The organism is Butyrivibrio sp. WCD3002, from assembly GCF_000424265.1.
In the GTDB taxonomy this organism is placed as follows: Bacteria; Bacillota; Clostridia; order Lachnospirales; family Lachnospiraceae; genus Butyrivibrio.
Genome location: NZ_AUJO01000008.1, coordinates 1 through 57,671, shown reverse-complemented (window position 1 = coordinate 57,671; position 57,671 = coordinate 1). Strand labels below are relative to the sequence as shown.

Genomic DNA, 57,671 nt, shown 5'->3' with positions numbered 1-57,671 from the left:
CTTCGCTTTTTCTGAGACTCTGATAAATGAAATAAAAAGATTAGACAGAAGCGTTGAAGTATATATAGACACTAAAACAAAAAGCGTTTCAACAAAAATGCTTCCACTTCAGGAGAATACCGTAGATATAGGTGCTAAGGAAGGAATAGAGCTCTTAGACCGCTGGTATGAAAAGTGGACAAGCTTAATACATGGACTAATTTGCAGAGGAGAGAGTGTAAAGGTTGATCTGTCGGGAGGATTTGATACAAGAATTGTATTGACGCTCTTTTTGCATCCTGATATTAACCTCGCTAAAATAAGAATTCAATCAAATACAGATAATCTGTATTCCCATTCTGAAGATTTTAAGATAGCGTCTCAGATTGCTGAAAAATTTGGTTTTTCCTTAAATACAGATCCTCAGAGTAAAGTTGATTACTCCAATAATACAATGGAGGAAATATTTAATATCTCGTTCAATAATCAGCTTGGATTTCATAAAGAAATGCATTGGAAGCAGCATAGTGCGGACCATAGAGGCTTTTATTTTAGTGGCGCCGGAGGAGGTACTATGCGTTCCGGAGGGTGGCCACAGAAAAACGTATATATCAGGCGCGAAACAAATAAGGCAAAAGAGCTGCCTCATTCACTAAGGCCTGAGGTTTCAGCTTCAATAATCAGCTTGGTAGATGATGCATATAAATCCACCGTGGATAAATACAGAAATGCCGGAAGAGAAGTGGCAGAGTATGATCTCACAAGATATATGTATAGAGAGACCAGGAATAGTGTGCATTTTGGTAAACCAATTTACGATGATTATATTGGTGGCAATTATCAGATGTGTCCGTGCCTGGATCCTGATCTTCAAAAATTAAAACTGTCATCAGGTGAATGTAATGATGGCAATCTGCTTATGGCGCTGATATACATCAGATATGGAAAAGGAATACTGGATTTTCCTATTCAGGGTGGCAGAACTATTGCCCCGGAAACAATCGCATATGCTGAGAGCATAAATAACAGATATCCATATGAGTACAAGAGAATATTAAAGAAGGAAGAAAAGACTACAAAGGTAGCGGATAATAATACCGTTTCATCAACAAGACCTCTGATAGAGGAACAACAGATATTTGATAAGCTTGAGGATATGTTTTATTCCTATGATATTAAAGATACTATAAACAGACTGTATGGTAAAAAGTTATATAAGCATATCTGCTATGCGATAAATAATACTGAATTCCATAAATATGTTATGGCAAATGCTGGTATCGCAATTTATCTTGCGGATAAGGCAGTACAGGAATCAAACAGTACGGGAACTGACAAATATGAGGACGCCATCAGCTCTTTGTTTTCGCTTAAGCCGATAGCTCAAAGTAAGAGGTACAGGCCAAAAAATAATACTTATAGAAAAGTGTTACGAGCTTTGGAAAGAAAGCTATTTAAGTAAAAAAATAACCTTCACTCTATGTGAATACATGGAGTGAAGGTTATTGTAATATTAGGCTAAAAGTTCCGGTCGGTTTTTCTTTAATATATTAACAGCAGCCTGAATGGAGGATTCTGTTTCCCCGGCTTCAAGTATTGCCTGAAGCTTTTCGGCTTCAGATTTCGCTTCCTCGAGTCTTTTTTCTTCCATTCTTTTTTCGAAAGCTTCGGATAATTTTACAATGTCATCGTGGTTTTTGGGAAGCTCTTTTGTAATGAGGAATTCCTCATAGGCATTCATGAGTAGTTCGACATCGTCAGAGAAAGCAATCTGGTTACCATGATCAAGCCAGAGAACTTTATTACATAACTCTCTGACCTGGGAAGCGCTGTGAGAAACCAGCATTCCGGTAATTCCCTGACCGAGTATTTCGCGCATCTTGTCGCCGCTTTTTTTCTTGAATGCACCATCACCTACACTCAATACTTCATCGAGGATGATGATATCAGGGCTTACAAGACAGGCTATAGAAAAAGCGAGCCTGCTCTTCATACCGCTTGATAATTGTTTAAAGGAATGATCCTGGAAATTTTCAAGCTCGGCAAAGGAGATTATTTCATCATACTTCTCATCAAGGAATTCCCTGGTATATCCAAGAAGAGCGCCTCTTAAGTAGGTGTTTTCTCTTACGGTCATATCGTTATCAAAACCACTTGCAAGCTCCAAAAGAGCAGCGATGGAACCCTTTGTTTTGATAGTTCCTTTTTTGGGAATAAGAATACCTGTGATAGCTTTAAGCAGGGTGCTTTTTCCTGCACCATTAGACCCGATGATTCCAAGCATATCTCCCTTTTCCAAGGAAAAATTGATATTTTTGTTAGCCCAGAACTCTTTGACACTATAGGTTCTGGTTATTTTTTTTATAACAAATTCTTTCAAACCAATGGATTTAAGATCACCGGTTTTATATCGAATACCGACGTTTTTACATTCAACAGTAATCATAGTTTAATACCTTAAAAATAGTAGACAAATTCTGTATTGTACTTCTTATAAATAATACATCCAATAGTCAGATAAAACAGTGAATAGAACAGCATGAGTCCGTGATATGGAAGAGAAGGAATAACGCCATCTATAACCACTGATCTAAAATAGTTAATTACAACAAACACCGGATTTATCAAAAACAGTCTCTGTGTTTCCGGACTGAATTTATCTATTCTATAGAATATTGCGGACATATAAGTGAGAAGTGTGAGAAATAACTCATAAAAATACTGAATATCTCTGAAAAAGACAAACAGCGCTGATAATATCATTCCAATTCCGATATTCATTATTGCGAGGCATATTATGGGATATATAAGTGCCAGCATATGGGGACCGAAATGTATTCCATCCAGTAAACAGAACAGGAAGTATACACTCAGGGTCAATGCAAAGTTTACTAACGAAGATACATTTTTGGAAAAAAGGAACAGATATTTCGGAACATTTATCTTGCTAATGATCTTGTGGTTTTCCATCAGACTCCGCATACCATGCTGAGTTGATTCTTTGTAGTAAGACATTACTAATGTTCCACTGAAAAGGTAAGTTGTATAATGCGGAGTACTTCTGCCAAAGAACTCTGTGAACACTACCTTCATTATAAGCAGATGGAGCAGTGGTGAAAGAATACTCCAAAACATGCCTAATATGGTACGTTTATATTTCTGCTGAAAGTCTCTGCTGACCAATTCGCTAAAGAGAAATCTGTATTTTTTAAACTTATGAATCCTATTTTTAATTAAGTTTTCGAGCATAAATAACACCAAATAATTATTGCAAATTTCTATGTGACAACATAATATAATATCAGTTTATTGCTTTTTTGACAATTAAGGAGGTCTTTTCTATTGAATCGTAAGGTTTCGGTTCTGGTTCCTGCATTTAATGAGCAGGATTCACTGAATGAACTATATAGCAGAATTTTGGATAACGTAAAGAAGTTGATTTCTAATCAGCTCATATCTGAGTATGAGATTGTTTTTGTAAATGATGGCAGCAGCGATAACACAGAGGCAGTAATGTGTGAGCTGGCTGATAAGGATCCCAATGTACATGTGATATCTTTCAGGAAGAATTTTGGTAAGTCTCCTGCGCTTGATTGTGGATTTAAGCATGTCACAGGAGATATCGTATTTACAATGGATGCGGATCTTCAGGATGATCCCGATGAATTTCAGAGATTTATTGAAAAGATAGATGAGGGTTATGACCTGGTTGTAGGATGGAAGAAGAATCGTCTTGATTCAGCTGAGAAGAGACTTCCTTCAAAGCTTTTCAATGCTGTTACATCGAAGCTTTCAGGAGTATATCTTCACGATCATGACTGCGGATTTAAATGCTTCAGAAAGGAAGTAATAGATTCTCTTGATCTGTACGGAGAGCTTCACAGATATGTTCCCGTGCTGGCACACAGAAAAGGCTTCCGTATCACAGAGATAACAGTGCTTCACCACAAGAGAGAGCATGGTCATTCAAAGTATGGTATGGAGCGTTACATGCGTGGACTTCTTGATTCCATGACTACCACATTCCTTCTTAAGTATTCCGACAGACCTATGTATTTCTTCGGAAGAGTTGGAATAGGACTTACATTTGTTGGCTTTGTTATTTGCTTATTCCTTACAGTTCTTTGGTTTATGGGACAGGCAATTGGCACCAGACCGCTGCTTACTCTCGGAGTTCTGTGTATAATTGCAGGATTCCAGTTTATTGCCACAGGATTCCTTGGCAATCTGGTGGTAGAGAATACCCATAGAAGAACCTATGATGAATCTCATGTTAAGTTTATAAAGTAAGATATAAAATTACAATAAGGCGCCTCCGACAGCAAAAGGGTCGGAGGCGCTTGTTTTATGCGTATGTCAGCTTTTGATATGCCGTTAAATATGTTCCAAAGCTTTAATGATCTCATTTGCCCTTGCATCAAATGTGTGCTTTTGTGATATAAGCTCTTTGCCTCTTTTTGCAAGGCTATCGCGTTCATCTAAGTGTTCCAGATAGTAATCTATTTTTTTAGCCAGATCATCTCTGTCTGTGTAAGTAACTACAGTACCTTCAAAGGCTTCACGGATTCCAGGAACATCGTCGCTTATTATAAAGGCACCTGCGGTAAGGGCATCAAAGATTCTGTTGGAGATAATTCCGTATTCGCGCATATCATCCCAATGATCATTTAGTAAAATAGCGGCATCATGATAGGCTCTGGCTACTTCTTCATTAGGGATATACTCAGAGACCACGTGCTCTTTGACTTCGGGAAAATCTTCCCAGTGCCTGCCATAAACCTGGAGTTCATGTGTTGTGGGAAGAAGGTCCTTTAGGATGCTTCTGAAAATGTGTCTGCTGTTTCCCACAAAAAGCAGCTGCGGTGAATGTTTTGGCTTTAAAGTATCGCCGCTTTCGGGAAGAGACATTACTGAAGGATCGGTACACTGCATAAGAACTCCGCAAGGGCTATCTATCCTGTCTTCAAATTTTGACTTCATTAATTCTGATGCGAAAAATACGTAATCAGCCTGATTTAATTCCAGAGGGTTCACATCTGCAGGATGGGAAATGTTCCAGTATATGAGCCTTTTACCATCTGATGAAGCGCTTCTGAAATACGGTCTTTTACCTCGAAGCACAATCACTGTTTTTGCGGTGCTTTCCTTATTCCAGTCGTCTATGAAAAGAACATTTGCTTTATAGCCCAGTTTTTCAAAGGACTTTTTAAGGGAGTTTGCATAGTGATAGTCACCCCAGAATTCCCCGCCTTTCGTTAGGGGCATTGAGCCGCAAATATCTATTTCTTTATCATTCAGTTTTGATATTTCGGTCGGAACTCTCCAGCGACCTGCAAAAATGGCTCCCTTTTCCATGGTCATTTTGTATTTGGGCTTCTGGTCTTTTGTTGATACAAGACATCCGGTGCAAAGGAGATTTTTATATCCCTTTAATTCTGAAAGCATGCACAGGTCGGATATGGCATAATTCCAGATGCTTTCATAGAATGGATAAAATCCCCCAAGCGAATCAAATACGGCTTTTCTCATCATAACAATATTATATGAAGGAATTGAAACCTCTATGGGAGTCAGGGAGGGCTCAGAGTCCTTCAACTGACTTTTTTCCAGCTTGGTTATAAGACCGTTGTAATCTGAACTGAAGGGAGTGGGGGTTACCCCTGCGTAAAGTGTTTTGTAGGACAGGTTTTTATCACTGTTTATGGAATAGTAGGATATGCCCCCGGTTATTCCGATACCTTCATTCTCAAGAAGGGGCTTTATCAGGAAGTCTATCCAGCCTGTGTTTACACCGTCCACGGAATTAAGGAAAAGAATGAAATCTCCTGTGGCATCCTGCATGGATGAAACAAATTCATATTTATATCTTGTCTTTGCTTTTTTTACAGATGCTTCGAAGGCATCCTTTGAAATCTCATCCGCGTTTAAGTGAACTACAGATATGGTGCATGGCTGAGTCGGACCTGCTTTGCGATATAAAGATGATATTTGAATGAGTTTTTTTTCAAGAGATATGCATGATTTTGTAAAGGTAATACTTTTTTTTATTTTATGACGAATACTGCCACTAGATGCTGTCATTAACAAAAATCTCCTTAGATGGTGAAGTAAGCATAAATACTCTATTGGGGCATCCTTCAGCTTCCCATTGGGGAACCTTATGCTTTTTTACACTGATAGTTTGTATTATAATGCAAACGTGCCCTTGTGCATATTGTAAATGAAAAATTTGAAAGGCGGGGATTATGAGGTTTAATACAGAAAAACTTTGTATTTTTCTTAAGATTCTGACCGGGATCTTCAGTATATTTTTTATTTTGTTTACCTGCGGATTTAGTGCAGAAGCCAAAAATGTTAATGTTGCAGACTTTGGTGCGATTCCGGGAGATTATCTGGATGATACTGAAGGATTTAATAAGGCGATAGAGACTGTTAGTAATGCAGGTGGCGGCGCAGTTAAGGTGCCTGCGGGGGTGTATTACATAACACCTTCAAGATCCATTAACGAAGGTATTTGTCTGAAAGATAACGTAGAGCTTCTCATGTCGCCAACGACAGTGCTTGAAGTTATGCCAAGCGTACGAGACGATTATCACGTGTTTAATATTTATGGCTGCAACAATGTCAAGATTGCGGGGGGACAGCTAAGAGGCGAGAAAAACAGACACCAGGGCGGTGGCGGTGAATTCGGACATGGCGTATATATCAGAGATAGCTCAAATGTCACTCTTTATAATATGAAGATTGCTGATAACTGGGGTGACGGAATTTATCTTGGGACATTGAATGATATGGATAATGTCTATGGATGTAACAAGATTACTATAAAAAAATGTACTATCAGCGGAAACAGGCGAAATAACATTTCCATAGTGGACGCAAATAATGTTACTATAGATGGGTGTAAAATCAAGAATGCACGTGGGACTGCTCCCCAGGCAGGAATAGACATAGAGCCCAATGTCAGAAACGGCGGATATTTAGAGCCTGACCAGATCTGCAGGAACATAAATATTAAGAATACCAAGATAACCTGTGTTAAGAAAAACAGCAGCGATTATTTTGCGATTCTTATTATAAACAACTGGTTTGCCATAGGCAGAAACTGGACGGTTGCCCAAAATGTAAAGATAAAGAACTGTAACCTGCAGGGAGCCTGCGGGATATATTCCGGGAAAAAGGTCAGAGTCACTAATTCAAAGATCAGCGGAACACTTATATATCTTAAGTATGTGAAACTTAAGAACACAAAATATAAGAAAAAGATCAAATGGCCCGGCTGATTATCAGAATGGGAATTGTGCTGATTGTCAGTTAAACAGAAAGTCAGATAGGAAAAAATATGCAGGATAAAGTTGCTGCGGTTGTCGTTACATATAATCGCAAAGATTTACTAATTGAATGTCTGGATGCTTTGATAAAGCAGGAGAAAGCAAGCTGTGATGTTTTGGTTATAGATAACGCATCGACAGACAATACAGCTGATGTTGTAAAAGACTTTATGGAAAAATCAGAGTCTGTTAAGTATTTTAATACCGGAGAAAATCTGGGCGGGGCAGGCGGATTCTATTACGGAATGAAAAAAGCCATGGAAGCCGGATATAAGTGGCTGTGGCTTATGGATGATGATACCATCCCAAATAAAGATGCTCTGTATGAACTTTTGGAAGCAGACAAGGTTGCAGGCGGTCCCGGAAAGTATGGATATATTTCAAGTGTGGCAGAGTGGATAGACGGAACTCAGTGTAAAATGAATTCTCAAAAGTCTATGAGACACTTCTTTGACAGAATTGATGTGCTTTCACAGGGTATGTTTTTGCTTCAGCAGGCTACTTTTGTTTCACTGTTTTTACCTGCCGAAACAGTAAAGCGGGTAGGGTATCCAATAAAGGAATACTTTATCTGGGGTGATGATATCGAATATACAAGACGTATCAGCATAAGAGAAAATATGCCTTCATTCATAGCCGGAAGAAGTCATGTTGTTCACAAAATGGCTTCAAACAACGGAAGCTTTATTGCAACAGATAACATGGGAAGGCTTGCAAGATATAATTATGCCTTTAGAAATGATGGGAGCACCTATATGAGAGAAGGCTTCAAGGGCTTTTGTTATTTTACTGCAAAATGCGGCTTGAACTTTGCAAGATGTCTGTTTCTTGCAAAAGATCACAGATTCAAAAGAGCATGGATTGTCGTCAAAGGCTATTTTTGCGGCCTTGTCTACAGACCTGCTATCGAGAAGTATAAGGCGCTTTGAAAAATATTTTCCAAAAAAGAAGAATATAATGAAATAAAACGCCAAAGTAATCCTATATTTCCCTTGGGTTCAAATGTACTATAAGTACATAGAAACTAATAACAAACAACTTGGAAAAAGTCCAAGGAAAGGAAGGGTTGTATGACAACATCATTAACAATGGCAATTACGATTGCCGCAATCATCATCATTGCAATAATCATTATTGCAGCAGGATACGTGAAGGCTCCTCCGGACAGGGCTTTTATTATATCCGGTATCAGAAAGGTTCCGCGCATCCTTATCGGACGTGCAGGCATCAAGGTTCCGTTCTTTGAAAGAGTCGACAAGCTCTATCTTGGTCAGATGACCGTTGATATTAAGACAGAGCAGTCAGTTCCCACAAACGATTTCATCAATGTAAACGTGGACGCAGTTGCAAAGGTAAGAATTGGCACAACACCTGATGCTATTCAGCTGGCTGCCAAGAACTTCCTAAACAAGAACCCCGAGCAGATAACGTTAGACCTGCAGGATTCATTACAGGGTAACATGCGTGAGATCATTGGTACCCTTGCACTAAAGGCAATCAATACTGACCGTGACAGCTTCTCCGATCAGGTTATGGAGAAGGCTTCAAAGGACATGAGTAAGCTTGGTATTGAGATCCTCTCATGTAATATCCAGAACGTAACTGATGAGAATGGTCTTATCAACGATCTTGGTATGGATAATACCTCAAAGATCAAGAAGGATGCAGCTGTAGCTAAGGCACAGGCTGAAAAGGAAGTGGCTGTTGAGAAGGCAAAGGCTGATAAGGAAGCAAATGACGCAAGAATTGCAGCTGACCTGGAGATTGCTCAGAAGCAGCGCGACCTGGCTATGAAGCAGGCAGAACTTAAGCAGGAAACAGATGCTGCAAAGGCGAAAGCGGACGCAGCTTATGAGATTCAGAGACAGGAACAGGAAAAGGCAATCCAGACCAATACTGTTAACGCTATGATCGCTAAGGCAGAGCGTGAAGCTGAACTGAAGCAGAAGGAAGTTATCGTTAAGCAGCAGGAACTTGCAGCTGACATCGAGAAGAAAGCCGATGCTGAGAAGTATAAGGCTGAGAAGATCGCTGAAGCAGAGCTTGTTCAGAGACAGAGAAAGGCTGAGGCTGTTAAGTACGAGCAGGAGCAGGAAGCTGAGGCAAGAAAGGCCCAGGCTGAAGCTCAGAAATATGCAGCAGAGCAGGAAGCAGCAGGTATCAAGGCTAAGTATGACGCAGAGGCAGCAGGTATTGAAGCTAAGGGTCGTGCGGAAGCTGAAGCCATCAAGGCTAAAGGTCTTGCAGAAGCTGAAGCAATGGAGAAGAAGGCTGAAGCCTACAAGCAGTACAACGGCGCAGCTATGGCTGAGATGATGATCAAGATCATGCCTCAGATGGCAGCTGAAATTGCTAAGCCTCTTTCACAGATCGACAAGATCAACATTTATGGAACAGGCGATGGAACAAATGGCACAAGCCAGATTTCAGGTAATCTTCCAATCGTTATGAAGCAGGTATTTGATACAATGTCAGAGGCTACAGGCGTAGACTTTACAGAGATCATGAGAGCCGGCACATATGATGCAAAGGTTAACAAGAACATCAATCTTTCAGGCAGCGGCGTGAACGTAAATGTAGACAACAAGGCTGACAGTGAAGAAAAGTAATTAAATTTATCTAAGGAAACGCTTTAATCGGCGCTCCACTAATATGTGGTGCCCCGGATAGGATATTTATTCTATCCGGGGTATTTTTTCTTTTTTAGTACTTGTCACTTTCTCATCGTGACAAAGTTTAATATGTATGAATTGAAAAATACATCCTGCCAAAATACAATTAGATTACAACAAATCGAATGCATTCGGATAATTACTCAGAATACCGGCAGACGTGCCGGAGCTTACCTGTATATCAGGTTGGGAAGGGGAAATCCAAATGAAAGAAAAGATTCAAAGTTTTGGCCGTTTCCTAAGTGGAATGGTCATGCCGAATATCGGCGCATTTATAGCATGGGGACTTTTGACAGCACTTTTCATTGACACAGGCTGGCTCCCAAATGCACAGCTTAGCACTATAGTTGGTCCTATGCTTACATATCTGCTTCCAATCCTCATTGCTTACCAGGGCGGTAAGATGGTTGGCGGAAACCGCGGAGCAGTTATGGGGGCAATCATGACAATCGGTGTTATCTGCGGAACAGAGTACACAATGTTCATGGGCGCTATGATCGCAGGACCTCTTGCAGGACTTGTTATCAAGAAGTTTGACAAGGCAGTTGAGGGTAAGATCCCTACAGGATTTGAGATGCTGGTTAACAACTTCTCAGTTGGTATCCTTGGTCTTGGCCTCGCAATCATCGGTTACTATGTAATCGGACCCTTCATGGGCGGCGTACTTGCAGTTCTTAACGCAGGTGTTGCAGTACTTGTTGAAAACAATATTTTGCCTCTTGTATCAGTATTTGTTGAGCCTGCTAAGGTTCTTTTCCTTAACAACGCTATCAACCACGGTATCTTCACTCCTCTTGGAGCAGAGCAGGTTGCTAACGCAGGAAAATCTATCTTCTACATGATAGAGACAAACCCCGGTGCAGGTACAGGCGTACTTCTCGCTTACTGGTTATTTGCTAAAGATAAGGTTACAAAGGATTCCGCTCCCGGAGCACTTATCGTACACCTCCTTGGCGGTATCCACGAGATTTACTTCCCTTATGTACTTATGAACCCGCTTCTTTTACTTGCAACAATCGGCGGTTCAGTAGCAGCTATGATCTTCAACACAGCATTTAACCTTGGCCTTGCAGGACCTCCGTCACCGGGATCAATCATTGCATACCTTGGTATGGCTCCCAGAGGATCAACCTTTATGGTTCTTCTCTCGGTTGTAGTTGCTGCAGGCGTATCCTTCGCTATTGCTGCTCCTATCATCAGACTTTCAAACTCCAAGCAGAGTCTTGAGGATTCTACAGAGAAGATGAGAGAGATGAAGGCTCAGGCAAAGGGTGTAGCTGCAAGCACAGTTTCTACAGCAGCAGACGCACTTGTAAATGTAGCACCTTCAGACATCAAGCACATCGTATTTGCATGTGATGCCGGAATGGGTTCATCAGCAATGGGCGCAACAGTTTTAAGGAAAAAATTATCAGAGGTAGGAAGAACAGATATCGAAGTTAAGCATGCTTCTGTTTCTGAGATTCCTGAGGATGCTCAGATAGTTGTAACACATCAGGATCTTGCGGCTAGAGCAAAAAAGAGTGCTCCCGGCGTTAGAGTAATAACTATCAGCAATTTCATGTCAGCACCGGAGTATGATGCGCTGGCAAATGAGCTGAGAGCGTAACTGACAGAAAAGAGATTTAAATGGAACTTACACCACGCATAAGACAGATTTTAATATATTTGCTTGGCGCAGAGCAGCCGGCCACTGATCAGGAGGTGGCTGACGCTCTGGGTGTGAGTAAGCGCACGATTTTAAGGGAAGCCGACTATATAGGAAGCATCTTAAAGGACCATGGTCTTACCCTGGTGCGAAAAAAAGGTGAGGGCAGCCAGATAGAGGGTGATCCCGAGGCCAAAATGCAGCTAATGGGGATCTTAAAAGCCCGCAAGGAGCAGGTAGTTTCCGATAAGGAACAGAGGCGAAAGCTCCTAAAGCTTGAGCTTTTGAGAAACAGGGAACCCCAGAAGCTCTTTTACTATAGCAATATGTTCGGTGTAAGCGAAGCAACCATAAGTAACGACTTAGAAGTCATAGATGAATGGGCAAGGGAATGTAAACTTGAGATTATAAGAAAGCCCGGCTACGGCATAACGCTTTCAGGCAGTGAGAAAAGCTACCGCATGGCTATGCAGCGTTTTGTTACAGAGAATATGAAGACAAAGGAAATCACATCAGCAGGAGATAATATCTATCTTTTGATGAATGAGGAAATCCTCTCAGAGGTAGAATCAGTCTTGGAAAAAATAGAGGAGCCTTATCTTCATCTTCTGACAAATGATGCATATATAGGACTTTTGGTACACCTGGCTGTGGCAGTTGAGAGAATCCTTCAGGGCGAGCTGGTAAATGAAGACAGCTACGATGCAAGGTTTGATAAGGGTTACGACATAGCAAAGAACATTGCAACGGCGCTGGAGAAGAAGTTTTCCATAGAGATACCGGAATCCGAGGTCAACAATATTTTGCTTCATATAAACGGGGCAAAGCTCAATTATACCAGTGATGTCATCGGTGAGAGCGGCATTAACACGGATGAGCTTATGGTGATAATTGAGGGAATGATAGATGTCTTTGATCCGGGACTTGCCAGAGAGCTGAGGTATGATGACGACTTTATAAGAGGCTTGATGGTCCACTTAGAGCCTGCGCTTTACAGAATAAAAAATGAAATGACCATAAGTAATCCTCTGCTGTCCCAGATAAAGCAGGAATATCCTGATATATATTCCAGATGTGAGAAGGCAGCAAGAGTTATTACACAGAAAACGTCTCTCGTGCCAAATGATGCAGAAATCGGATATCTTGCAATGCATTTTGGCGCGGCAAGGGAGAGGATAGATTCCAGAAGGCGTAAGAAGCGAACCGTAACCATAGGTGTTATTTGTGCCAGCGGTTTTGGCGTTGCGCAGCTTATGATGGCAAAGCTAAAAAGCCAGTTTTCCGACTGGGATATAGTACTTAAAGCATATGGGGTAGATGAGATTACCCAACATACAGTTTCGAGAACGGATTTTTTCATATCAAGCATAAATGTGGACGAGCTGGGCGTAGATTATTGCCTTGTTAATCCACTTATTACTAACAGGGATGTACTTCAGATCAGTGTAAAGATCGATGAATATGCATCCATGCCTGCAAGGCAGGAAAACAATGATTTCACCAGGCAGCTAGATGAGATCAATAACATAATCACTCGAGTTAAAGGTGTTATTAGAAGGTATCATCATCTGACAGTTCAGACTGATATAAGTCTTGAGTCGATGATCAGACAGATCGCGGCGGATATTACGGATTCACAGCGGGCTGCAGCGGTTTTGGCAGCGGATATCCTCGCAAGAGAGCAGGTGATGAGTCAGCTTTTCCCTGAGATAGGAATTGCACTCTTCCACTGCAGATCAAAGGCTGTAAAGGATTGCCAGATAATAACGGTAGGCCCCAAAGAAGAGGAACCTTTTGCGGATGAAAAGCTGCAGGGCATCAGGGCAGCACTCTGTATGACAATGCCACTTGATGATCACAGACAGCAGAATTCAGAAATGCTTGGAAGGGTGTCAAGCGCAATTATTGAGGATGAGGAATTTTTACGAATACTGCAAAAGGGCGACGAAGAAGGAATTAAGGAAAAACTGCAGGAAATACTTAGAAGCTACTTTAGTGAGCAGCTAGGTGATCTGTAGGTAAGGAGGAACACATGATACTGGAAACTAAAAATATCTTTATAAATCAAAAGGGCAGCAGCAAGGAAGATGTCATCAGAAGGATTGGCGAAATCTTTTCATCACAGGGATGCACGGATGAGAGCTATACTCAGGCCATGCTGGATAAAGAGAAGGTATTTAATACATATATTGGGAATGAAATAGCAATACCTCATGGAATTGAGGAAGCTAAGAAATATATAAAGAAAACAGGACTTGTACTTATGACTTTCCCTGAGGGACTGGACTGGGGTGCAAGTGAGAAAGTCAGAGTAGTTATAGGAATAGCTGCTGTTGGCGATGAGCATCTTGAGGTTTTACAGAAGATAGCCATGACTTTTTCAGATAAACAGGGACTTGAGGACCTGCTTAAACTTAATGAAGAAGAGATCAGCAACTTATTTGAAGGATAAGTCTGCATTTTCGGAGGAAATAATAATGAAAACAAAAGCAGTAAGAATGTACGGTGAAATGGATTTAAGACTCGAAGAGTTCGAGCTTCCACAGATAAAGGATGATGAGATCCTTGTTAAGGTAATAAGTGACAGTATCTGCATGTCTACATATAAGCTTGCAAAGCAGGGCAAGAAGCATAAGAGAGCACCACAGGATATCGATGTTAATCCTATTATCACAGGACATGAGTGTTCAGGTGTTATCGTTGAAGTAGGTGAAAAGTGGAAGGATAAGTATAAGGTTGGCGATAAGTGGGCACTTCAGCCTGCTCTTAACTATCAGGGAAAGCTTGATTCCCCGGGATATTCATACAGATTCTGTGGCGGAGATGCTACTTACTGCATCATGCCTCATGAGGTTATGGAGCTGGATGCACTTCTTCCCTACGATGGAGAAAGCTTCTACCAGGCTTCTCTCGGAGAGCCCATGAGCTGCATTATCGGCGGATATCATGCTAACTATCATACCAATAAGCAGAATTATGACCATGCAATGGGTACAAAGGAAGGCGGCAATATCCTTATCATGGGCGGCTGCGGACCTATGGGCCTTGGCGCAGTAAGCTATGGTCTTAGATTTGAGAATAAGCCAAAGAGAATTGTGGTAACAGATCTTGATGATGCAAAACTGCAGAGAGCAGCAGAGGTTATCAGCCCTGAGTACGCAGCATCAAAGGGAATTGAGCTTATTTATTTCAATTCATCGGGAGCTGATGCTGAGCAGAAGCTTATGGATATCACTGAAGGCCACGGCTATGATGACGTATTTGTATATGTACCTGTAAGAGCCGTAGCTGAGATGGGCGACAGACTTCTTGCCTTTGACGGATGCATGAATTTCTTTGCAGGTCCTACAGACAACCAGTTTAAGGCAGAGATAAATCTCTACAACTCACACTACACAAGTACTCATATTCTTGGTACTACAGGCGGTAATAACGACGATCTTCTTGAAGCACTGCAGCTTGCTGCTAAGGGAGAGATCAATCCTTCTGTTATGGTTACACATATCGGAGGCCTGGATGCAGCTGCAGAGACAACCTGCAATCTGCCTAATATCCCCGGCGGAAAGAAGCTTATCTACACACAGATCGAGATGCCTCTTACAGCTATAGATGACTTTGGAAAACTTGGCGAGAGCGATCCTCTTTTTGCCAAGCTTGATGAGTCCTGCAAGGCTCACAGCGGTCTCTGGAATCCTGAGGCTGAGAAGATTCTCTTTGAGCACTACGGGGTAGAAATCTGAGAATAACTATTAGTTTGGGAGAATTCGAAAGAATTCTCCCGGATATTTGAAACTGCTTATGCAAAAGCGGAGGATGTATGAGAGTAATTACACATACTGTAAAAGATCCTGAGGGTGTACATGCACTCACCGCAGGAGGTCTTATAAAAATTGCCAATGAGTATTTCTGTGACATAACGGCTAAGGGTAACGGAGGTAGCGTCGATCTTAAAGATCTGTTTGCCGTCATGACCCTTGGAATAAAATGCGGTGAAGTCATCACAATTACATGTGACGGCGATGATGAGACTGAAGCAGAAGCAGCATTAAAACGGTATATGCAGGTCAATCTGTGATACCTGTATATAATATATCTCCAAATTTTTCTCTTTTTTTGAGAAGGAAAGCACTGGATCCCCAAAACTACAGTGCTTTCTTTTTTCATTTCAAAGGGTTTTCTGTGAAATAAAAAGGCACTCCGCTTTTAGCAATTGAGTTTATAACAGCGATATAGTATCATTCAAGAGAAATCAAAATTCTAATTAAGGATGACGAAAATGGCTAAGACTGTTAAGATGGCAGACATCGCAAAAGAAGTTGGAGTAAGTGTGGTTACGGTATCCAAGGCACTTACCGGTCAAAAGGGTGTCAGCGAAACTATGCGCAGCAGGATAATAAAGCTTGCTGATGAGATGGGTTACGTTCAGCCTTCAGCAGCTTCCAAGAGCGAAAATAATGGCCGCAATATTGGCATCATCGTTCATGATAAGCATTTCACCAAATACAATTCCTTTTATATGCAAATGTATCAGCTCCTTTCTTCCGAGCTTGGAAGTCAGGGCGATTTTGCCATGCTTGAGATTATCACCCATGACATGGAAAAGGATCTGATCGCGCCGAAGGTTATTAAAGAAAAAAAGGTTCAGGCGCTGATCCTTCAGGGCGAGTTTTCAAGTGAGTACTGCGATTATATTAAGGGGATTATGGGAGATCTGCCTGTACTTTATCTGGATTTTGCAGATGAATCAGGGAGAGATGTTTCTGTTATTTCAGACAGCTTCTATGGTTCGTATTATATGACCAATTATCTTTTTGAGCATGGTCACAAGGATATAGCCTTTGTAGGATCTCCGCTTGTGACAACTTCAATAACGGACAGATATCTTGGATATGTTAAGTCCATGATGGAGCATGGAGTTCCTGTAAGACCTGACTGGCAGATAGAGGACAGAGATAAGACCACGGGAATTATTTATGAGCCTGATAAGCTTCCGCTTCCACTTGAGCTTCCTACAGCATTCGTGTGTAACTGCGATCTGACAGCGGGAGTTCTCATAAGAAGGCTTGAAAAAGAAGGTTACAGCATCCCGGATGACTTCTCGGTTGTGGGCTATGATAACTATATTTATCCCGGGGCCTGCGACGTGGAAATAACAACTTATGAAGTAGATATGCCTGTAATGGTGCAAAATGCAGTGGGATATATGAATGCGCTCCTCAAGGGAGAAAGCGTAAAAACCGGAATGCATATAGTTACCGGACATCTTGTAGAAAAAAGCAGTGTAAAAGCTCTTGGCTAAACAGCTAAGAGCTTTTACTTTTTCTGTACTGGGCAGGAGTCTTTGAGGTTTCTCTTTTGAACAGCTTTATGAAATGACTGGTATTTGATATGCCAACATCATAGCCAATGGAATGAATGCTGATATCTGTCTGTTCAAGTAGTGCTTTTGCTTTTTGAATTCGCAGGCTGTTCAGGTATTGGAGAGGAGATCTTCCATAATAGCTGCTGAATTCTCTGCAAAGTCTGTATTTGCTTACGAAGAGGCGCTTTTCCAAGCTGCCCAGAGTAATGGAACTGTTGTATTCACGGTCAAGAATATTTTTCATTTCCTGCACATGTCCGGGTATTCCGGAGGGCGCTGACGGAGCAGAAGCTTTACTTCCTGCAAGATATGCATCTGTCAGAATGTCGGTTAGAAGCTTTGCTCTCATGAATTCAATATCAAGCCCCGGGCGTTGGAGCAGTCTTTGCAGATACGCCAGCTGAGATTCCACATATTTTTCTGTAAATTCTATAATTTCAAAGGATTTATTTATATATAATCCAAGGCTGTCCCCTGATAATAAAAACATATGAAAGTAGCACGGAGTGCTGCTGGTATCAAAGCGAAACTTCTCGCCAGGACCTATCAGGATCATATTCTTTTCTCTTAGCTTAAGGCTCTCTTTTGCCTTTATAAGCACATCACCCTTTTCAATATAGAGCAATAAAAAATACGGATTATCGATACATTCAAAGGTAGTGGGTATGCCATAGGTGATGGCACCGCCAAATCTTGCACTTATAAGAAGCGGGTCCGGTTGTTCAATGGGACTTGCCACAAAGCGCTTGGTATCCAAAACATCCGCAAATTCTGTGCCGCTTCCGAAAAGTCTGTGAAAGCGGAATATTCTGTTTAAATCTTCTATTTTGTTATGTACTGCTTCTAACATAAAAACTCCCTTGGTGAGATTATTTTAATTAAATAAATAGTTAAAATCAATGAGTTAATTAGCTAAATAATGCTAACTAAATTAGGTAAATAAGCACAATAATATGCTAAAAGTGCCTAAATATCGCTTAAATAATCGATAAAACTATGATAATTGAATATAAAAGCAAGAATGAGGTATAAATCGCAAGTTTAATGGATGATTAAAATTACTTAAAAATGTATTCTACATAAAGCAAATAAAACGAAGTTCCAAAAAGGAGGACAAAAATGAAACTGCAAAGATTATTATCAGCCACACTTATGATGGCGATGGCAACAGGAACAGTTGCTTGTGGAAACGGGGCTACAGCAGCAGAAACAAAAACTTCTGAGTCTGAGGAAACTGTGGTGGCAGAAGATGCGGCAGCAGAGACAGAAGCATCCGAAGAAACCGCGCAGGAATCACAGGAGACTGAAACAGAAGAAGGAACATCTGAGACAGAGGGAATTAAGTCATACGCTGACCTTACACTGGGTGAAGATTTTACTGACTTAACTGCAGAGATTTCTTTTTTCAGCAACAGAACAGATCTCGATTCCGAGGACTATGGCGGAACTAACTGGAAACAGTACCTGGATGCCTTTAATCAGCTTTATCCGAATATTTCTGTAAACATAATCACAGATACCAACTACGCTGAGGATGCTAAAACTCACCTTCAGTCAGGTGATTATGAGACAGTGCTTCTTATTCCTTCAATCGATAAGGCAGATCTCTCATCATATTTTGAGTCATACGGAAGCCTTGATGAGATGAGCACCCAGATCAACTACGCAGATCACTGGGAATATCAGGGCGAAGTATATGGGGTTCCTTCAACAGCTACCGCTCAGGGTATTGTTTACAACAAGAGAGTATTTGAGGAGGCAGGCGTAACTGAGCTTCCCAAGACCCCTGAAGAGTTCATAGGTGCACTTCAGAAGATCAAGGATTACAACAATGACATCATCCCTCTTTATACAAATTATGCTGCAGGCTGGACAATGGGAAGCTGGGATGACTACACAGGAATCAGCGCTACAGGTGATGCGGATTTTACAAACAGAACACTTCTTCATGAAAAGGATCCCTTCAGAGATTATGGCGATCAGACTCATCCTTATGCAGTTTATAAGATTCTCTATGATGCAGTTGCAAAGGGACTTACAGAGGATGATTATTCAACAACAGACTGGGAAGGCTGTAAGGGAATGATCAACAGAGGTGAGATCGGATGCATGGTTCTCGGATCATGGGCTTATCCTCAGATGGAAGCTGCCGGCGAGAATGCAGAGGATATCGGTTATATGCCTTTCCCTGTAACTGTTGATGGCAAGCAGTATGCACTTGCAGGTCCTGACTACTGCTATGGAATAAATGTAAATGCATCGGATGATGAAAAGCAGGCTGCGCTTATCTTCGTTAAGTGGATGACAGAGCTCTCAGGCTTTGTTTACAACGAAGACGGTCTTCCCATCAAAGCAGGCAGCACAGAGACAAAGCTTTCCTTTGACAACGTTACTTTCCTTCAGGAGTCACCTGCTGCCACAGGCGAAGAGGATCTCTTAAACGAGCTTAACGCAGAGTCTGAGCTTAATTACAGAGCAGGCGGTGACAGAAGAATCCAGCTCATCATTGAGCATGCATCAATGGGAGATATGGAATTTGATGACATCATGAATGAGTGGAATGAAAAGTGGACAGCTGCTCAGGAAGCATGCGGCGTAGCTACGCAGTAATTTCAGGCAAACTATGAACCTTGGAGGATGGGACAATGAAGTGGCTTAAAAGTAGAAAGGGACAACAGGCTGTCATAATTTTCAGCTTTGTCACTGTCCCATTACTTCTTCTTTTGATCTTTACCTATCTGCCATTTGCGCAGATGGTACAGTTCAGCTTTTACAAAATGAAATATCTTACACCGCCGGATAAAAGAGTGTTTGTGGGCCTCAAAAACTATATTGATGTGTTCACAAGAGATGATTGCTTTAAGGCCCTTAAGCTTAGTATTTATTACTGCATTGGCGCTCTTTTCCAGCTGGCTCTGGCACTGTTTCTGGCAACAATCTTAAGCTTTGGGGTAAAAGGAGGAAATATCCTGAAGGGAATGATGTTTTTCCCTTACCTCATAAGCGGAATTGCCATCGGATTTATCTTTAAATTCTTCTATACCAGAGGATTTGTCCTTGATTCAATACTTGGACTTTTTGGTGTGAGTCAGGAGGTTCTTCCCTATTGGCTAAAGGATCAGGCTGTAAACAACTGGTCCCTGGTTGCCACTTCTGTGTGGAGATATTTTGGTCAGAATATGGTTTTGTTTATAGGAGCAATTATGTCTGTTGATGCGGAGCTCTATGAGGCAGCAGCCCTGGATGGCGCGAACAGGTTTCAGCAGTTTTTTCACATAATTCTTCCAAGTATAAAAACAATAGTCACATTGAACGTTATTTTGTCCATAACAGGATCTCTTAGTGCCTTTGAGCCGCCATACGTAATAACAAGCGGAGCAAACGGCACCGGAACCTATTTTGTAATCATGAATGAAATAGCTCATGTGACTCAGAAGGTGGGCCTTGCCAGTGCGATGGCAGTGGTTCTTTTGATAATCATATTCATCTGTACGATTTTGCAGAAGCTGTTCTTTAAATATGCTTTTCGAGAGGCGGATACATGAAAGTAAGTAAGATTTTTATAAATATAATCAAATACATCATTTTGCTGTTCTTTGCACTTGCGGCGGTGGTCCCCGTGGTGTCATGCATTTTCACTGCGTTTAAGACAACGGAAGAGTACCAGACCACAAGCGTAATGACTCCGCCTACTGACTGGCTTAACTTTGATAACTTCATAAAGGCTTTTCAGACTGCAAATATGGGAAGAGCCTTTATGAATTCCCTTATCGTAATGGGCTTTGTTCTTGTGGTATCGGTAATTGTGGGAACGCAGCTTGCATATATCCTGAATCGTTTCGATTTTTTTGGAAACAGGCTGATAAGAAATATGTTTTTATTCGCATCTCTTCTTCCTTCAATCGCCATGCAGGTTACGGTCTACAAGATCATGTCAGTGCTTGGACTTGTTAATCACCTCTACGGCTACATCATTATGATGTGCGGAACGGATGTTATCTCTATTTATATTTTTATTCAGTTTATGGAGAATATCTCGACTTCTGTGGATGAGTCGGCAATCATAGACGGAGCTTCATACTGGACAGTCTACTGGAAGATAATCCTTCCGCTTCTTAAACCGGCTATTGTAACTGCCTGCATCTTGAAAGGAGTTTCTGTCTACAACGAGTATTACTGCGCAAACCTGTATCTTATGGACAAAGAGATAAGAACCATGTCCACGTCCCTTTATACCTTTGTGGGACCTATGGGCAGTCAGTACAACCTGATTTGTGCGGGAGTTCTGATTTCGATACTGCCGGCATTTCTGGTTTTTATCTTTAGTCAGAAACAGATTTACAGCGGAATTACGCAGGGTGCGGTAAAAGGATGAATATTGATGGATATTTTGATGTTACATGAAATAGAAAAAGAACTTAATGAGCACATAATTCCTTTCTGGAAAAGCCTTCGGGATGATGAAAACGGCGGCTTTTACGGGCTTTTGGACTATGAGCTTAATTTAGACAAAAAGGCGCCTAAGGGTGCCATATTAAATAGCCGCATACTTTGGTTTTTTGCAAGAGCCTATGTAGAGCTAGGTGACAAGGCACTTCTTGAATATGCGGATCATGCATACGAGTTTATGAAAAACTACATGCTGGATAAAAAAGGCGGCATATACTGGTCCGTAACCTATGACGGACAGGTTTTGGACAGCACAAAGCACACCTACAACCAGGCCTTTGCGATCTATGCACTTTCAGAGTATTACAAGGCTTGCGGGAGAAAGGCAGTGCTCGATGAAGCACTTTCGCTTTTTGATCTGATAGAAGAAAAGTGCCGTGACGCTGAAGGGTACCTTGAAGCCTTTGATGAGGATTTTGGGCTTTGGCCAAATGACAAGCTTTCTGAAAATGGCGTCCTTGCAGACAGAACCATGAATACAGCACTGCATGTCCTGGAAGCCTATACACTTTTGTTTGAAGTAGTCTCTGATATCGGCATAAAAAAGCAGGTTGGAGACAGGCTTTTGGAGCTTTTGGCCACTGTGGAAGGAAAAATTTATAACAGGGATAAAAAGCGGCAGGAAGTTTTCTTCGATCTTGAATATAACAGCCTTATTGACCTTTACAGTTATGGACATGACATAGAGGCATCCTGGCTAATCGATCTTGCGATAAATACTCTTGGCGAAGGCGTTCTTGATAAGACTGTAGAAGCCCGGATAAGAGAGATGACGATTGATATGGCGCGAAATACCATGGAGCATGCTTTGATTGATGGCTCTTTTATCAATGAGTGTGAGAGCGGCGTAAATGATAATACCAGGATCTGGTGGGTACAGGCGGAAGCGATGGTTGGCTTTGTAAATGCATATATTAAGACAAGGGAGTCCCGGTTTTTATCTGCGGCCATATCAATCTGGGAGTATACCAAAGAAAACATGATCGATAAAAGAGAGGGCTCGGAGTGGTTCTGGCAGGTTGATGAAGATGGGCACCCTTCGAGGAGACCTATTGTAGAACCCTGGAAATGTCCATACCACAATGGAAGAATGTGCTTTGAGATTATAGATAGACTAAAAAAGGAGCTGTAAATGATTCACGAAAAATACTATGAGGAGCTTGAGAAACAAAACGAATTTCTAAAGAGAAAGAATGAAAAAGCTCCGTTTTATAACGGCATCTATGACAGGTATAAATATCCTGTTCTTACAAGAGAACATATTCCTCTTACCTGGAGATATGACCTTAATAAGGATACCAATCCATTTTTCATGGAGAGGCTTGGCGTTAATGCTGTCATGAATTCCGGTGCAATTTATCTGAATGGAAAATATTACCTGGTTGCCAGGATTGAGGGAAATGATCGGAAATCCTTCTTTGGCGTAGCTGAGAGTGACAATGGTATAGATAATTTCAGATTCTGGGATCATCCTGTCCTTCTGGAGGATACCTGCAAGGAGGAAACCAATGTCTATGACATGAGGCTTACGCAGCATGAGGACGGATACATATATGGCGTTTTCTGCTCGGAAAGTAAAGATACTTCTGTCAGCGATCTGTCTGCAGCCGTGGCATCAGCGGGGATTGTAAGGACAAAGGACCTTAAGCACTGGGACAGACTTCCAAATCTTGTGACTCTTAAAAGTCCCCAGCAAAGAAATGTAGTACTTCATCCTGAATTTGTGGACGGCAGATACGCTTTTTACACAAGACCTATGGATGATTTTATAGAGACAGGAAGCGGTGGAGGAATAGGCTTTGGTCTTTGCAGCGATATAACACAGGCGGTTATCGATGAGGAAAAGATGACAAGCCTTCGCAAGTACCACACCATCACAGAAGCTAAAAACGGAGCAGGTGCAGTTCCAATAAAGACATCAAAGGGTTGGATCCATATCGCCCATGGTGTCAGAAATACAGCAGCAGGACTCAGGTATGTGCTCTATACCTTTGTTACGGATTTAAAGGATCCATCCAAGGTTATTGCCGAGCCGTCGGGACTTTTGATAGGACCGAGAGGAGAAGAGAGAGTAGGAGACGTTTCCAATGTTGTTTTCACAAACGGAGCAATCGTAAATGAAAATAATGAGGTCTTTATTTACTATGCTTCTTCTGACACAAGGATGCATGTTGCTACGACCACAATTGATAAACTGCTTGATTTCTGCTTTGAGACACCGCAGGATCCGGGAAGGTCAGTTCTGTGCGCATGGCAGCGAGATGAGATGATAAGCAGAAATCTTGAGCTTATCAAAAAGTACGGAGGATATCGTGGGATTTAAGAATTTTATTACAGTGTCAGGCACAAAGCTGATGGATGGACATAAAGAACTGATATTTGTTTCTTTGAATTATCCCCAGGCAACAAGCGATACGCCCTGGGAACATGCCAACGCCATGAAGACCTTTAGGGCCATGGGAGGAAACGTTACAAGAACATATACCATCCCTGTATATAATGGCGAAAACGCCGACACTGCTTATGTTACGGGAATTGATGAAAATGGAAAGCTTACCTTTAATGATGATGCGCTTAAAGCACTTGATGATGTGCTGGCTAAGGCAGATCAGTATGGAATAAGGGTTATTGTGCCATTTGTAGATCACTGGTTTTGGATTGGCGGCATGGACAGCTATGTGTGGCTCGCAGGTGAGTCCGATGGCCAAAAGCCCACGCCGACAGGTTTTCAGGATTGGGCATGGAAGTTCTACAGCAGTGAAAAATGTATGGATATGTTCAAGCAGATGATCACTCGTCTGCTGAACAGAACAAACACTGTTACCGGGGTAAAATATAAGGATGACCCTGCAGTTCTGTGCTGGGAAACAGGTAATGAGATCGGCGACAGAAGTCAGGCAGAAAGAGATGATGAGCTTTTCAAATGGACTAATGAAGTTGTGGAACATATAAAAAGTATTGACAGCAATCACCTTGTACTCGACGGCAGAATGTCCATGGCACCAAAGTCCCTTAGTGCTGATAACAAGGCAGATATCCTTGGTGCGCACTATTATGAAGGTGACTACGCAAAAAGGTGCGAAGACGACACAAGGGTTGCCCACGAAGCAGGAAAGCCCTTTATTCTTGGCGAATTTGGAGCTAAGGTTACAGCAAAGCCCTGCATTGATGTTTTCCAAAAGGGCGCTGAAAATGACACAAATGGAATCATGATGTGGAGTCTTAGGGCACATAAGGATGGCTTTGGATTCTATTTTCATAACGAGGATGGTTACTGGGCATCCTACCACTGGCCAGGATTTGAAGCAGGCAGTTACTATGGAGAAACAGAGATAATCCGTTCCATATATGCCTATGCTCAGATTGCAAATGGGAAGGCCGCAAATTACCGGGAGGCAGCAGCTATGCCGATACCTGCGCCTGAAACAGATGAAACGCCGCTCCTATACTCTGAAAGAGGAGTAGGTCACGACAATTCTTTTACCCGGAATTCTGTGGGCGATATAAAATGGCGAGGCGTCGTGGGCGGAGCATGGTACGAAATACAGAGGGCTGAAGGGAAAGTAACAGATAAGGATAGCGAAGCCTTTGTGACGATTGCAGGAAAGGAAGATTACGTCTATGATTCAGGCCGCAACTGGGAAGATAAGGCCCATGACTGTATCGCAGGATTCCATGATGAAACAGCTGTTGATGGCCATACCTATTCCTACAGGCTAAGAGCTTGCAATGAGTCGGGTGTTGGCCTTTGGTCAAACATTGTTACTGTGGAAAATATAAATCATGTGGTTAAAGACGATCTTGATCTTATCGCTGTTTCGAGTAATGATCCTAACCCCACGGAGATAAGGCGTACCTATAGCGCTAACCACTCTGAAAATATTGTGCAGTCAGGGAGCTCAATCGTCAATAATAGCTCAGAAGAGGGATATATCGAATATTCTGCAAAAATACCTGTGGATAAGGTGGAAATTACTGCTGTGAGCGAAACTAAGGATGGGAGCGAGCCAGGAGTTATGGTGTCCGCAGATGGTAAAGCCTTCAAGGAAGTTGTAGTGACTCATGCCCCCGGATCAAAGATTTACAAAGCTTTTGATATTAACAGAGAAGGCAATTACTACTTTATCAGAGTTTATCTTCAGGGGAAAAGCAGCTGTAAGCTGGATGCAATAGAGATTACTTATAAAAATGACGGATTATCATATTTAAATTAAGAAAACGGAAGATGGCATTATCATATACAAGACGGGGCCGCGCACTAATTTGCTTAGTGCGACAGCCCCAGAATTTAAAAATTAATGTTGAGACTTTTTTGACACAGAATTGTTGGAGTGATTTTATGAATGACTTGCGAGCCACCTTCCTGAGATTCGGGGAGTGATGAAACGCATATCATAAGTTAACCTTTGGCAGGTTCCAAAGAAAGTGTCTTGCAAGAACTCTGAGCAGAATTACAAGGGCGAAGCTGCATAACATGGCAGCGTTCCAGGAATTCATGGTTTCATGTATGAGTACCATCAGGATGCCACCTATAATTACAGGAAGAGCATATACATGCTTCACAAAAATTGCAGGCATTTGATTTGAGAGAACGTCTCTTAACACACCGCCGCCGACACCTGTGATAAATCCGAGAAACACAAGAAGGAACAGATCATCGGCATAGCCAAAATTAGCTCCGATCATAACTCCGTCTACCATAAAAGCGGCAAGCCCTAAGGTATCACAAATGAAAAGTCCTCTGTCATACAGACCTGCGAATTTATCCGGTACACCTTTGTGGAAAAACATTATACAGAATACTATGTTGGCAACGATCGCCGCCACTATGACATAGAATGGATTAACAAATATCTGTGGCGGAAAATTACCCATAACAATATCTCGCATTAGACCGCCTCCACAGGCAGTCAGGATAGCAAGAATGTTGACTCCGAATATATCCATTCTCTTATGGATCCCTGTAATTGCGCCGGATATAGCAAAGGCAACAGTGCCTATAAAATCAAAAATTCCTAAAAGAAGTACTGACATGATTCGCCCCAATACCTTCCATAAATACTTAAATCAGCGAATTCTATGATACTCCTTTTTTAATAATTTTGAACTGCGATGACTGTTATTTTGATGGAAAGGCAGGTGATTATATGTATTGCCCAAGTTGTGGAATTGATTTAGACGGCCATGAGAGATTTTGCCCTAACTGCGGTTATGCTATCAAGGGCGAGCAGTACAGAGCGAAGAGTCAGAGCTCTGTGCCTGACAATACTCAGATACTAAATGAACTAAAGAAAATCAATATTCAGCTTGCAGAGGGAAACAGGCAGAGAGCTGTGCTGGCAGAGGCCTTGGGACAGTTGATCTCAAGCGGAGCATTGCTGAATTTTTTGAAGTGAGATTTTTCAAGCCCCTACAAAAGGTTTTCAGGCAGTCTGAAAATCATAGGGATTAGAGGTATTAGAGGGTCTTTACGGAGGAAGTGTCTGAAAATAGTTGGAATCTCTGTATTAATGTCTTCATGCAGCTTGAAAACTATAGAAGTTAGAGCGTTTATGCGGAGATAATACCCGAAAAAATTCAAGATCTCCGCGTGCCTGTCCTTCGGTAAATAGAAAAATATCTAATAAACAGTTTGTATATCGAAATTATAAACTATATCATCGACTTTTCTTTTCTTAAATTTTCCCAAAATATATATTGCAAACTTATGAATATTGCTTGATTGTAATCAGGAATCTACGGTGCTAGAATGACTTTGGTGTGAATACTAATTTCAATTCATAGGGGGCTTATATGAGGAAAAGTTTCAAATCATGGATAAGCAAATGTCTTATCCTTCTTTTTGCTGTACTTGCAATCTTCAATCAACCGGCAGCGGTGCCAAAGGTCCAGGCAGCTACTACTTTAAATGAATCCACTATCAAAGACTATCTAAACAGAAAAAATGGAACTACGGAGAGTAATTATGCAGGTTTATGTCTTCAGTGGACAATAACTCAGCTCAAGAATATGGGAGCGTCAGGCGCTGATTTAGGTGTAGGAAGAGAGGGGTGTTGCGCATATAATGCGGCACAGCATCTTTATCTGAATAAATCAACAAATGATATTCCTATTGGCGCGATTGTATTTTTTCAAGGCCCCAGTTCTCAAAAATATGTGTGCAGCACATGCGGGAACTATTGTGGACATGCAGGTATTTATGTAGGAAATAATTATGTCTCCAGTATACATGGAAATGGCACTATAAAGAACGAAACTATCGCATGGTGGGCTAGTGCAAAATATCCATTTTTGGGATGGGCACTTCCCAAAAATGTTACAATCAATCGTGACGTTACAGGCAATATTCCTAAGCCTGCCGTAACAGATATTAAAATCGAGAATGTAACCACAACCGGCTGTGATATTTCGTGCGATGTCACTAATCAGGCATATCTTAGAAATGTTCAGTTCGCAGTATGGACTGAATACAACGGACAGGATGAGCTTATATGGCATAACATTGATAAAGGTTCAAATGGCAGGTGGTCTATGCATATGAATATATCAGACCACAAAAATGAAAAGGGGCTATATTATATCCACATATATGCCTGGGCGAATGACGGAAGTTATAATTACAGTCCTACATCAGTGACTATTCCGGATAAGAATCCACCTGTGATTAAAGACAAATCAGGTAGCGTAATGTTAGGTACGGTTATTTATTTGAGTTGTCGAGTGGATAGGGAGCTTTCCAGTATTAATTTCTATGATAATTGGTATGTGGGAGGAACTCTGATTAATTCCAAATCATATAATGGATCAGGTTCTAGCAGTAGTTTATATCCTGGCTATTGGGATTATAATTGCATTCTTAATTGTGATGAGTTTAAAGAAAAACCCGGAGAACATGTTTTTTCTGTAATTGCAACAGATAAAGACGGACTAATGTCAACAGCTGAAATTTGTTCGAAAACAATAGCTAATGTTACTTCCATACAGCTTGATATGCATGAACTTACTGTTAATCTTGGGGATAAGACCCGATACGCATTAAAATATTCCGTTACACCTTCGGATGCAATCTTCCGCATGGTAACATTTGAAACGGATAACGCGAATGTAGCAACAACAAACCAATGGGGATATATATATATAAATGGTCCCGGCGTGGCTTATATAACTGCAACATCTGTATCTAATCCCTCAGCAAAAGATGTATGCAAGATAACTGTCATAGATCCTAACAATCCTAATCCCGGTGGCGATTCTCAAGAAGGTGGTGATTCTAAACCGGGAGAGTCTGGAGGCAGCAGTGGTTCAGGGCAGAATAATAATCCTTCCGGAAACACAGAAAATGATAATACACCTTCGAAGCAGGCAGATAATTCTACAGAAAATGCAGAAAGAAGCAACACTCAATCTCAGAGGGTAGACACACGGTCCGGTGATGAGGATGCTTCAAAAGAGATAGTCGATCTTCCAAAGATTAAAATAGACAAGACGAAACGTAGCAATTCTAAGGCAACAGTCACTTGGAAGAAGATAAGCAGGAAGGATCTGAAGAAGGTTTCTAAAATTCAGATCGAATACGCAACAGATAAGGAATTCACAAAAAATGTGAAGGTTGTTACTGTAAGCAAGAATGCTAAGTCAAAGAAAATATCAAAACTAAAGACCGGCAAGACATATTATGTGCGAATGAGGGCATACAGCAAGAAGGATGATGGCATCCATGTATCCAAATGGTCTAAGGTGAAGAAAGTAAAGTAAATCAATAAGGGATGTTTTTGACTGATTAGTTAAAACTGAGTCGGTGAGAAACTTCCCTTTTGTTTTTTCGAATGGGGCTGTCGCATTAGATGACTTAATCATCTAATGCAACAGCCCCGCTTTTTAAGGGGATTCAATTCTGTTAATCTACTTTACCCTCTATTCCATACATCTCTTCAAAGATTTCCTCAAGCTTCTTAAACAGTTTTTTCATATCCAAAGACCTCCTTTTCAAGATTTGCTTTGCTTATATGTATCTATTTAGCTGCTACTTATTTCTTTTTGATAATTAAATGATAACAGCCTGACTAGCTGTTGTATAATACATATATTAGAGGGTGTATTATACCTGATAGGTATAGCTGGAAATAACTGAACTATGGAAACTATGTATCTTTACTGATGATGAAAGTTCGAGTTTAGGTGCAGAAAGGCGGAACGGATATGGAACTTAGACACATAAGGTATTTTCTTACAGTTGCGGAAGAGGGCAGTTTTACAAAGGCCGCAGAAAGACTTAACATAGCGCAGCCTCCACTGAGCCGTCAGATAAGAGATCTTGAGGAAGAATTAAACTCAAAACTGTTTGTACGCAAGGCAAGAGGTCTTGCGCTTACTGAGGAGGGAACAAGGTTTCTCCAATACGCTCGCCGCATCAAGCAACTTGCTGATCAATCTGTGGAAGATATCAGCAAAATGAATGAAGGTCTTACAGGGAGGCTTTACCTTGCTACTGTCGAAGGACATGCCCCTGAGCTTTTTGCCAATTGGATAAGCGAATTCAAGAAGAAATATCCTATGGTGGAATACGAAGTTTGGAATGGGAATTCTGATGACGTTATAAAAAGGGTACACTCAGGACTAAACGAGGTGGGCGTCATAACACTTCCCTATGACGAAGAGGGTCTGGATGGACGCCTTATTTACAGCGAACCCTGGGTTGCAATCATTCCGAAGGACCATCCGCTGACCAAAGAAAAGGGAGACAGCATAGAGTTAAAAAAGCTTGCGCCATACGAACTCATAATTCCCTCACGAAGATCCAGGAGAAAAGAGATTGAAAACTGGTTTGCGCCGCTAAAGTGCCAGCCAAAGATAATCTGCCGAATGGCCCACATGTTAAATGCCTATGAGCTTACATCCAAGGGAGTGGGAATTGCAATTTACCCTGCTTCCGCTGCCAAATATGTTAATGGCGGAGTCGTAATCAAACGAATAATAAAACCCGATGTCACAGCCGGCTATGTTCTTGTAAAAAGTGCAGAGAGGGACCTTTCAAAGGTGGCTATGGAATTTTGGGATATGGTCAATGAGATGTATGACTCAGGAAAATAGCAGGTGGTAAAATCTGCCACGCCTCTATTTTGAGAGATATGGTTATTTTCTCTGCGCAGACATGATGCAGAGAGTCTTGCTAAAGTCGTTCAAATGGCTTTTACGCCTCTATTCTAGGGAGATTTTCGATTTTCTCTGCGCAAAAACCGGCTTTATAGCATTTCAGAAAAAATCCGCACCTCTATTTTCAATGAAATCTTTATTTTCTCTGCGCGAGAGCTCTGCTTCGAGCTTTCAAAAGCTGTTCAAGAGCGATACCGCGCCTCTATTTTGGCGATAATTGTGTTTTCCGCTGCGCAGGAAGGATTTGTCTCTATTTCATAATTATGCTCGCGCCTTTATTTTGTCCAAAATCAGTATTTTCTCTGCTCGAAAAGAATTAGGAATAGATAGTTTATGCCATTTCTGAAAATGAGATGTATAACGCAGGAAAACAGCAGTGTGGTAAAATCTGCCATACTTTCCATAAATAAATACCGGGTAAACAATCTTAAAAGAGAATAAAATAACACCGGCACTTATTGAAAAAGGTATTGTAGGGTTGGACAATTGTAGTAGATGTGTTGCCGAAAGTGGTGGATTCATTATGAATTAATGGAACAAATACTATGATGGAGGTATTTTTATGAGGGTTAACAAAAAGAGTAGTAATAGGATTTTATCTTTTATGCTGGCTTTTGCATTGACATTGACGATGTGCATCGGATTTATGCCGCAGAAGGCATATGCAGAAGATGCTTATGCTGAATTTACATCTAATGGAGTAAATGTAGGTGGAGATCATTATGGAAGTGGTCAATTTGTTGATAAAACGGCTGACTATACAAAATATGCTAGTTACGATTCTTCAAATAAAGAGTTTATCTTGACAGACGCTCAGTTTACTGGGTTTGATTTTGTTGATAAGGTTACAATTGTAATAAAAGGTAATTGTGCACTGTCCACCTCAGGCGTTTTATATCTATTTAATGATTCACCGATTCCTACGGCTTATTCGAATAAAAATGTTCCGATTGTAATAAAAATGACTGAAGGATCTACATTAAAAATTAACAAGGTTATTGCTGATCCTAATGGAGGAACAACCCCAGTAACTATAACGGCAGGAAGTGCTGATTGGAATAAACTATTTTCAAGTCCCTTGAATTTGATTACCGTTGAAGGCGGTGATGTTGGTGCAGATGGAACCATTACAGCTAATGGAAATGCCTCTTCTGGAGGCTCCAACGAGAACACCGGCACAGATATCAAGGTTGGCGATACAGTTACACCAAAAGACGGAAGTTCCAAGGATTCCGCAACCTACAAGGTAACAGGAACAGATAAAGGAAAGCGTTCTGTAACATACGAGAAGCCCGCTGAGAATGCATCAGGCACAGAAGAAATTAAAGCTTCTGTTATCCTTAAGGACGGCAATGAGTACAAGGTAACAGCAATTGGCGATGGTGCATTCAAGAATTTCGAGAAGAAGGACGATATTGCCAAGATCATTATTGGTGATAACGTTGAGCAAATCGGTAAGAGTGCCTGCGAAGATCTTAAGAATGTTAAAGAAATAAAGATCGGTAAGAACGTTAAGAAGATTGGCGCCAAAGCATTTAAGGGCTGCGTAGCTCTTACAAAGTGCGACGTTCCTGATAACGTTGAGGAAATCGGTGAGTCTGCCAACGAAGGCTGTAAAAAGTTGACAAAGCTTACAATTGGAAGGAAAGTAAAGAAGATTGGCAAAAAAGCATACTATCAGTCCGGTCTTAAGAATATCAAAGTTAAGTCTTCAAAGCTCACCAAGGCCAGCAAGATTGGTAAGAATGCCTTTGGTAAGATAAATAAAAAGGCAAAGGTTAAAATGAAGATGACCAAATCTGAAGCAAGGAAGGCTAAAGCACCTACAATAAAGGTATTCAAGAACAAGAAGATTGGTTATGTTAAGACATGGTCGGTTAGCTAAATAATTTAATACAAAAGCGATAACGCTAGAGAAAATGAGCTACAGGTTACTTAATTTTGAGTAGCCTGTAGCTTTTTTGCGTGTGGGGTATTACTCTAATGTGTGGACAGAATTGGAATGAATATGTGGGAAAGGGTTTATAGTTATGAAAAAGTTTGCACTGATTAAAGAAATATCCATTTTGACGATTGCTACGACGATTGTTGGGGTTGCTGTTTTCTTTTTTCTAATGCCAAGTCATGCATCGGTCAGTAGTATATCCGGATTAGCAATTGTATTGACAAATTTTATACCTTTACAGGTTTCAACGATAACCATGATAATGAACGTATTTCTGCTGATAATCGGTTTTATCACCTGCGGGGCGGAGTTTGGTTATAAGACAGTATATACATCAATTTTGCTGCCGGTGGTTATTGGAATATTTGAAAGGTGTTTTCCGGATTTTGTTTCTTTTACAGGAGATGCGACACTTGACGTTCTTTGCTACATATTTACCGTAAGTATAGGCATCGCGATCTTGTTTAACAGGAATGCATCTTCAGGTGGTCTGGATATTGTGGCAAAAATTCTTAACAAATATCTGAAAATTGACCTGGGAAAGGCGATGTCTGCAGCAGGACTGTGCGTTGCTGTATCCTCAATCCTTGTTTATGACACAAAGACACTTATACTTAGTATTCTTGGAACATATTTTAATGGCATGATCCTTGATCATTTCATATTTGACCAGAAACTTAAAAGAAGAGTCTGTATCGTTTCTCCTTTTGAAAAAGAGATACGAAACTACATACTTAATGAGCTGCACAGCGGTGCAAGCATTTACAAGGTTATTGGTGCTTACCGCATGCAGGAGCACAATGAGATTATAACTATTGTAGATAAAAGTGAATTTCAGAAACTTATGACTTTTATAAATAAAATAGACCCTCAGGCATTCATAACTGTATATAAGGTCAGTGATATGCAGTACAGATCAAAGTCCATGCCTGAAAGGATTTTCGAGGAATAATGCAAAAATTACAACTGTATTGTATGAGTCAGCATGGCAAGAGCGGCTCCCTGTCCCCAGGGGTAATGACCATAGACTTGCCTGTGAACACCTATGTCCTCACAGCCTGAAAGGGACTTTTGGACAGAGCCTTTTTCTGAGTGAAGAAGGATGAAATCCTGCATACGAAGAAGGGATTGTTTGACAGATTCACAGGATAAAGTACTGTTTCCATCAAAACCACCCTCTTTATTGACGTCTCGACTAGGATTTTGGCTGTTGTTAGTAGCTGCTCCATTAAAAATGCCACTTTTAAGAGTTCTTGCAAGTGCATATCCAATCATAGCAGTAGCTGAGGTATCGGGTTCTCCTTCTATAGCCTGAAGCTGCCAGGAAAAACCGCCATCAAGGCGCTGGTAGCTGAGCGTGGTCCTAACGAGATTAATGAACTGTTCTTTTATAATATCGAGTGTTTTTGAATCTATTCCTGCCGGAAGAATGACCTGACCTGCTGCATCATTATGAATATCTGATGTTTTATATATGCAGGTCAAAAATTCCGCATACCCCATAATGAGCCATCCCATAGCTCTTCCCCAGCCAAGGAGACCCAGCTTTTTAGCTGTTGACATAGTAAAGGCGTGATAGGGAAGACCTGACCTGAAGTCCATTCCATGGTCGTAGTAGTTTATCAGCTGCGTGGCTGCAAGCTCAAAGGCTTTATCATCAATTTCAGCGCCGTAGCGTGAGAGAAACATGGCACTTTGCCCTGCGCCATCTGCGAAGATATAGTCATTTCCCGCCTTGGGATTATAGATGATACTTCCTGTCCTGTTCTTGGGACTATTATTCAGAAAATCATAAATCTTTGAAGCGCTTTGCTTAAGCTTCTCATCATCTGTTATTTTATACATTCCAAGAAGAGCAGCACCAAAAACAGAGTCATCCACAAAGGAGACCTTTTCAGAACCTTCATCCTGCCATTTTTTAATAAATGAATTGATGTCAGCTGTTATATCCTCCCTGAGAGATTCAGAAATAACCGGAGTTATGGCTTCCGTAAGTCCAAACAGCAGAACTCCTGCCGGCCAGAATATCATGTCCTTTGTGGCAGAAGGGCGACCAAGAGCTTTTTTGGCAACGTCCTTCATGGAATCCTTGAGGCTCCTCTTATGAATATTTGCAAGATCCTCTCTTGCTACAGATATAAATGATTCAAGTTCTTTGATCGTCATAAGATCTCCATTAAATTAATAGATATTGTATAAATAACAAACGTTTCAAGAAATAATAACGTCTAACAGGAATCACTTTTTTGATAACTTACTTTTGATTATTCCAAGCAGATAATTATATTCGTCTGTATTATGGAACATGATCCAGAACACACCATTAAAAATAACGGTAACTATTATGCCCATTATCACAAAGGTAAGGATGGTGATATTAACGAGGACAGCTTTACTTATGAAGAAGCAGGCCACAATGATGGCAGCCTCTGTAAGTATATATTTGGCGCTGTCTAAAAAGTATGAGGATGAGCTCTTATCAAAACATACTTTATAGATGATGACAGGCTTGGTAACATTTGCAATAAGTCCTGAAACAACGGTTCCCACATAGATACCTGCCAGACCAATCTTTTGAACGAGAACAATTGATATGACAAGATTTACAAAGCCCTGAATTAGAGCCAGATACTTATCCTGTTCGAATACTCCGGCAGCGGTCTTGTAATTGGATAATACAATTCTGTCACCCTTAAAATAGTAGTCAGTGATGAACAGGTAAACTGCGATTGTGGGAAGCATCCAGGCTGCGCCGTGACGCTTAACAATCCACAGATAGATCAGGGGCTGCAGAAGGATGAAAAACCCGGCAGCCGAAAATCCGTATACCCACGATGCGAAAAAGCGATATACTTTAAACAGTTTATATTGCTTTTCTTTGGATTCAGTAGCGATAAGGTTGCCAAAGCTGGATATAACCGAGTTGAATATGATGTTTACAAAGTTCGCAATGGTACCGGTAACAAGCGTATAGTTATCAACAACACCTGCTATTCCAACCTCGATGAAGGCGGAAATTATAAGAGTATCAGTCTGAAGTCTTGCCACATCTCCGACCTTATGAAGGACAAGAGCCTTTGTCTTGGACCAGACTTCGTCGTGCTCTTCTTTGGTCAGTGGTGTAATGTCCTTATCTCTAAGGTAAGGATAAAGCTTATCGAGGTATCTGCTGACAAAGAGCTTCTGTATAAGCTGGATTGCAGCGTCCGTCAACAGATATAAATAAAAGTCAGGAATTACCAGAAGCACAATTATCTGGAAAAATACAGTGATTATCTTGGTCAGAGTGTTTATGTTGGTCTGAATGTAATTCTTTTGCTCTGCATTTACCAGGCTGTATTTATAAGAAACAAAATATGTGCTTACAGTGTTAAACAGGAAGATCAGATAATAAAAGGTCAGATCCTTAGGTGTGATGTTACCGGGGTTCTTTACCAGGTATTTCAAAAATGGGGTAAGGATAAGACCTATAACAGCCACAACAATGGCTATTGTGTGGTAGGCCTTCCGATACATCTGCATGTAGGACTTGATTTTTTCGGTTTCTTTTCTGGCAACAGGTCCGTAGAGAGAAAAATTCAGCGCCGTACCAATTCCAAGCTCTGCCATTGACAAAAGTGACAGTATATTGCTGTATAGAGCGTTAACGCCCAGAAGATCCCTGGAGAGCTTATATATGAAAATTGATCTCAATATGAAGGACATCAGGGCTGTTGCGAGCTGCCCGATGTATCCGAATGCTATATTTTTTGTGGCGAGCTTCACTCTGCCCATGAAAATTGACCTCCGCAAGAGTTTTAACTATAATGTTTGAAGAATTGCGTTAGTGTGATTACTACTTGTATTATGAAAAAGCAATCTCATACACCATAATACAACGGATTATACCATATCTACAAAGGAGTATTAATATTATGAAAGAGAGAAACGTTTCTTTAGAAGGTAAGACAGTACTTGTTACAGGTGCTGCAGGCTTTATCGGCTCATACTTGTCCACAAGGCTTCTTGAGGAGTTTAAGGATATAAAGGTTATTGGCTACGACAATGTAAATGATTATTATGACGTTCGCCTAAAGGAGGAGCGTCTTGAGAAGCTCTCAAAATATCCGGATTTCACTTTTGTTAAGGGTGATATTGCTGATAAGGCTGCAGTTGATGAGGTATTTGCAAAGTATAAGCCCGCAGTTGTAGTAAATCTGGCTGCTCAGGCAGGTGTAAGATACTCAATCGAGCACCCCGATGCTTATATCGAGGCTAATGTTATCGGATTTTTCAATATTCTTGAGGCCTGCAGACATTCTGAGCCCAAGGTAGAGCATTTGGTTTATGCATCAAGCTCATCTGTATACGGTGGAAACACCAAGCTTCCTTTCAGTACAAAGGATCAGGTTGACCATCCGCTTTCACTCTATGCGGCAACCAAGAAGTCTAATGAGCTTTTTGCTTATTCCTACAGTAACCTCTATGGAATGGCTACAACAGGCCTTAGATTCTTCACGGTTTACGGACCTATGGGAAGACCTGATATGGCACTTTTCCTCTTTGCCGACAAGCTTCTCAGAGGAGATAAGATTCAGATCTTTAACTATGGTAACTGCAAGAGAGACTTTACCTATGTTGATGATATAGTAACAGGTGTTGTTAATGTAATGCAGCATAAGCCTGATGAAGATGAGAAGGGTAATCGCTACAAGGTTTATAATATCGGTAACCACAGCCCTGAGAATCTTATGGATTTCGTTGATCTTCTTCAGAAGGAGCTGGTTGCTCATGATCTTCTTCCCAAGGATTTTGATTTTGAGGCACACAGAGAACTTCTTCCCATGCAGGCAGGTGACGTAGAGGCTACCTTCGCAGATGTTGAGGATCTTATGAACGACTTCGACTTTAAGCCTGACACACCTCTTAAGGAAGGTATTCACAACTTCGTGGACTGGTACGCTGGATACGTTAAGAGAAGAGACGCATAAGAAGGCGTAGCCATCCCAAAATGAGATAATATTGAACTACCATAGTTCATTAGAAAAAGATAAAAGGTGTTACCAATGGAAAAAATAATGCAGAGTCGCATGGACAGAGGCTTCATGCGACATCAGGAAGAATATGAGCAAAAGGCACTGGAGGTTCTCCGTTCAGGATGGTATATCCTGGGAAAAGAGGTTGAGAGCTTTGAGGAAGAGTTCGCTTCTTATGTGGGAACAAAGTACAGTGTAGGACTTGCCAGCGGACTGGATGCGCTCTGGCTTGCATTCAGAGTCCTTGGAATTGGCAAGGGTGATGAGGTAATCGTTCAGGGCAATACATATATAGCGAGTGTTATGGGTATAACCATAAACGATGCCACACCTGTTTTTGTTGAACCTGATGAGCATTATCAGATTGATGTGGACAAAATAGAAGAGAAGATAACTGATAAGACAAAGGCAATTCTGGTTGTCCATCTTTATGGTCAGGCAGCCCGCATGGACAAGGTTACAGAGCTTTGCAAAAAGTACAATCTTAAGCTTGTTGAAGATTGCGCACAGTCCCATGGAGCATGCTTTGATGGGAAGATGACCGGAAGCTTTGGCGATATCGGATGTTTTTCTTTCTATCCTTCCAAGAATATGGGAGCCTTTGGCGATGCAGGAGCTATCACGACAGATGATCCTGAGCTTGCAAGACTCATGAAGATATACCGCAACTATGGAAGTGAGAAGAGATACCACAACATGGTTGTGGGAGCCAACTCAAGACTTGATGAGATGCAGGCAGGTCTTTTAAGAGTGAGACTTAAATATATTGAAGAGATCACAGAGGAGCGTGCCCAGATAGCTAAGCGCTACGCGGAAGGTATTACCAATCCTCTTTTCATTAAGCCTGAAGTTGCAGATGGTGCCACCAGCGTATGGCATCAGTATGTGATAAGAGTACCTAAGTACAGAGATGAGCTTATGGCTTATTTGGCTGATAATAACATAACGACAATTATTCATTATCCTATACCGCCTCATCTTTCACAGGCCTATGAATACTTGGGCTTTAAGAAGGGAGATTTCCCTATAACAGAGAGCTATGCTGATGAGGTGCTTTCACTTCCCATCTATGGCGGAATGACGGATGAAGAGATGGATTATGTAATTGATCGTTTGAATTCTTTCAGAGCGGAGTAAAGGACTTAATGGGGGAAATAATTTCTATCGAAAATGATAAGTTCAAAATGAAGGAGGGCGTCAGAAAGCTTAGGATAGCGCTGTTTATCGGAAACGTAATAGCTGTTATTCCGATCTTTTTGATGGCTCTTTACAATGTTCCTGCTGCTGACGATTTTAGTATGGCTTATGAGGTTCATGAGGCATTTATGGAGTCGGGCAGCGTTTTTGCGGCGATTTTTAAGGCTGTATATATGGGATACTGGTATTATATGAACTGGACCGGTTATTTTTTCTCGGATGCACTTACTGCTCTGGCACCCAGTGTTTTTCATGAGGGTCTCTATTTTCTTGGTACCTGGTGTGTTCTTTTGATGTTTTCCTTTGGCCTCTGGTTTTTCATGAGGCAACTTCTTACTAAAACCCTTCGTCTTGGCAGCGATATATCAGGATGCATAACAAGTATTATTTATGTAATTCTTTTACATACACTTCCCGCAGAGGCAAGATGTGAGAGCTTTTTCTGGTACAGCGGAGCAATAAACTATATGTTTATGTTTTCTCTGTCACTTTTGTGGATGGGGCTTTTGATAAAGCTGGCAACCGATCAGGAAACAAAGCTGTATAAAAAGCTTCTTTTATCACTTCTCGGCTTTTTGCTTGGTGGTGCAAATTACATGACGGGGCTTAGTACAGCAATAGTATCCGCCTGTATTTTATTTATAGCTGCTTATTACAGTGTATTTGACGGAGCAGATGCAGAAAGAAAGCTAAATATGAGCCGTTATAAGCTGACAGCCATCTGCTTAAAGCTGTCTTCAGTAAGAAAGCTTGTTATGCCTGCTGTATTTATGATTGTTGGCTTTATAGTGGCTGTGGTTGCACCCGGCAATGCCAAGAGATCCGCAGAGGCGTATTATGGCCCCGTAAAGACGGTTATGATTTCCATCTATTACACTCTTGAGAGGATGTTTGGCGAATGGATTACATTCCCTGTAATTTTTCTGATGGCTCTTCTTGTGCCATTTATGTGGAAGGCTGCCGGAAGAATCAGAAAGTTTTACAAATTTGAGCATCCTGTACTTTTGGGTGCTTTTGCCATTCTTCTTGCATCTGCAAATATTACACCGCCGCTTTATGCTACAGGTAATATTATTGCCGGAAGAATAATAGGAATTTACTACATGCAAAGCATGCTGCTGCTTATTCTTCTTCAAGGCTATCTTTGCGGATGGTTCAGAGCGCATGTGAAAGTATCATCCTTTAAGGATTTTTCCGGAGTGTACATTTTTGTTGCGATTATTTTTGTAATTGGTTCATGTCTTGCGATTAAGGCAGATCCTCACATTTACACCGGTACATCTGCTGTTTTTGATATGGCAACAGGCAAAGCAGGCACTTATAAGGCTGAATTTTCAGAAAGGCTTAAGGTTTTAAAGGATGACTCCATAAAGGATGTCAGACTTAAGCCCTACTCAGTGAGACCTGAGCTTCTTTATTTTTCAGATATTACAGATGATACTTCAGACTGGCTAAACAATGCGGTTGCTGAGTATTATCACAAGGACAGTGTAGCTCTTGATAAGACAAATTGATTTGGAGGTTTCTTCCTTTTGACTAAGAATAAAGCTTCAGACAGGGTGATTCCTGGTATCATGATTCTTATTGCCGTAGTGGCGAGACTTCTCATGATTCCGGAGGTTACTCTTTCTCCGGATTATAATTCCTATTATCTTCCCTGGGTCAATGCCTACAGAGAATACGGCATTATTACAGGTCTTGGAAAAAATATAGGGGATTACTATGTGCCCTATAACATTATGTACGCCATATGCTCACTTTTTCCCGTGGAGCCGTATATTCCGCTGGCGGTCTTTTCTTTTATAGCTGAGATAGTCAGTGCTCTTTATATCAGGAAAATTGTTCTCTTTTTATTGGGAGAAAAAGGCGTTTTAGCGCAGGACGCTGAGAGAAAAGCCAATTATGCAGCAGCTCTTTCACTTTTACTTCCTTTTGTTGTATTTAACGGAGCACTTTGGAAGCAGTGTGATGCCATTTACGTTGTATTTATCGTAATCGCTGTATATTACCTCCTAAAGGATCAATACAGAGCTGCTTTTATCTTCTTTGCCATATCTTTTGGCTTTAAGCTTCAGGCGATTTTATTTGTGCCCTTCTTTTTTATGATCTATCTGATAAAAAAAGGCTTTAGCATTCTTGAATTTGGCTGGATTCCCGTTATGTATCTGATAATGGGACTGCCTTCGGTGCTTTGCAAAAAGGGCCTAAGAGATACTTATTTTGCCTATATGTCCCAGACCCAGGAAACCACAACAGAAGGCTACGGAATGGTTTCCTACTATCCTAATATCTATAATTTCGGACTGGATAACCTTGATAAGTATTTGAAGCTTCCGGCAATAGCACTTACGGCGGGAATTCTTCTGGGGCTTGTGATCTATGCCTATCGTAAGAAAGATTTTTTACAGAAAAAAGAAAATGCCATCGTGTTCGGACTTCTGATGGCCTGGACCTGCACCATGTTCCTTCCGGGAATGCATGAGAGGTATGATTATGCGATTGTTCTTTTGATGACAACGGTGTGTGCCTTTGTAAAGCGTGAGCTTTGGCCAATAGTTCTTGTGATGAATATCTGCTCGCTTTTGGTATATGTGATAGTTCTTTTCGGGCAGTATGATATTTCCATGATACCAATATCAATTGCAGAGATCGTGGCCTATGTATGCTTTGTATTCTATGTATTTAAAATATCTTCAAAAGAAAAGGCAGCCTGAAATCCGGGCTGCCTTAAATAAATCCTTATAGCTTATTACTAATTTGTTACCACGACAAAATTTCCGAAATACGAGAATTTGTATTTAGAACCATCCGCGGTTATCTCGTTTTCTGACAGGTCGTCTCTATGCAGGATAAATACATTTCCATCGTCTAAATAGAAACCGGATTTATCCTTAAAATCCTCCGGAAGACCAAAAACAAATTTTCCAAAGGAATCTGCAATTCTGAATTCTGAGCTATCATCCCTGTAATGAACAGTTTCCATAAATTCATAAGGTGATGTCTTTGTGTAATACAGTGCAATCATATATGGCGCTGAGAGGTGTGAGTAAGTTGAGTAGATAAGCTTATCATCAGCTGCAGCGTCATTTGCATAGTTGCAGGCTTCACCATAGCCCGGCATGAATGCATCTGTGGTCATACGGTTGTAATCTTCAAAATATGTACTGACGAAAAGTGCGGCGGCAACGAAGAAAATGGCAGGTGCTGCACTCTTACAGGCAATCATCAGAGTACGAAGAGTCTTATTGGCCGTAGCTTTTTCTATCATGATGAATTCTGAGGTCACAAAAATATATCCTCTTGCAAGAAAATACATGACGGGAATAAAAAGTACCACCATTCTGTTTATATCCTCCTCCACAAAGAGTCCAAAGACAAATGAAGGAATAAACAGGCTGATCATGAAAACATCCAGGCATTCGCCGCGTTTTGCTCTAATAAAGCTTGCGACCATTCCGGCAATTGTTATAGGAAAAGTAAATGAGAATAAAGGCGCAAAGCCCGGTATGTAGTTGAGTATCTGTTCCGATGAGTTACCAACAGTCAGATTCTTAACCATTGTAATAATGCTCTTTACAATTGCAAGCATAAATCCTGAGCCGGATGCAAATACTGATCTTTTGGATGTAAGAGCATTTATGGTAAATGCAGGTGTAATGATCTGCGGAAGTCCGAAAAAGCTCACTGCATAGAACAGGATCAGCGGTAACAAAAAGAGAATAAACAGTATGATTCCGAGAATCATCTGAAATGGTGTCATGCGTCCTGTTTTCACACAGAATATTGAAATTATCAGAAGATGTATCGGAATAATTATCGTGGTTGCGCCGTAGCTGTATAGTGATAGTGCATAGCAGACAGCTGATAAGGCGAACAATAATGTGGCCTTTACGTCTGATGAGTGCAGCAATTCTCTTTTCTTTTTATCTCTTGCCTGGAAAAGGGTTCCCACATTCTCAAAGGAGGAGAAATCCTTCTGGAGAGACATACCCTGCGTAAAAAGGAAAAGTGAAAGGATGATCCAGAATGGGGTCGTGTTACTGTCAAGACTCCATCTTGAGAGCATCAAATGATAAGGACTAAAGGTAATGATGCAAAGTGATACCAGCGGAATCCAGATATATTCTCCGTTAATGTTCTGAAGAGAGTTTACATTTTCAGAGGTTTTAATACTGCTTGATGAAAGCTTCTGTATTGTCAGGAAGAAAAGAGGCAGTGTAAGGATTCCCAATACTGCAGGCAAAGCACGAAGTGTTGTCACCCCGGATCCAAAGAGGAAGGTGGTGATTACATTAAGATAGATCATAAGAGGGCTTCCGCCGCCTGAACCATAGGTTATAGGATAAACAGGGAATCTGTAGCCATTTCTGTCGATTCCGAATGTAGACAGAATGTAGGCCTCATATCCGATTGAAGCTTCGTCCTGATGAAGGCCCATAGGAATATCGCCCAGCTTATACAGTCTAAGGAGACCTCCTAAAATCACCACGGCGATAGGAAGCAGAATAGTATACAGTTTATTAAATGAAACATTTGAGATATTGATCTGAGAGCTGCTGCTTTTGTCACGCTTATACCATAGAACAACACATCCACCTGCAGCAGCCAGATATAATGTAGTAAATAACAGGTTTATCGTACTCATAGTGTGCTCCGAAGCTTGATTTTTCTAATGATTATCTTCTTGATATTCATTAATTATAGGAAACAGCTGGCCTGACGTCAAACTAAAAACAAATTTCATTATAGTGGAAAAATTTGATACGCATGTGCTATAATAAACTCTGTTTGACGATTTATGGAGGATTTTATAATGCCAATTAAGATAAACAGTTTCATGGGTAAATTCGGATGGTTTGCAAGAAAGCATTTTCCTATGCTTGCAAGTGAAGCATATTTGAAGCTTCAGTTCGTTACAAGACACAAATCTCAGCAGAAATATATCGATTATTTCATGAATGCACCTGAGGTTCCGATGCCCAATGTTGTAAATATCGAGACCATCAACAGATGTAACTCCACCTGCGCATTCTGTACAGCTAATGTTCACGCAGAGAAGAGACCTCTTTGCAAGATTGATGATGACCTTTATAAAAACATCATCGACCAGCTTGCTGACTGGGGCTACAAGGGACATCTTACCCTTTATGGAAATAACGAACCCTGGCTTGATACAAAGATTGTTGAGAGACATAAGTATGCCAGAGAAAAGCTCCCTGAGAGCTTCATTTTCATGAGTACCAACGGACTTATTCTCAATATTGATAAGGTAAAGCAGATAAAGCCCTATATCAATCAGCTCATTATCAACAACTACAGCATGGAATTTAAGCTCCATGACAACATTCAGGAGATATATGAGTATGTTAAGGCTAATCCCGAGGAGTTTAAGGATCTTGATATCGAGATTCAGATGAGATACTTGGAGGAAGTTCTTACAAACAGAGCAGGTTCTGCACCTAATAAACAGGCTACTGAGAAGGTTATAAAGGAGACCTGTCTTCTTCCCTTCACAGATATGTGGATCATGCCTAACGGTAAGCTTGGCCTTTGCTGCTGTGATAACTATGAGGTTACTGATTTTGCCGATCTTAGTAAGGTAAGCCTTAAGGAAGGCTGGGCTTCAGAAAAGTTCATGGAGGTCAGAAGAAAGATTGCCGGTGGCCGTCAGAACGAGCCCTTCTGCAAGCACTGTGATTTCATTGATGCAGGCTTCCGTATGACTATGGTTAACGCCATTCTTGAGGGAAGAGATCCAAACAAGCTCGGCGGTCAGCAGAGAATGAAGCTTATTAAGAAGGAAGACTGATTTTAAGGAGTAGCTGTGAAGGATTTTGCCGGAAAAATACTTTCAAGATGGTATATCCTGCTTATAACTTTGTTTATTATGGCTGTTTTTACCATGTACATGGTGGTTGGTGAAAACAGCTATATTGCTATACCCGATAATCTTGATCTTTTTATGGCTCAGTACAAAATGATGCAAAATACGGATACGTTTTTTGCCCATGATGCGCTGGTGCCGTTTCTTCATGGGATCAGCAGAGATAATCTGCCTGGTGAATTCTATCTTTATTCTGTATTATTTGAGATATTTCCCGCTTATACAGCATATATTCTGGGCTACATTCTGAAGATTGTAACAGCACTTGTTTCTTGTATTCTTCTTGCAAAGGATTTTGGCCTTAAATGCGATGCCCCTGCATATATATGCGGTTTTGCCTATGGAATACTTAATCTGTTCCCGGCCTTTGGAATACCCTTTGCGTCGATTCCCCTTGTCATTTATCTGCTTAGACGGATCTACAGGGAAGGATTGTCAGCAAAATCCATTAAATACTACGTTCTCCTGTTTTTTTATCCGGTAGTTTCATATTTTTCCTATTTTGGAATGTTTATTCTTGGATACCTTGTTCTTGCTATAATCTGGAGATGGATAGCAGATAAAAAGCTGTCGTTTTCTCTTTGCATAGGTCTTGTGGTTCTGTCAGCCGGATTTGCGATTTTGGAGTACCGCCTTTTCGGAACCATGCTGTTTTCGGATGAAGTGACTATCAGAAGCTCCATGAAGGATGCAAGTATGACACTTCCTCAGATATTCGGAGAGTCCTTTGATGTATGGAAAAATGGCATGATGCACGCAGATGATGCCCATTCATACTTTGTTTTGCCGGTATGTATCATATATTTCGTTTTCCTTAATGTAAGATACATTTATAAAAAGAATATCCGGGGGATTTTCGGTGATGTATATAACCTGTTTGCTGTACTTCTTATATTTAACAGTGCGGTTTACGGAGCTTATTACAGTGAGGCCATGAGAAATCTTGTGGCCACTCTTCTTCCGCCTCTAACAGGGTGGCAGTTTAACAGAACCATCTTCTTTAGCCCATTTTTATGGTATGCATCTCTTTTCATAATATGCTATCGGATGGCTAAGGCTGCAGAAGATAAAAAAAGTGATGTTTACAAGAAGCTTCTGATCTTTGGCTCTGCCATTATCCCGGTTATAGCGGTATTCGTGATTCTTATAGGCTCGGAGCACTATAACGATCTTTATGATACAGCCTATGGAACTGCCTACAGAATAAAGACAGGTCACGAGGTGGACAGACTTAGCTACAGAGAATTCTATTCCGAGAAGCTTTTTGATATAATAAAATCCGATATTGATTATTCAGAGGATGACTGGTCAGCGGCATACGGAATGCATCCGGCAGTCCTTGAATATAACGGCATATCCACTGTTGACGGATATCTTGGCTTTTATACTCAGGAGTACAAGGATGCTTTCAGAAAGGTTATAGAGCCTGCGCTTCTTCGGAAGGAAAATACCAGAATATACTTCGATGAGTGGGGAGCCAGGTGCTATCTGTATTCGGGAACGGATGATTCCATCGTAATGGCCACAAGAAGCTATACCGGTGTTACGGATAACGATATCTATATAGACAGCAAAGCATTGAAGGAGCTGGGCTGCAGATATATTTTCTCAAGAATAGATATATCAAATGCAGCAGAAAAGAACCTCAGCTTAAGGGGCACATACAGTGATGAATCATCACCCTATGTGATTTATGTATATGAGGTTAAGTAAGGAAGGTTAAGTAATGGACAAGATAGCGGTTTTAATACCCTGCTACAACGAAGCACAGACAATTGAAAAGGTAATAAGGGATTCAAGGGCAGCTTTACCCGATGCGGTTATTTATGTTTATGACAATAATTCCACGGATAAAACTGCAGAGATTTCTAAGGCAGCAGGTGCAGTGGTAAGACATGAGTATGTTCAGGGAAAGGGTAATGTAATCCGCAGAATGTTCCGCGAAATTGATGCGGAGTGCTACATCATGGTGGATGGAGATGACACTTATCCCATGGATTCTGCTCCTGGAATGTGCGAGCTTGTACTTAATAAAAATGCGGATATGGTTGTAGGCGACAGACTCTCATCAACATACTTTACGGAGAATAAGAGACCTTTCCACAATTTTGGAAACAGCCTTGTAAGAGGCAGTATCAATAGACTTTTCGACTGCGATATAAGAGATGTTATGACTGGATTTCGTGCATTTAGCTACGAATTTGCAAAAACATTTCCTGTTTTGTCCACAGGCTTTGAAATTGAGACAGAGATGACGATTCACGCAGTAAATAATCATATGCAGATTGAGAACTACATTATAGAGTTCCGCGATCGACCTGAAGGATCAGAGTCAAAGCTCAATACCTATTCGGACGGAATGCGCGTACTTATGACCATTGGCAGGCTTTACAGAGATTATAAGCCTATGGGATTTTTCTCAATCCTTGCAGCCGTATTTGCTATCATTTCAATAGTATTCTTTATCCCGATTTTTATTTCATTTGTTGAGACGGGGCTTGTTGAAAGGTTCCCCACGTTGATCGTGTGCGGCTTTGTGATGATGGCAGCACTGCTTTCAATCTTTTCGGGACTTATACTCAATAATATGACCATAAACCACCGAAGGGAATTTGAAATGAGGCTGATAAGCCTCCATTCCGAAAAGAAAGAGAAGCTTAAAAAATCCTGACAGTGATATGTCCTCTTTATTGGTAAATCCTGTGGAGAGGGCATTTTTATGCGGTTTTTTATTTTGAACTTACTGTGTCCATAATCTTAAGATTATCTTAAGATTTATGAGCTTTCCTTTTAAAAAAATTAATTCATGCTATTATCAAAAGGATTATTAATTTTTGACCGACTTATTGAGAGGAGTTTTTATGAGAAAGAAGCTGGCACTTGCCATGACACTTATGGTGGTATTCTCTGCCGGATGCTCAAAGGAAGCAGTACTATCTGCACAAAATAAAGCAAATCAGGCACAGACAGATATTTCTGCAGAGAATGTGACTGAAACAGAAGCGAACGATGCTAATGATGTAAACAGTGGAGAAGCATCTACTGAGAATGCTGACGCTGAGAATTCTGCAAGTGATGCTTCATCTGTAGAAGCTTCATTTAATCCTGACGATATAGTTGAGCCTGAGATTGCAGAGGAAGAGATAACACAGCCTGTGGATGTACTTCAGAAGGATGCTCAGGCAGACGCTGCCGCAGCAGCAGAAGCTGAGGCACAAGCAGAGGCAGCTGCCCCAGAAGATAATACTATAGATATAGTTTTTCTTGGTGACAGTCAGTTTGATAATGCCAGGGATACAGGAAGTGAGATTCCGGCTTATACCAGAGCTCTTATGGGCGATGATGTAAGAGTTTACAATCTTGGAATCGGCGGAACCTGCGCTTCTATAGAGAGAGGAGCAAGTGATCTTCCGCAGGATATCAAGGACTCATGCTTTGTAGGTATATGCTATGCACTTGCAGGACAGCTTCCTGATGACTCATTTATGGACAATACATCAGCAGCAGAGGATTATCATAAGGTTAATCCTGCAAATGTTGATTTCTATGTTATAGAATACGGTGCAAATGATTACATCAATGGTAAGGATTTAAGTACCGAAGGCGAGCCCTTTGATATTCACTCCTTCAGAGGTGCGCTTAATAAGGGATGCGATATTTTGAGCTCCATAAGTCCCAAGGCAAAGTTCATCATCTGCAGTCCTTCATACTGCATCTGGTACGGTGCTGACGGATATGTTATAGGAGACAGCTACACTGTTAGCAAGGGAATAGGTACTCTTGCGGAATATGCTGATATATCAAGGAACCTCTGTGAGGATGACGGCTTTTTTTACCTTGATACCATGTATGCCACATATTTTGATCTGAAGATTACTACCTTTGAGGATTATCTCGCTGACGGACTTCATTACAAAGAGATAGGAAGACAGGTTTATGCCACTGTTTTGGCACATTTCCTGAACAAATCTCTTGGACGCGATGATTCAGAGCTTCCATACATTGAGATTAATTCATTTACTTATAATAATTAACAACTAATATAATTATGCGATATAATGGGCTTCAGGGTATTTTTAAATTCCCTGAAGCCCATTTTTTAGGAAGGAGAGTCTTTTTGATGAAAAAAGGACCCCACTTGCTTATCAGCACAGTTATTTTTTTAATCATTCTTGCAGGTGCTGTTTTTGCAGCAATGCTTGTCACAGAGAGAAAATCCAGCTACGAGAAGAACGCAGCCTTCTTTGAAGAGGCAAAGGCAGATCATCTTGATGTTCTTTTTATTGGATCATCCCACGTGATAAATGGTATCAACCCGCTGGTGCTTTATGAGAATTACGGTATCACATCATATAATCTTGGAGGTCACGGGAGTCTTTTACAGGAGAGCTACTGGCAGCTTATACGAGCACTTCAGTACTGCAAACCTGAATATGTGGTAGTTGATGCCTATATGCTTGAGAAAAATTATCAGTATCTTGATAAATGCTATGAGGATACACCTGAGGATGAGCGTAAGACATCCATAGAACAGCTTCATCTTAATATGGATGCATATCCCTTAAGCAGACTTAAGATAGCAGCTGTAAACGATCTGATTGAGGATAAGGATATCAGGAATCAGTTTCTTTTCAACTTCATGGTTTATCACGACAGATGGAAGGAGCTTGAAGGTAACGATTTCAAGAGACTTACAGGCACTATGCCCACAAATTCCGCAATGGGCGCTGAGATGCGATATCTCGTAAAAACCGACGTGGATGAATATCCTCAGTGTGAGGAGGGGCAGGTTCTTGATGAGCACACTGTTGGCGAAGAGTATCTGATGAAGATTATCGATGAGTGCCAGAGAGACGGAATAGGGATTCTTGTGACGTATTTGCCTTTCTCTGCTGAGACAAAGGACCAGATCGCAGCAAATACTGCCGAAGCTGTGGCAGCAAGATACGGCGTTCCCTGTATCAATATGCTAAAGGAAGATGGCATCATTGATGAGGCAACGGATCTTAATGATCATGGTCACCTTAATGTAAACGGAGCTATCAAGGTCACAAATCGTATCGGTGAGTGGTTTGGTCAGAATGCAGACATTGCAGACCACAGAGGTGATAGCGAGTATTCCAAGTGGGATGAGCTTTCTGCTGATTTTAATACGGAAATGGATGATATGCTGCTTTCCGGAAATGACATAAGATGTGAGCTTAATCTTCTTATGAGGGCTGATGTCAGCAGTATAGTTTACGTAAATACTGAATCGGAAGCCTTTCATGATGAGGGGATTAAGCACCTGATAGCAAGGCTTTCCGGGACTGATGGAATAGACAGGGCAGCAGCTTCTGATGGACCATACATACTTATTAAGGATGCAGCCTATGGCAAATATGAGGCCTGTGGCATGGAGACCTTAGAAAATGTTGGTACAGCCATAGGTGAGCTTACCTATATTCCGATTGAGAAGAATTTCAGACTTCTTTATCCTTCAAGTGATGAGAGCATCAACTATTTATATGATGATACTCATTATGATGAAGATATTCAGATTTTGATATATGATAATAATAGTGGAGAGATACTTGCCCATCTGTATTATGAACCAGAGCAGACGGAATATGTTTCCACAAAATGAGATAAGAAAGGAAAGATTACATGTCTAAAGTTTGTGTAGTAGGAATTGCGGGAGGATCAGCTTCGGGGAAGACCACCATTGTCAACAGGGTAAGAGAAAAGTTTGGTGATGATATTGTTGTTATAAGCCATGATTCATATTATAAGGCCCATAATGACCTTTCTTATGATGAGAGAAGCAGACTTAATTATGATCATCCCTCCTCTTTTGATACAGAGCTTCTTATTGAGGATGTGAAGAAGCTTAAGAGAGGCGAGGAAATCGATATTCCTGTATATGATTACGCTATTCACAACAGATCCGATCAGACTGTTCACGTTGTTCCCAAGCCTGTAATTTTGCTTGAGGGAATCCTTATTCTTGAAAATAAAGAACTCCGAGACCTTATGGATGTTAAGGTTTTTGTAGATACTGATGCCGATGAGAGACTTATGAGACGTATCAGAAGAGATACTATCGAGAGAGCCAGAAGCGTTGATTCTGTTCTTACGCAGTATGGCGAAACAGTTAAGCCTATGCATGAGCAGTTTATTGAACCCAGTAAAAAATATGCCGACCTTATTATTCCTAGAGGCGGCGAGAATCTTACAGGTATCAATATCTTTACTGAACATCTTCAGTCCATGCTCAGGGAGGAGGTACGCTGAGGATGATTGTGCTTTCGGTTCTTGCTCTGATTTTATGGCTTTTAATAATACCGATGTGCATGGGACTTCTTTTACAGGGGCTTCTTCCTAACACAAAAAAGACCATTGGGATAACCTTTTTGTGTGGTTTTATCCTTTCTTTTGCTGTGTTTGAGGTTGTATCGATCCCCTGTATGATTTTGATAAAGTACGGTGCATTTAAGATGTGCGTGCGGATTTTTGCTGCATGTGAGATTATTCTCTCCTTGTTTGGTATCTATGCTACAGCTAAGAGAGTCAGGAAAAAAATCTGTGACGGCTATGTTCCCGGATTTTCTGAGGATTTTAGAGGGGGAAGGATTCATACCTTCATGAAGCTTACTTTCCCGGGTGAGGAGAAAGCGGACCCTTCAGCGCTTATCAGTCCCAGAACCGATGTGAGGGTGATGAAGGTACAGTACAGCCTTGAAAGCTATGTTTTCTGGGGGATATTTTTCCTTATTGTGTTGTTTCAGCTGTTTATGACTGTGTTTATGGCGCCCTTTGACGGGGATGATGCTTATTATGTTGTAGAGTCTTTGCTGGCACAGCAGGCAGGTGTGATGAACACTATTCTTCCCTATACGGGAAGCTCCACAAGCCTTGATTTACGACATGCCATGGCAGTGTTTACCATGTGGGAAGCCTTTATAGCAAAAGTCAGCGGTGTTCATGCTACGATTCTTTGCCATTCAGTCATGCCCCTTGTGCTTATTCCTCTTATTTACCTTATCTATCTTGAAATCGGAAGGATTCTTCTTGCCGGAAAACAGGCGCTGGTTCCGATTTTTATGATATTTATGTCTCTTTTTATCATGTTTGGAAATACTTCGATTTACACTGCAGAGACGTTTCTTATGATGCGCACCTGGCAGGGCAAAGCAATGGTTTCCAATTTCATCATTCCGCTGATATTGTGGCTCTTTTTATGGATGTTTGATGATTGCAGAAAGCCCGGATATCTGTGGAAGGAAGAGACAGCAGGCGGAACGAGGATTATCAGAAATTGTTCATGGGTGATCCTTTTTATGGTAAATATGTGCGCAGGTATTATGAGCTCCATGGGTATCATGTTTGCATGCGGTTTTACAGCGCTTTTGACATTCCTTTTGCTTATTTATACGAGAGATTTTAAGGTCATCGTCAAGGCGGTTCTTTCAATAATTCCCAGCGTGATATATCTGCTGGTATATAAATCTATGTAGAGGTTATTATGTACGGAATTTTTATGGAAAGCTGGGTGATATTTAAGCAGTACGGCGGGAACGGCTTTATGCTTGTTCTTTTTGCCGCAGCACTTATATATCTACTTATTGCAGAAAAGGATTACAGGAAAAAAATGGTGATAGCCATTGCTCCGGCCATTGTACTTTTGGGATTTTTTGTTCCCTTTACTAGAATAGCCTATGTTGCGATTTTAGATGACGGCGCAGATACCTATTACAGAATACTTTGGCTTCTTCCTATTGGGGTATGTATCGCCTATGCCGGATGTAAGCTGTTTGCATCTCACAGAAGAATAGGTGCGGTTGTTGTAAGCGCGCTTATAATTCTTTGTGGCAGCATCGTTTATAAAAATCAGTATATGCAAAGGGCTGAGAATCTATATCATATACCTCAGGTTGCAATTGATGTCTGTGATGTGATATCTCCAAAGGAGGGTGAACCCAGAGTAAGGGCGGTATTCCCTGAGGAGCTTGTTCATTTTGTAAGACAGTATGACACGAATATCATGATGCCCTATGGAAGAGATATTATTGCATGGAAATATTACAATGCTGTTCACGAGGCTTATGAGAACGTGGAGACCATCAATGCGGAGGAGCTTCTTGCTGCAACAAGAGAGACTAAGTGCAGATATATTGTTATGGCCAAGGGCAGAAGTATTGATGTGGACCTGGAAGATATGGGCCTTACCCTCATTGCGGAGGTAGATGCATATAATATTTATGAAGACCCTAAAATGGTAAACTGATTCCTATGACTTTTAATTCTTACATATTCATATTTGTATATTTGCCGGTATTTATTCTCGGAATACATTTAATCCAGAGATTTTTCAGTACGAGAGATAATGCCGTAGTTATCATGCGCCTTTGGATTATTGCAATGTCAGCCCTGTTTTTTGCAGGCTACGGAGCATTAAGCATAGGTGCTCTTTTTGTGAGCATAATTTGGAATATTATCTGGGGGTATCTGATAGATAAAAAAGACATATCTCTGATTCCCGGTGTTCTCGGAAATGTTGTCTTTCTTTGCTTCTTTAAATATAATGGCAGCATTGTAATGCCGGTGGCTGTGAGCTTTTACACCTTCCAGCAGATAGCATTTCTTGTGATGTTAAAAAAGAAGGAAGTAGAACGCTTCGGACTTTCCGAATATCTTAGTTACATTCTGTTTTTTCCTAAAATAATGCAGGGACCTCTTGCTGATTATAAAAAAATAACAGGCGAGCTTAACTCCCTTATTAAAAAGAGGGTTTCGGCAAAGGATATTCTTGTGGGAATGGTTCTTTTTATACTGGGTCTTGCCAAGAAGGTTCTTATTTCAGATGCCCTGGGGCTTGGGGCGGATTATGGATATTCCAATATTCAGACACTCACTGCGATAGATGCAATTGTAGTTGCTCTCAGCTATTCTCTTCAGCTATATTTTGATTTCAGCGGATACTGTGATATGGCTGAGGGTATTTGCAGAATGTGCGGTATGGACCTTGAGATCAACTTCAGCTCTCCCTATAAGGCAAGGAATATAGCAGAGTTTTGGGACAGATGGCATATTACTCTCACCAGGTTTTTTACAAAATATGTATATATTCCGCTTGGAGGCAGCAGACAGGGAACGGTCAGAACATATTTTAATATTCTTATTGTGTTCCTTCTTAGCGGCATCTGGCACGGAGCAGGCTTTACCTTCATAATATGGGGGCTTATGCACGGCTTTATGATGGTGATTACAAGAGTTGTATCACCTGAGAGATTTAAGAACAGATTCTTTACTTTTATATATGTAACTGCAGCATGGGTATTCTTCAGGGCAGGGAGCGCCGCCGATGCTCTTACGCTTCTTGGGAAAATTGTTGAGCCTGCCGCCTGGAGCGGCTTTAGGATAAGTATTAAGCTGGCTGAATGTTTTCAGCTGGATGAGCTATGGTATGTTCTTAAGGTTACTCCTATTCCGGGCTATAGCTGGAGCGGCTATGTTTGTATGTGGTTTATTATGATTCTTGCATGTCTCCTTGTGTTTGCGGGAAAGAGTGCAAAAGAGCTTGCGGGCGGCTTTGAAAAAAGATATGAGCTCGCAGCAGGTAATGGAAAACATCGCGGACTTTTAATAATATATATGGTTCTTTTAGCCGGACTTTTTGTGTGGTGTACCCTTAGTCTTGGAAGAGTAAGTACATTCCTTTATGTGAATTTCTAATTGCCGATAATTTAGGCATTATATTTTTGGAGCTTTATGAAAAAAGATGCATTTGCCAAAAAGTTAATACTGATCTTTGCGATTTTGGTAGCGATGATGCTTATCCTCATAAGCGCACTGGTGATATATGTAGATCCTTTTTTTCATTATCATGAGCCGCTTTCCGGATTTCCTTACGTTGTTGATAATCAGCTCTCGCAAAATCCCGGCATGGCAAGGAATATGACCTATGACAGCTGTATAATAGGATCTTCCATGACTGTGAATTTCCATACGGATGATTTTAACGAGCTTATGGGACTTAATACGCTTAAGCTTTCATACAGCGGTGCATATCCAAGGGATGATTACAATATCCTCAGCATCGTATATGACAAGGATACTCTTGCCAGAAGTAAAAATGATGTTAAGGCTGTTTTCATGGTGCTGGATATTCCGACTCTTACGGCAGCGACGGATGAGATAAAATATCCTTTGCCGGAGCATCTCTATGATAAGAACCTTCTTAATGATGTAAAGTATCTTTGGAATAAGGATGTTATCCTTGAGTATATTTTCAGGCCTTATATTCAGAAAAAGCCTTCGAATATGTCTGAGATATATGCCAGCTGGTGGACAGAGGAATACTACAACATCAATTTCGTCATGCATGGGTATGAGGCCCCTGAAAGGGTGGAGGAGGTCATGGATCCAGATCTTTTGATACCTCAGACTAAGAAAAATCTGGATGAAAATATACTGCCGTTTATAAAGGCTCATCCGGAAACTACCTTTTATGTATTCGTGCCTCCCTACAGCATTCTTTACTGGAATAATGTTTTAACCGAGAATCACCTTGAAGCAACGCTTAATCAATATAGATTTGCGGCATCCGAATTTTTGTCGTATGATAATGTGCGTCTGTTTTATTTTCAGAATATGGAAGAAATAGTTACAGATCTTAATAACTATGCGGATTATACACATTATAAGCCGGAAATAAATCGTTATATGGCGGAGTGCTTTGCAAGCGGCGAGCATGAGGTCATAAGTAATGAGCAGTTTGAACATGAGCTTTCGGAGATGATGCGTATTGTGGATGACTTTGATTTCGACGCTCTACTAACTGCAGAGTATTATTAAAGCAGGTATGGAGGGAATTTACATTGCCGAATTTACGATCAGATGACAATAGGGAACGGGGATCTTCTGTTCCGGTATGGGTGCATATCGCGGTGCTTGCTGTAATTGCACTTGTAATTATTTTTGTAGTTGTGAAGCTGAGCATTTGGAATAAGGGAAGAGAGGTTGATACCTCTGATGTCAATGCGGAGGACTTTGAGGTAGAGGTCCTTGATCAGATTTTCGTTCTTCCCGCAGATAAAAAGGAAGGTCATGAGGATGATGGTCAGGAGACCATACTTGTCCTTGGCAATGATGCTGTGACCTATGACTATTCCAAGACAGGCTTTTGCGGACTTGTTGCGGATAAGACAGGGGCAACAGTTATCAATGCGGGCTTTCCGGGAAGTACAATTTCTGTAAAGAACGCTGAATATCAGGCTGACTACGCTATGGACAGATTTAGCTTCAATAATATTGCGGATTCCATCGTATCAGGTGACTTTAGCAGTATGGATGAAGCGCTCAATTCCTTTACAGAGGATAATACCTACGTACTGAGTCTCGGAAGCCTTGAAAATACTGATTTTGACAAGGTTGATACCCTTGTGGTCTACTATGATGCCCTTGATTATATTAGCCTTAGACCCGGAATGAATCCCGGTAATGATGTGGATCCGGTGACTTACATGGGTGCGCTGCGTTCCGGAATCAAGAAGATTCAGGAAAAATATCCTTATATCAGAATAGTATGCATGTCATTTACCTTCTGCTATGCCTATGATTCTGACGGAAGTCTTAAAAACGGAGACAGAGTAGATTTCGGTAACGGTAAGCTCACAACCTACATGCAGCATATGATTGATGTATGCGGAGAGACGGGCGTTTCATTTATTGATAACTACTACGGAACCATCGATGAGGGAAACAGCTCAGAATATCTTCTTGATAACATCCATGTTAATCAGGAATGCAACAAGCATATAGCAGCTCACTTTGCGGAGGCTATTTATGGAAAATAAAAAGGTATCCCTTAAGGCCATATTATTCCTTCAGGGTGCGGTTTTAATTTATTCACTTACAACTGTAATAAGTAAGATCGTTTCAAATTACGAGTTTTTATCTGCAAAATTCATACTGTTTTATTTACTCGATTTTGCGGTTCTTGGTGTATATGCTATTTTGTGGCAGCAGCTGTTGAAAAAATTTGAGCTTTCAATTGCTTATGCCAATAAGGCAATGACGCTCCTCTGGTCACTTTTATGGAGTGTTATCCTTTTCCATGGAGAGGTCACTGTGTCAAAGGCCATTGGAGTTGCACTGGTTATTGCCGGTACAATCATCCTAAATAAGCCGGCCCGTGAGGAAGGAGGAAGTTTATGATTCCTTTTATTATCCTCGCCCTTGGGGGACAGCTTATAGCATCCATATCACAGATGCTTCTTAAGAAAAGCTCACAGAAGGAATATCCTAATTTTATCAGACAGTATCTGAACGTACTGGTGATCATGGGATACGGACTTTTGGTTGTCTCCATGTTTATTGCCATAGTATGTTACGGTCATATGCCTTATATGTACGTGGTAATCTTGGAGCCTGTTGGCTATATCATGGTTATGTTTCTTAGCAGAATGCTTTTTGCGGAGAAAATTACAAAAAATAAGATTATAGGAATGCTTCTTATTCTTTCGGGTATATGCGTATTTTATCTTGTTTGAGCAAATGCCGCAGTGACGCGGTTTTGCGCCGCCTTGCATGATATGTGCATTGCGGTTATAATTTTATGAGCCTAATAATTATAAATTTTTTTAATAATAGGAGTTAAATAATGAAAACTTATCTTGTAACAGGCGGTGCCGGATTCATCGGTTCAAACTACATTCACTACATGTTTAAGAAGTATGATAATGAGATCCGCATTATCAATGTGGATGTCCTTACATACGCAGGTAACCTTGAGAACCTCAAGGACGTAGAGGATAGAGACAATTACACCTTTGTCAAGGCAAATATCTGTGACAGAGATGCTATAAACAAGATTTTTGAGGAGAACGATATTGACCGCGTAGTTCACTTTGCGGCTGAGAGTCATGTTGACAGATCAATCGTTAATCCTGAGATCTTTGTAGAGACCAATGTACTTGGTACAGCTACAATGCTTAATGCAGCTAAGAAGGCATGGGAGCTTCCTGATGGCAGCTTCAAGGAGGGAAAGAAATTC

The 57,671-nt window shown here is 40.9% G+C and carries 48 protein-coding genes (1 of these 48 running past the window's edge); 40 read left to right on the top strand and 8 right to left on the bottom strand.

The genetic code is table 11. The features are described from left to right. Positions 1-1,441 carry the 3' portion of a hypothetical protein gene (locus tag G608_RS0110505; protein ID WP_026495979.1) on the top strand. It extends 356 nt beyond the left edge of the window, so 1,441 of the gene's 1,797 nt are visible here — the last part of the coding sequence; the start codon falls outside the window, past its left edge; its stop codon occupies positions 1,439-1,441. 51 nt (positions 1,442-1,492) lie between these two features. Here G608_RS0110505 and G608_RS20860 read toward each other — a convergent pair whose 3' ends face one another. Both G608_RS20860 and G608_RS0110495 read right to left on the bottom strand, forming a co-directional pair. Next, positions 1,493-2,425, bottom strand: a complete 933-nt coding sequence (locus tag G608_RS20860; RefSeq protein WP_196810179.1) for an ABC transporter ATP-binding protein — start codon at positions 2,423-2,425, stop codon at positions 1,493-1,495. Between the two features lie 11 nt (positions 2,426-2,436). Next, on the bottom strand, positions 2,437-3,228 hold the full coding sequence (locus tag G608_RS0110495; protein ID WP_026495978.1) for an ABC transporter permease: 792 nt from the start codon (positions 3,226-3,228) through the stop codon (positions 2,437-2,439). Positions 3,229-3,321: 93 nt separating this feature from the next. Here G608_RS0110495 and G608_RS0110490 point away from each other — a divergent pair, with 93 nt between their 5' ends. Then, entirely contained in the window at positions 3,322-4,269 is a 948-nt protein-coding gene (locus G608_RS0110490; protein ID WP_026495977.1) for a glycosyltransferase family 2 protein, read from the top strand. A gap of 84 nt (positions 4,270-4,353) precedes the next feature. Here the strand turns inward: G608_RS0110490 and G608_RS0110485 are convergent, their stop codons facing one another. Beyond that, entirely contained in the window at positions 4,354-6,060 is a 1,707-nt protein-coding gene (locus G608_RS0110485; RefSeq protein ID WP_026495976.1) for a CgeB family protein, read from the bottom strand. A 164-nt stretch (positions 6,061-6,224) separates the two neighbouring features. On the opposite strand from G608_RS0110485, the gene G608_RS20855 reads away from it, so the two are divergent. From G608_RS20855 to G608_RS0110440, 9 genes are all read left to right on the top strand, one after another. Beyond that, complete coding sequence (locus tag G608_RS20855) at positions 6,225-7,262, top strand: right-handed parallel beta-helix repeat-containing protein (RefSeq protein ID WP_035795330.1); 1,038 nt, start codon at positions 6,225-6,227, stop codon at positions 7,260-7,262. A gap of 59 nt (positions 7,263-7,321) precedes the next feature. After that, on the top strand, positions 7,322-8,239 hold the full coding sequence (locus G608_RS0110475) for a glycosyltransferase family 2 protein (RefSeq protein WP_026495975.1): 918 nt from the start codon (positions 7,322-7,324) through the stop codon (positions 8,237-8,239). Positions 8,240-8,380: 141 nt separating this feature from the next. Continuing rightward, complete coding sequence (locus G608_RS20850) at positions 8,381-9,919, top strand: flotillin family protein (RefSeq protein WP_051197910.1); 1,539 nt, start codon at positions 8,381-8,383, stop codon at positions 9,917-9,919. A gap of 268 nt (positions 9,920-10,187) precedes the next feature. Continuing rightward, positions 10,188-11,591 (top strand): PTS mannitol transporter subunit IICB, encoded by a 1,404-nt coding sequence (locus G608_RS0110465; protein ID WP_026495974.1) that lies wholly within the window; start codon positions 10,188-10,190, stop codon positions 11,589-11,591. 20 nt (positions 11,592-11,611) lie between these two features. After that, on the top strand, positions 11,612-13,648 hold the full coding sequence (locus G608_RS0110460; protein ID WP_026495973.1) for a BglG family transcription antiterminator: 2,037 nt from the start codon (positions 11,612-11,614) through the stop codon (positions 13,646-13,648). A 14-nt stretch (positions 13,649-13,662) separates the two neighbouring features. Then, positions 13,663-14,082 carry a PTS sugar transporter subunit IIA gene (locus tag G608_RS0110455; RefSeq protein WP_026495972.1) on the top strand — a complete coding sequence of 140 codons (420 nt, stop codon included), beginning with the start codon at positions 13,663-13,665 and terminating at the stop codon, positions 14,080-14,082. A gap of 25 nt (positions 14,083-14,107) precedes the next feature. Beyond that, positions 14,108-15,370, top strand: coding sequence for a zinc-binding dehydrogenase (locus G608_RS0110450; RefSeq protein ID WP_026495971.1), 1,263 nt, complete (start codon positions 14,108-14,110; stop codon positions 15,368-15,370). A gap of 77 nt (positions 15,371-15,447) precedes the next feature. Further along, on the top strand, positions 15,448-15,705 hold the full coding sequence (locus tag G608_RS0110445) for an HPr family phosphocarrier protein (RefSeq protein ID WP_026495970.1): 258 nt from the start codon (positions 15,448-15,450) through the stop codon (positions 15,703-15,705). Positions 15,706-15,906: 201 nt separating this feature from the next. After that, positions 15,907-16,929: a LacI family DNA-binding transcriptional regulator gene (locus tag G608_RS0110440; RefSeq protein ID WP_026495969.1), complete on the top strand. Its 1,023-nt coding sequence runs from the start codon at positions 15,907-15,909 to the stop codon at positions 16,927-16,929. A 4-nt stretch (positions 16,930-16,933) separates the two neighbouring features. Here the strand turns inward: G608_RS0110440 and G608_RS22460 are convergent, their stop codons facing one another. Then, the gene (locus G608_RS22460; RefSeq protein ID WP_026495968.1) at positions 16,934-17,842 is read right to left on the bottom strand and encodes an AraC family transcriptional regulator; all 909 of its coding nucleotides are present in this window, start codon (positions 17,840-17,842) and stop codon (positions 16,934-16,936) included. 269 nt (positions 17,843-18,111) lie between these two features. Here G608_RS22460 and G608_RS0110430 point away from each other — a divergent pair, with 269 nt between their 5' ends. The 6 genes from G608_RS0110430 to G608_RS0110405 are packed head-to-tail and all read left to right on the top strand — an operon-like array spanning position 18,112 to position 25,655. Next, positions 18,112-19,602: an ABC transporter substrate-binding protein gene (locus tag G608_RS0110430; protein ID WP_026495967.1), complete on the top strand. Its 1,491-nt coding sequence runs from the start codon at positions 18,112-18,114 to the stop codon at positions 19,600-19,602. Between the two features lie 35 nt (positions 19,603-19,637). Beyond that, positions 19,638-20,537, top strand: a complete 900-nt coding sequence (locus tag G608_RS20840; protein WP_081677388.1) for a carbohydrate ABC transporter permease — start codon at positions 19,638-19,640, stop codon at positions 20,535-20,537. Continuing rightward, the gene (locus G608_RS0110420) at positions 20,534-21,367 is read left to right on the top strand and encodes a carbohydrate ABC transporter permease (protein ID WP_026495966.1); all 834 of its coding nucleotides are present in this window, start codon (positions 20,534-20,536) and stop codon (positions 21,365-21,367) included. Before G608_RS20840 ends, G608_RS0110420 begins: the two co-directional genes overlap by 4 nt. 6 nt (positions 21,368-21,373) lie before the next feature. Continuing rightward, positions 21,374-22,573 carry an AGE family epimerase/isomerase gene (locus G608_RS0110415; RefSeq protein WP_026495965.1) on the top strand — a complete coding sequence of 400 codons (1,200 nt, stop codon included), beginning with the start codon at positions 21,374-21,376 and terminating at the stop codon, positions 22,571-22,573. Continuing rightward, positions 22,574-23,764 (top strand): glycoside hydrolase family 130 protein, encoded by a 1,191-nt coding sequence (locus tag G608_RS0110410; RefSeq protein ID WP_026495964.1) that lies wholly within the window; start codon positions 22,574-22,576, stop codon positions 23,762-23,764. Further along, the gene (locus G608_RS0110405) at positions 23,754-25,655 is read left to right on the top strand and encodes a cellulase family glycosylhydrolase (protein ID WP_026495963.1); all 1,902 of its coding nucleotides are present in this window, start codon (positions 23,754-23,756) and stop codon (positions 25,653-25,655) included. Before G608_RS0110410 ends, G608_RS0110405 begins: the two co-directional genes overlap by 11 nt. Positions 25,656-25,833: 178 nt before the next feature. Here the strand turns inward: G608_RS0110405 and G608_RS0110400 are convergent, their stop codons facing one another. Next, positions 25,834-26,475: a trimeric intracellular cation channel family protein gene (locus G608_RS0110400; protein WP_026495962.1), complete on the bottom strand. Its 642-nt coding sequence runs from the start codon at positions 26,473-26,475 to the stop codon at positions 25,834-25,836. Between the two features lie 68 nt (positions 26,476-26,543). On the opposite strand from G608_RS0110400, the gene G608_RS0110395 reads away from it, so the two are divergent. The 5 genes from G608_RS0110395 (at position 26,544) to G608_RS0110375 (ending at position 33,491) form a co-directional block, all read left to right on the top strand. Then, positions 26,544-26,837, top strand: a complete 294-nt coding sequence (locus G608_RS0110395) for a zinc-ribbon domain-containing protein (protein ID WP_196810178.1) — start codon at positions 26,544-26,546, stop codon at positions 26,835-26,837. Between the two features lie 397 nt (positions 26,838-27,234). Continuing rightward, positions 27,235-29,196 carry a GBS Bsp-like repeat-containing protein gene (locus G608_RS0110390; protein ID WP_026495960.1) on the top strand — a complete coding sequence of 654 codons (1,962 nt, stop codon included), beginning with the start codon at positions 27,235-27,237 and terminating at the stop codon, positions 29,194-29,196. Positions 29,197-29,640: 444 nt separating this feature from the next. Next, positions 29,641-30,531: a LysR family transcriptional regulator gene (locus G608_RS0110385; protein WP_026495959.1), complete on the top strand. Its 891-nt coding sequence runs from the start codon at positions 29,641-29,643 to the stop codon at positions 30,529-30,531. Between the two features lie 625 nt (positions 30,532-31,156). Next, entirely contained in the window at positions 31,157-32,479 is a 1,323-nt protein-coding gene (locus G608_RS0110380; RefSeq protein WP_026495958.1) for a leucine-rich repeat domain-containing protein, read from the top strand. A 145-nt stretch (positions 32,480-32,624) separates the two neighbouring features. After that, the gene (locus tag G608_RS0110375; RefSeq protein ID WP_026495957.1) at positions 32,625-33,491 is read left to right on the top strand and encodes a YitT family protein; all 867 of its coding nucleotides are present in this window, start codon (positions 32,625-32,627) and stop codon (positions 33,489-33,491) included. Between the two features lie 8 nt (positions 33,492-33,499). Here G608_RS0110375 and G608_RS0110370 read toward each other — a convergent pair whose 3' ends face one another. Continuing rightward, entirely contained in the window at positions 33,500-34,705 is a 1,206-nt protein-coding gene (locus tag G608_RS0110370) for a glycoside hydrolase family 88 protein (RefSeq protein WP_026495956.1), read from the bottom strand. 72 nt (positions 34,706-34,777) lie between these two features. Beyond that, entirely contained in the window at positions 34,778-36,313 is a 1,536-nt protein-coding gene (locus G608_RS0110365; RefSeq protein ID WP_026495955.1) for a lipopolysaccharide biosynthesis protein, read from the bottom strand. Between the two features lie 140 nt (positions 36,314-36,453). Here G608_RS0110365 and G608_RS0110360 point away from each other — a divergent pair, with 140 nt between their 5' ends. From G608_RS0110360 to G608_RS0110345, 4 genes are all read left to right on the top strand, one after another. Then, a complete protein-coding gene (locus G608_RS0110360) occupies positions 36,454-37,509 on the top strand; it encodes an NAD-dependent epimerase/dehydratase family protein (RefSeq protein ID WP_026495954.1) in 1,056 nt (351 codons plus the stop codon). A 75-nt stretch (positions 37,510-37,584) separates the two neighbouring features. Beyond that, complete coding sequence (locus G608_RS0110355; RefSeq protein ID WP_026495953.1) at positions 37,585-38,691, top strand: DegT/DnrJ/EryC1/StrS family aminotransferase; 1,107 nt, start codon at positions 37,585-37,587, stop codon at positions 38,689-38,691. An 8-nt stretch (positions 38,692-38,699) separates the two neighbouring features. Then, a complete protein-coding gene (locus G608_RS0110350; protein ID WP_026495952.1) occupies positions 38,700-40,265 on the top strand; it encodes a DUF6056 family protein in 1,566 nt (521 codons plus the stop codon). Positions 40,266-40,283: 18 nt separating this feature from the next. Next, complete coding sequence (locus tag G608_RS0110345; protein WP_026495951.1) at positions 40,284-41,465, top strand: glycosyltransferase 87 family protein; 1,182 nt, start codon at positions 40,284-40,286, stop codon at positions 41,463-41,465. A gap of 38 nt (positions 41,466-41,503) precedes the next feature. Here G608_RS0110345 and G608_RS0110340 read toward each other — a convergent pair whose 3' ends face one another. Then, positions 41,504-43,396 (bottom strand): hypothetical protein, encoded by a 1,893-nt coding sequence (locus G608_RS0110340; protein ID WP_026495950.1) that lies wholly within the window; start codon positions 43,394-43,396, stop codon positions 41,504-41,506. A 168-nt stretch (positions 43,397-43,564) separates the two neighbouring features. Between G608_RS0110340 and G608_RS0110335 the strand changes: the two genes are divergently transcribed. From G608_RS0110335 to G608_RS0110270, 14 genes are all read left to right on the top strand, one after another. After that, positions 43,565-44,560 (top strand): radical SAM/SPASM domain-containing protein, encoded by a 996-nt coding sequence (locus G608_RS0110335; RefSeq protein WP_026495949.1) that lies wholly within the window; start codon positions 43,565-43,567, stop codon positions 44,558-44,560. A gap of 15 nt (positions 44,561-44,575) precedes the next feature. After that, a complete protein-coding gene (locus tag G608_RS0110330; protein ID WP_026495948.1) occupies positions 44,576-46,348 on the top strand; it encodes a DUF6044 family protein in 1,773 nt (590 codons plus the stop codon). A gap of 13 nt (positions 46,349-46,361) precedes the next feature. Further along, a complete protein-coding gene (locus G608_RS0110325; RefSeq protein WP_026495947.1) occupies positions 46,362-47,306 on the top strand; it encodes a glycosyltransferase family 2 protein in 945 nt (314 codons plus the stop codon). Positions 47,307-47,496: 190 nt separating this feature from the next. Further along, positions 47,497-48,669, top strand: a complete 1,173-nt coding sequence (locus tag G608_RS0110320) for an SGNH/GDSL hydrolase family protein (protein ID WP_026495946.1) — start codon at positions 47,497-47,499, stop codon at positions 48,667-48,669. An 86-nt stretch (positions 48,670-48,755) separates the two neighbouring features. Further along, on the top strand, positions 48,756-50,261 hold the full coding sequence (locus G608_RS0110315; protein ID WP_026495945.1) for a hypothetical protein: 1,506 nt from the start codon (positions 48,756-48,758) through the stop codon (positions 50,259-50,261). A gap of 20 nt (positions 50,262-50,281) precedes the next feature. Next, a complete protein-coding gene (udk, locus tag G608_RS0110310; protein ID WP_026495944.1) occupies positions 50,282-50,908 on the top strand; it encodes a uridine kinase in 627 nt (208 codons plus the stop codon). A 2-nt stretch (positions 50,909-50,910) separates the two neighbouring features. Continuing rightward, positions 50,911-52,131 (top strand): DUF6077 domain-containing protein, encoded by a 1,221-nt coding sequence (locus G608_RS0110305; RefSeq protein WP_026495943.1) that lies wholly within the window; start codon positions 50,911-50,913, stop codon positions 52,129-52,131. An 8-nt stretch (positions 52,132-52,139) separates the two neighbouring features. Continuing rightward, the gene (locus G608_RS0110300) at positions 52,140-52,901 is read left to right on the top strand and encodes a hypothetical protein (protein WP_026495942.1); all 762 of its coding nucleotides are present in this window, start codon (positions 52,140-52,142) and stop codon (positions 52,899-52,901) included. 5 nt (positions 52,902-52,906) lie between these two features. After that, positions 52,907-54,349 (top strand): MBOAT family O-acyltransferase, encoded by a 1,443-nt coding sequence (locus tag G608_RS0110295; RefSeq protein WP_026495941.1) that lies wholly within the window; start codon positions 52,907-52,909, stop codon positions 54,347-54,349. A 36-nt stretch (positions 54,350-54,385) separates the two neighbouring features. Continuing rightward, complete coding sequence (locus G608_RS0110290) at positions 54,386-55,471, top strand: hypothetical protein (RefSeq protein ID WP_026495940.1); 1,086 nt, start codon at positions 54,386-54,388, stop codon at positions 55,469-55,471. A 23-nt stretch (positions 55,472-55,494) separates the two neighbouring features. Beyond that, positions 55,495-56,472 (top strand): SGNH/GDSL hydrolase family protein, encoded by a 978-nt coding sequence (locus G608_RS0110285; RefSeq protein ID WP_026495939.1) that lies wholly within the window; start codon positions 55,495-55,497, stop codon positions 56,470-56,472. Beyond that, positions 56,462-56,833: a transporter gene (locus G608_RS0110280; RefSeq protein ID WP_035795326.1), complete on the top strand. Its 372-nt coding sequence runs from the start codon at positions 56,462-56,464 to the stop codon at positions 56,831-56,833. Before G608_RS0110285 ends, G608_RS0110280 begins: the two co-directional genes overlap by 11 nt. Continuing rightward, positions 56,830-57,168, top strand: coding sequence for a hypothetical protein (locus G608_RS0110275; RefSeq protein WP_026495937.1), 339 nt, complete (start codon positions 56,830-56,832; stop codon positions 57,166-57,168). The genes G608_RS0110280 and G608_RS0110275 overlap by 4 nt, the downstream gene beginning before the upstream one ends. 110 nt (positions 57,169-57,278) lie before the next feature. Then, positions 57,279-57,671 (top strand): GDP-mannose 4,6-dehydratase (locus G608_RS0110270; RefSeq protein WP_026495936.1); only part of this gene is annotated, 393 nt, incomplete at its 3' end.

Bases quoted from the DNA above. Each gene is read 5' to 3' on its own strand.
- G608_RS0110275 (WP_026495937.1), top strand. From the start codon at position 56,830: ATGATTCCTTTTATTATCCTCGCCCTTGGGGGACAGCTTATAGCATCC.
- G608_RS0110455 (WP_026495972.1), top strand. From the start codon at position 13,663: ATGATACTGGAAACTAAAAATATCTTTATAAATCAAAAGGGCAGCAGC.
- G608_RS0110305 (WP_026495943.1), top strand. From the start codon at position 50,911: ATGATTGTGCTTTCGGTTCTTGCTCTGATTTTATGGCTTTTAATAATA.
- G608_RS0110420 (WP_026495966.1), top strand. From the start codon at position 20,534: ATGAAAGTAAGTAAGATTTTTATAAATATAATCAAATACATCATTTTG.
- G608_RS0110320 (WP_026495946.1), top strand. From the start codon at position 47,497: ATGAGAAAGAAGCTGGCACTTGCCATGACACTTATGGTGGTATTCTCT.
- G608_RS0110365 (WP_026495955.1), bottom strand. From the start codon at position 36,313: ATGGGCAGAGTGAAGCTCGCCACAAAAAATATAGCATTCGGATACATC.
- G608_RS0110475 (WP_026495975.1), top strand. From the start codon at position 7,322: ATGCAGGATAAAGTTGCTGCGGTTGTCGTTACATATAATCGCAAAGAT.
- G608_RS0110325 (WP_026495947.1), top strand. From the start codon at position 46,362: ATGGACAAGATAGCGGTTTTAATACCCTGCTACAACGAAGCACAGACA.
- G608_RS0110355 (WP_026495953.1), top strand. From the start codon at position 37,585: ATGGAAAAAATAATGCAGAGTCGCATGGACAGAGGCTTCATGCGACAT.
- G608_RS0110390 (WP_026495960.1), top strand. From the start codon at position 27,235: ATGAGGAAAAGTTTCAAATCATGGATAAGCAAATGTCTTATCCTTCTT.
- G608_RS0110400 (WP_026495962.1), bottom strand. From the start codon at position 26,475: ATGTCAGTACTTCTTTTAGGAATTTTTGATTTTATAGGCACTGTTGCC.
- G608_RS0110290 (WP_026495940.1), top strand. From the start codon at position 54,386: ATGAAAAAAGATGCATTTGCCAAAAAGTTAATACTGATCTTTGCGATT.
- G608_RS0110315 (WP_026495945.1), top strand. From the start codon at position 48,756: ATGAAAAAAGGACCCCACTTGCTTATCAGCACAGTTATTTTTTTAATC.
- G608_RS0110460 (WP_026495973.1), top strand. From the start codon at position 11,612: ATGGAACTTACACCACGCATAAGACAGATTTTAATATATTTGCTTGGC.
- G608_RS0110360 (WP_026495954.1), top strand. From the start codon at position 36,454: ATGAAAGAGAGAAACGTTTCTTTAGAAGGTAAGACAGTACTTGTTACA.
- G608_RS0110410 (WP_026495964.1), top strand. From the start codon at position 22,574: ATGATTCACGAAAAATACTATGAGGAGCTTGAGAAACAAAACGAATTT.
- G608_RS0110295 (WP_026495941.1), top strand. From the start codon at position 52,907: ATGACTTTTAATTCTTACATATTCATATTTGTATATTTGCCGGTATTT.
- G608_RS0110495 (WP_026495978.1), bottom strand. From the start codon at position 3,228: ATGCTCGAAAACTTAATTAAAAATAGGATTCATAAGTTTAAAAAATAC.
- G608_RS20860 (WP_196810179.1), bottom strand. From the start codon at position 2,425: ATGATTACTGTTGAATGTAAAAACGTCGGTATTCGATATAAAACCGGT.
- G608_RS0110370 (WP_026495956.1), bottom strand. From the start codon at position 34,705: ATGACGATCAAAGAACTTGAATCATTTATATCTGTAGCAAGAGAGGAT.
- G608_RS0110280 (WP_035795326.1), top strand. From the start codon at position 56,462: ATGGAAAATAAAAAGGTATCCCTTAAGGCCATATTATTCCTTCAGGGT.
- G608_RS0110385 (WP_026495959.1), top strand. From the start codon at position 29,641: ATGGAACTTAGACACATAAGGTATTTTCTTACAGTTGCGGAAGAGGGC.
- G608_RS0110380 (WP_026495958.1), top strand. From the start codon at position 31,157: ATGAGGGTTAACAAAAAGAGTAGTAATAGGATTTTATCTTTTATGCTG.
- G608_RS0110375 (WP_026495957.1), top strand. From the start codon at position 32,625: ATGAAAAAGTTTGCACTGATTAAAGAAATATCCATTTTGACGATTGCT.
- G608_RS0110485 (WP_026495976.1), bottom strand. From the start codon at position 6,060: ATGACAGCATCTAGTGGCAGTATTCGTCATAAAATAAAAAAAAGTATT.
- G608_RS20855 (WP_035795330.1), top strand. From the start codon at position 6,225: ATGAGGTTTAATACAGAAAAACTTTGTATTTTTCTTAAGATTCTGACC.
- G608_RS0110445 (WP_026495970.1), top strand. From the start codon at position 15,448: ATGAGAGTAATTACACATACTGTAAAAGATCCTGAGGGTGTACATGCA.
- G608_RS0110350 (WP_026495952.1), top strand. From the start codon at position 38,700: ATGGGGGAAATAATTTCTATCGAAAATGATAAGTTCAAAATGAAGGAG.
- G608_RS0110440 (WP_026495969.1), top strand. From the start codon at position 15,907: ATGGCTAAGACTGTTAAGATGGCAGACATCGCAAAAGAAGTTGGAGTA.
- G608_RS0110465 (WP_026495974.1), top strand. From the start codon at position 10,188: ATGAAAGAAAAGATTCAAAGTTTTGGCCGTTTCCTAAGTGGAATGGTC.
- G608_RS0110430 (WP_026495967.1), top strand. From the start codon at position 18,112: ATGAAACTGCAAAGATTATTATCAGCCACACTTATGATGGCGATGGCA.
- G608_RS20840 (WP_081677388.1), top strand. From the start codon at position 19,638: ATGAAGTGGCTTAAAAGTAGAAAGGGACAACAGGCTGTCATAATTTTC.
- G608_RS0110340 (WP_026495950.1), bottom strand. From the start codon at position 43,396: ATGAGTACGATAAACCTGTTATTTACTACATTATATCTGGCTGCTGCA.
- G608_RS20850 (WP_051197910.1), top strand. From the start codon at position 8,381: ATGACAACATCATTAACAATGGCAATTACGATTGCCGCAATCATCATC.
- G608_RS0110335 (WP_026495949.1), top strand. From the start codon at position 43,565: ATGCCAATTAAGATAAACAGTTTCATGGGTAAATTCGGATGGTTTGCA.
- G608_RS22460 (WP_026495968.1), bottom strand. From the start codon at position 17,842: ATGTTAGAAGCAGTACATAACAAAATAGAAGATTTAAACAGAATATTC.
- udk (WP_026495944.1), top strand. From the start codon at position 50,282: ATGTCTAAAGTTTGTGTAGTAGGAATTGCGGGAGGATCAGCTTCGGGG.
- G608_RS0110300 (WP_026495942.1), top strand. From the start codon at position 52,140: ATGTACGGAATTTTTATGGAAAGCTGGGTGATATTTAAGCAGTACGGC.
- G608_RS0110450 (WP_026495971.1), top strand. From the start codon at position 14,108: ATGAAAACAAAAGCAGTAAGAATGTACGGTGAAATGGATTTAAGACTC.
- G608_RS0110415 (WP_026495965.1), top strand. From the start codon at position 21,374: ATGGATATTTTGATGTTACATGAAATAGAAAAAGAACTTAATGAGCAC.